General features: G+C 70.4%; 51 protein-coding genes (2 of these 51 running past the window's edge). 20 read left to right on the forward strand and 31 right to left on the reverse strand.

The window, feature by feature from the left end:
* Positions 1-485: the start of a type I glyceraldehyde-3-phosphate dehydrogenase gene (gene gap, locus AWB89_RS03005; protein WP_085093999.1), read on the reverse strand. The gene continues 535 nt to the left of window position 1, outside the view; only the first 485 of its 1,020 coding nucleotides appear in the window; the start codon lies at positions 483-485; its stop codon lies beyond the left edge, outside the window.
* Positions 486-882: 397 nt separating this feature from the next.
* Here gap and AWB89_RS03010 point away from each other — a divergent pair, with 397 nt between their 5' ends.
* Positions 883-1,578, forward strand: a complete 696-nt coding sequence (locus tag AWB89_RS03010) for a beta-xylosidase (RefSeq protein WP_085171485.1) — start codon at positions 883-885, stop codon at positions 1,576-1,578.
* Positions 1,579-1,692: 114 nt separating this feature from the next.
* Here the strand turns inward: AWB89_RS03010 and AWB89_RS03015 are convergent, their stop codons facing one another.
* The 4 genes from AWB89_RS03015 to AWB89_RS03030 form a co-directional block, all read right to left on the reverse strand.
* Positions 1,693-2,556, reverse strand: a complete 864-nt coding sequence (locus AWB89_RS03015; RefSeq protein ID WP_085094003.1) for a L,D-transpeptidase — start codon at positions 2,554-2,556, stop codon at positions 1,693-1,695.
* A gap of 101 nt (positions 2,557-2,657) precedes the next feature.
* Positions 2,658-4,082: a phytoene desaturase family protein gene (locus AWB89_RS03020; protein WP_085171486.1), complete on the reverse strand. Its 1,425-nt coding sequence runs from the start codon at positions 4,080-4,082 to the stop codon at positions 2,658-2,660.
* A 6-nt stretch (positions 4,083-4,088) separates the two neighbouring features.
* Positions 4,089-5,804 (reverse strand): DUF3556 domain-containing protein, encoded by a 1,716-nt coding sequence (locus AWB89_RS03025; RefSeq protein ID WP_085171487.1) that lies wholly within the window; start codon positions 5,802-5,804, stop codon positions 4,089-4,091.
* A gap of 124 nt (positions 5,805-5,928) precedes the next feature.
* Positions 5,929-6,237 (reverse strand): hypothetical protein, encoded by a 309-nt coding sequence (locus AWB89_RS03030; protein WP_241519261.1) that lies wholly within the window; start codon positions 6,235-6,237, stop codon positions 5,929-5,931.
* A gap of 370 nt (positions 6,238-6,607) precedes the next feature.
* Between AWB89_RS03030 and AWB89_RS03035 the strand changes: the two genes are divergently transcribed.
* From AWB89_RS03035 to AWB89_RS03050, 4 genes are read left to right on the forward strand one after another with little or no spacing between them, the layout of a single operon-like run.
* On the forward strand, positions 6,608-7,417 hold the full coding sequence (locus AWB89_RS03035; RefSeq protein ID WP_085094011.1) for a lysophospholipid acyltransferase family protein: 810 nt from the start codon (positions 6,608-6,610) through the stop codon (positions 7,415-7,417).
* 3 nt (positions 7,418-7,420) lie between these two features.
* Positions 7,421-9,052, forward strand: coding sequence for an acyl-CoA ligase FadD12 (gene fadD12 / locus AWB89_RS03040; protein WP_085171489.1), 1,632 nt, complete (start codon positions 7,421-7,423; stop codon positions 9,050-9,052).
* Positions 9,052-10,323, forward strand: a complete 1,272-nt coding sequence (locus tag AWB89_RS03045) for an alpha/beta hydrolase (RefSeq protein WP_085094015.1) — start codon at positions 9,052-9,054, stop codon at positions 10,321-10,323. Before fadD12 ends, AWB89_RS03045 begins: the two co-directional genes overlap by 1 nt.
* Positions 10,324-10,351: 28 nt before the next feature.
* A complete protein-coding gene (locus AWB89_RS03050) occupies positions 10,352-10,795 on the forward strand; it encodes a nitroreductase family deazaflavin-dependent oxidoreductase (RefSeq protein ID WP_085171490.1) in 444 nt (147 codons plus the stop codon).
* Positions 10,796-10,803: 8 nt separating this feature from the next.
* Here AWB89_RS03050 and AWB89_RS03055 read toward each other — a convergent pair whose 3' ends face one another.
* Genes AWB89_RS03055 through uvrC form a run of 5 tightly spaced genes read right to left on the reverse strand, consistent with a single transcriptional unit; the run spans position 10,804 to position 17,075 of the window.
* Complete coding sequence (locus tag AWB89_RS03055; RefSeq protein WP_085171492.1) at positions 10,804-12,192, reverse strand: WS/DGAT/MGAT family O-acyltransferase; 1,389 nt, start codon at positions 12,190-12,192, stop codon at positions 10,804-10,806.
* 53 nt (positions 12,193-12,245) lie between these two features.
* Entirely contained in the window at positions 12,246-13,223 is a 978-nt protein-coding gene (gene whiA / locus AWB89_RS03060; protein ID WP_085094064.1) for a DNA-binding protein WhiA, read from the reverse strand.
* On the reverse strand, positions 13,220-14,254 hold the full coding sequence (locus AWB89_RS03065) for a YvcK family protein (RefSeq protein WP_085171494.1): 1,035 nt from the start codon (positions 14,252-14,254) through the stop codon (positions 13,220-13,222). Before AWB89_RS03065 ends, whiA begins: the two co-directional genes overlap by 4 nt.
* Positions 14,251-15,135, reverse strand: coding sequence for an RNase adapter RapZ (gene rapZ / locus AWB89_RS03070; RefSeq protein ID WP_085094023.1), 885 nt, complete (start codon positions 15,133-15,135; stop codon positions 14,251-14,253). The genes AWB89_RS03065 and rapZ overlap by 4 nt, the downstream gene beginning before the upstream one ends.
* Positions 15,132-17,075 (reverse strand): excinuclease ABC subunit UvrC, encoded by a 1,944-nt coding sequence (uvrC, locus tag AWB89_RS03075; protein WP_085094025.1) that lies wholly within the window; start codon positions 17,073-17,075, stop codon positions 15,132-15,134. The genes rapZ and uvrC overlap by 4 nt, the downstream gene beginning before the upstream one ends.
* Positions 17,076-17,195: 120 nt before the next feature.
* Here uvrC and AWB89_RS03080 point away from each other — a divergent pair, with 120 nt between their 5' ends.
* A complete protein-coding gene (locus AWB89_RS03080; RefSeq protein WP_085171496.1) occupies positions 17,196-18,893 on the forward strand; it encodes a PecA family PE domain-processing aspartic protease in 1,698 nt (565 codons plus the stop codon).
* Positions 18,894-19,483: 590 nt separating this feature from the next.
* Entirely contained in the window at positions 19,484-19,693 is a 210-nt protein-coding gene (locus tag AWB89_RS03085) for an excalibur calcium-binding domain-containing protein (RefSeq protein ID WP_085171498.1), read from the forward strand.
* A gap of 13 nt (positions 19,694-19,706) precedes the next feature.
* On the opposite strand, the gene AWB89_RS03090 is transcribed toward AWB89_RS03085, so the two are convergent.
* The 3 genes from AWB89_RS03090 to AWB89_RS03100 form a co-directional block, all read right to left on the reverse strand.
* Complete coding sequence (locus AWB89_RS03090; RefSeq protein ID WP_085171500.1) at positions 19,707-20,174, reverse strand: PH domain-containing protein; 468 nt, start codon at positions 20,172-20,174, stop codon at positions 19,707-19,709.
* Positions 20,171-20,650 (reverse strand): 6,7-dimethyl-8-ribityllumazine synthase, encoded by a 480-nt coding sequence (ribH, locus tag AWB89_RS03095; RefSeq protein WP_085244928.1) that lies wholly within the window; start codon positions 20,648-20,650, stop codon positions 20,171-20,173. The genes AWB89_RS03090 and ribH overlap by 4 nt, the downstream gene beginning before the upstream one ends.
* A gap of 75 nt (positions 20,651-20,725) precedes the next feature.
* The gene (locus AWB89_RS03100) at positions 20,726-22,003 is read right to left on the reverse strand and encodes a bifunctional 3,4-dihydroxy-2-butanone-4-phosphate synthase/GTP cyclohydrolase II (RefSeq protein ID WP_085094066.1); all 1,278 of its coding nucleotides are present in this window, start codon (positions 22,001-22,003) and stop codon (positions 20,726-20,728) included.
* Between the two features lie 242 nt (positions 22,004-22,245).
* Here AWB89_RS03100 and AWB89_RS03105 point away from each other — a divergent pair, with 242 nt between their 5' ends.
* Positions 22,246-22,590 carry an Mtp family mycobacterial-type pilin gene (locus AWB89_RS03105; protein ID WP_139830494.1) on the forward strand — a complete coding sequence of 115 codons (345 nt, stop codon included), beginning with the start codon at positions 22,246-22,248 and terminating at the stop codon, positions 22,588-22,590.
* Between the two features lie 52 nt (positions 22,591-22,642).
* On the opposite strand, the gene AWB89_RS03110 is transcribed toward AWB89_RS03105, so the two are convergent.
* Complete coding sequence (locus tag AWB89_RS03110) at positions 22,643-23,248, reverse strand: riboflavin synthase (protein WP_085094037.1); 606 nt, start codon at positions 23,246-23,248, stop codon at positions 22,643-22,645.
* Positions 23,249-23,323: 75 nt separating this feature from the next.
* Between AWB89_RS03110 and AWB89_RS03115 the strand changes: the two genes are divergently transcribed.
* Positions 23,324-24,052 (forward strand): LppX_LprAFG lipoprotein, encoded by a 729-nt coding sequence (locus AWB89_RS03115; protein ID WP_139830495.1) that lies wholly within the window; start codon positions 23,324-23,326, stop codon positions 24,050-24,052.
* Positions 24,049-25,734, forward strand: a complete 1,686-nt coding sequence (locus AWB89_RS03120; protein WP_085171504.1) for an MFS transporter — start codon at positions 24,049-24,051, stop codon at positions 25,732-25,734. The genes AWB89_RS03115 and AWB89_RS03120 overlap by 4 nt, the downstream gene beginning before the upstream one ends.
* A 3-nt stretch (positions 25,735-25,737) precedes the next feature.
* Here the strand turns inward: AWB89_RS03120 and ribD are convergent, their stop codons facing one another.
* From ribD to fmt, 4 genes are read right to left on the reverse strand one after another with little or no spacing between them, the layout of a single operon-like run.
* Complete coding sequence (gene ribD, locus AWB89_RS03125; protein ID WP_085094043.1) at positions 25,738-26,772, reverse strand: bifunctional diaminohydroxyphosphoribosylaminopyrimidine deaminase/5-amino-6-(5-phosphoribosylamino)uracil reductase RibD; 1,035 nt, start codon at positions 26,770-26,772, stop codon at positions 25,738-25,740.
* Positions 26,769-27,458 carry a ribulose-phosphate 3-epimerase gene (gene rpe, locus AWB89_RS03130; RefSeq protein WP_085094045.1) on the reverse strand — a complete coding sequence of 230 codons (690 nt, stop codon included), beginning with the start codon at positions 27,456-27,458 and terminating at the stop codon, positions 26,769-26,771. Before rpe ends, ribD begins: the two co-directional genes overlap by 4 nt.
* Positions 27,459-27,495: 37 nt before the next feature.
* Positions 27,496-28,863 carry an RsmB/NOP family class I SAM-dependent RNA methyltransferase gene (locus AWB89_RS03135; RefSeq protein WP_085171506.1) on the reverse strand — a complete coding sequence of 456 codons (1,368 nt, stop codon included), beginning with the start codon at positions 28,861-28,863 and terminating at the stop codon, positions 27,496-27,498.
* Positions 28,860-29,792, reverse strand: a complete 933-nt coding sequence (fmt, locus tag AWB89_RS03140) for a methionyl-tRNA formyltransferase (protein WP_085171584.1) — start codon at positions 29,790-29,792, stop codon at positions 28,860-28,862. The genes AWB89_RS03135 and fmt overlap by 4 nt, the downstream gene beginning before the upstream one ends.
* 148 nt (positions 29,793-29,940) lie before the next feature.
* Here fmt and AWB89_RS03145 point away from each other — a divergent pair, with 148 nt between their 5' ends.
* Positions 29,941-30,768 carry a class I SAM-dependent methyltransferase gene (locus AWB89_RS03145; protein WP_085171508.1) on the forward strand — a complete coding sequence of 276 codons (828 nt, stop codon included), beginning with the start codon at positions 29,941-29,943 and terminating at the stop codon, positions 30,766-30,768.
* 9 nt (positions 30,769-30,777) lie between these two features.
* Here AWB89_RS03145 and AWB89_RS03150 read toward each other — a convergent pair whose 3' ends face one another.
* The gene (locus AWB89_RS03150) at positions 30,778-31,266 is read right to left on the reverse strand and encodes a MarR family winged helix-turn-helix transcriptional regulator (protein ID WP_085094051.1); all 489 of its coding nucleotides are present in this window, start codon (positions 31,264-31,266) and stop codon (positions 30,778-30,780) included.
* 240 nt (positions 31,267-31,506) lie between these two features.
* On the opposite strand from AWB89_RS03150, the gene AWB89_RS03155 reads away from it, so the two are divergent.
* Positions 31,507-33,084: a PE family protein gene (locus tag AWB89_RS03155; protein ID WP_085171510.1), complete on the forward strand. Its 1,578-nt coding sequence runs from the start codon at positions 31,507-31,509 to the stop codon at positions 33,082-33,084.
* A gap of 4 nt (positions 33,085-33,088) precedes the next feature.
* On the opposite strand, the gene AWB89_RS03160 is transcribed toward AWB89_RS03155, so the two are convergent.
* Both AWB89_RS03160 and AWB89_RS03165 read right to left on the reverse strand, forming a co-directional pair.
* Positions 33,089-35,032, reverse strand: coding sequence for a primosomal protein N' (locus tag AWB89_RS03160; RefSeq protein ID WP_085171586.1), 1,944 nt, complete (start codon positions 35,030-35,032; stop codon positions 33,089-33,091).
* 63 nt (positions 35,033-35,095) lie between these two features.
* Complete coding sequence (locus AWB89_RS03165; protein WP_085171512.1) at positions 35,096-35,872, reverse strand: lysoplasmalogenase; 777 nt, start codon at positions 35,870-35,872, stop codon at positions 35,096-35,098.
* Between AWB89_RS03165 and AWB89_RS03170 the strand changes: the two genes are divergently transcribed.
* Together AWB89_RS03170 and AWB89_RS03175 are read left to right on the forward strand one after the other, a co-directional pair.
* Positions 35,871-36,830, forward strand: a complete 960-nt coding sequence (locus AWB89_RS03170; protein ID WP_085171514.1) for an alpha/beta hydrolase — start codon at positions 35,871-35,873, stop codon at positions 36,828-36,830. The two genes, AWB89_RS03165 and AWB89_RS03170, sit on opposite strands and share 2 nt — an antisense overlap.
* 25 nt (positions 36,831-36,855) lie before the next feature.
* Positions 36,856-37,818: an alpha/beta hydrolase gene (locus AWB89_RS03175; protein WP_085171515.1), complete on the forward strand. Its 963-nt coding sequence runs from the start codon at positions 36,856-36,858 to the stop codon at positions 37,816-37,818.
* On the opposite strand, the gene AWB89_RS03180 is transcribed toward AWB89_RS03175, so the two are convergent.
* Positions 37,819-38,841, reverse strand: a complete 1,023-nt coding sequence (locus tag AWB89_RS03180) for a helix-turn-helix transcriptional regulator (protein ID WP_142280204.1) — start codon at positions 38,839-38,841, stop codon at positions 37,819-37,821. It abuts the gene before it with no gap.
* 76 nt (positions 38,842-38,917) lie between these two features.
* Between AWB89_RS03180 and AWB89_RS03185 the strand changes: the two genes are divergently transcribed.
* The gene (locus tag AWB89_RS03185; protein ID WP_085171520.1) at positions 38,918-40,306 is read left to right on the forward strand and encodes a cytochrome P450; all 1,389 of its coding nucleotides are present in this window, start codon (positions 38,918-38,920) and stop codon (positions 40,304-40,306) included.
* On the forward strand, positions 40,303-41,781 hold the full coding sequence (locus tag AWB89_RS03190) for a flavin-containing monooxygenase (RefSeq protein WP_085171522.1): 1,479 nt from the start codon (positions 40,303-40,305) through the stop codon (positions 41,779-41,781). The genes AWB89_RS03185 and AWB89_RS03190 overlap by 4 nt, the downstream gene beginning before the upstream one ends.
* 10 nt (positions 41,782-41,791) lie before the next feature.
* On the opposite strand, the gene AWB89_RS03195 is transcribed toward AWB89_RS03190, so the two are convergent.
* Positions 41,792-43,414, reverse strand: coding sequence for a GMC oxidoreductase (locus tag AWB89_RS03195; RefSeq protein WP_085171524.1), 1,623 nt, complete (start codon positions 43,412-43,414; stop codon positions 41,792-41,794).
* 139 nt (positions 43,415-43,553) lie between these two features.
* On the opposite strand from AWB89_RS03195, the gene AWB89_RS03200 reads away from it, so the two are divergent.
* The 3 genes from AWB89_RS03200 to AWB89_RS03210 are packed head-to-tail and all read left to right on the forward strand — an operon-like array spanning position 43,554 to position 47,293.
* Entirely contained in the window at positions 43,554-44,783 is a 1,230-nt protein-coding gene (locus AWB89_RS03200) for an alkane 1-monooxygenase (RefSeq protein ID WP_241520417.1), read from the forward strand.
* Entirely contained in the window at positions 44,747-45,316 is a 570-nt protein-coding gene (locus AWB89_RS03205; protein ID WP_085171528.1) for a pyridoxamine 5'-phosphate oxidase family protein, read from the forward strand. The genes AWB89_RS03200 and AWB89_RS03205 overlap by 37 nt, the downstream gene beginning before the upstream one ends.
* Positions 45,317-45,376: 60 nt before the next feature.
* Complete coding sequence (locus tag AWB89_RS03210) at positions 45,377-47,293, forward strand: PE domain-containing protein (protein ID WP_085171530.1); 1,917 nt, start codon at positions 45,377-45,379, stop codon at positions 47,291-47,293.
* Here the strand turns inward: AWB89_RS03210 and metK are convergent.
* From metK to mihF, 5 genes are all read right to left on the reverse strand, one after another.
* Complete coding sequence (gene metK / locus AWB89_RS03215) at positions 47,277-48,488, reverse strand: methionine adenosyltransferase (protein ID WP_085102174.1); 1,212 nt, start codon at positions 48,486-48,488, stop codon at positions 47,277-47,279. The two genes, AWB89_RS03210 and metK, sit on opposite strands and share 17 nt — an antisense overlap.
* Before the next feature lie 90 nt (positions 48,489-48,578).
* Positions 48,579-49,841: a bifunctional phosphopantothenoylcysteine decarboxylase/phosphopantothenate--cysteine ligase CoaBC gene (coaBC, locus tag AWB89_RS03220; RefSeq protein WP_085171532.1), complete on the reverse strand. Its 1,263-nt coding sequence runs from the start codon at positions 49,839-49,841 to the stop codon at positions 48,579-48,581.
* 19 nt (positions 49,842-49,860) lie between these two features.
* Positions 49,861-50,184 carry a DNA-directed RNA polymerase subunit omega gene (gene rpoZ / locus AWB89_RS03225; protein ID WP_085102178.1) on the reverse strand — a complete coding sequence of 108 codons (324 nt, stop codon included), beginning with the start codon at positions 50,182-50,184 and terminating at the stop codon, positions 49,861-49,863.
* Positions 50,181-50,888, reverse strand: coding sequence for a guanylate kinase (gmk, locus tag AWB89_RS03230; RefSeq protein WP_085171534.1), 708 nt, complete (start codon positions 50,886-50,888; stop codon positions 50,181-50,183). The genes rpoZ and gmk overlap by 4 nt, the downstream gene beginning before the upstream one ends.
* Before the next feature lie 58 nt (positions 50,889-50,946).
* Complete coding sequence (gene mihF / locus AWB89_RS03235) at positions 50,947-51,264, reverse strand: integration host factor, actinobacterial type (RefSeq protein ID WP_003407240.1); 318 nt, start codon at positions 51,262-51,264, stop codon at positions 50,947-50,949.
* A 467-nt stretch (positions 51,265-51,731) separates the two neighbouring features.
* On the opposite strand from mihF, the gene AWB89_RS03240 reads away from it, so the two are divergent.
* Positions 51,732-52,154: a TOBE domain-containing protein gene (locus tag AWB89_RS03240; RefSeq protein ID WP_085102182.1), complete on the forward strand. Its 423-nt coding sequence runs from the start codon at positions 51,732-51,734 to the stop codon at positions 52,152-52,154.
* Positions 52,155-52,276: 122 nt separating this feature from the next.
* Here the strand turns inward: AWB89_RS03240 and pyrF are convergent, their stop codons facing one another.
* The 3 genes in view from pyrF to carA are tightly spaced (each overlapping or abutting the next) and all read right to left on the reverse strand, a layout consistent with a single transcriptional unit that may run on beyond the window.
* Complete coding sequence (gene pyrF / locus AWB89_RS03245; RefSeq protein WP_085171536.1) at positions 52,277-53,104, reverse strand: orotidine-5'-phosphate decarboxylase; 828 nt, start codon at positions 53,102-53,104, stop codon at positions 52,277-52,279.
* Entirely contained in the window at positions 53,101-56,454 is a 3,354-nt protein-coding gene (gene carB, locus AWB89_RS03250; RefSeq protein WP_085171537.1) for a carbamoyl-phosphate synthase large subunit, read from the reverse strand. The genes pyrF and carB overlap by 4 nt, the downstream gene beginning before the upstream one ends.
* Positions 56,454-57,262: the 3' portion of a glutamine-hydrolyzing carbamoyl-phosphate synthase small subunit gene (gene carA / locus AWB89_RS03255; protein ID WP_085171540.1), read on the reverse strand. 331 nt of this gene lie beyond the right edge of the window; only the last 809 of its 1,140 coding nucleotides appear in the window; its start codon lies beyond the right edge, outside the window — the gene reads right to left on this strand; the stop codon is at positions 56,454-56,456. The genes carB and carA overlap by 1 nt, the downstream gene beginning before the upstream one ends.

Consider the following 57,262-nt stretch of genomic DNA (forward strand, 5'->3'; position numbering starts at 1 on the left):
CAGTTCGTCGTGCACGAGGCGTTGGAGATGATGTTCTGGCTGCCGTCGTATTTGTCGTCGTTGACGCCCAGCACGATGGTGATGTCGGGGTCGGTGGCCGGCGCGGAGATGATCACCTTCTTGGCCCCGGCGTCCAGGTGGCCCTTGGCCTTGGCCGCGTTGGTGAACAGGCCGGTGGACTCCACGACGACGTCGACGCCCAGGTCGCTCCACGGCATCGCCGCTGGGCCCTCGCGCACCTCGAGCGCCTTGATCTTCGTGGTTCCCACCACGATGGTGTCCTCGCCTTCGAGGGTGACGTCGTAGGGCAACCGGCCCAGGATCGAGTCGAATTTGAGCAGGTGCGCCAGCGTGGCGTTGTCGGTGATGTCGTTGACGGCCACCACCTCGATGTCCGCGGTGCCCTGCTCCTGCTGAGCCAGCAGGGCCCGGTAAAAGTTGCGTCCGATTCGACCGAAGCCGTTGATGCCTACTCGGACAGTCACTTGTCTCTCCCTGTCTTTCTATGTCCGCTGATGAGCGCTCGTCGCCAGCCTAGATCAGCAGCAAACGCCGCCGCGCGCCGGTAAGAGCGCCGGACTCCCGCGCCCGGCGAGAGCCCAAAAAACCCGGGGTTTGAATTCGACTAGCGGGCCCCTTCGCCGGCCGCTGCGGCTCTGAACGTCGTCGCGCCTTGCGGACCGGACAAGGGCCGCCGCGGCGCCTCGAGCGCACCGAAAATCCCCTGGTAACCGGAGCGTGTCTCCTTTGTATCGGTTCTATAAGCCCCCGAATCGTCGCGTGTCCAATAGGAATGCGAAGCCATACATTCGACACGGCTGCGGTTCGGCTATGCGGTTCTGCCGCCGCATTTGATTGCGAATGCTAAAGGAGTCGAGGTTGATGACGGGCTTTGATCGGTTCAACATCACGGTTGGTGCCATCGCTGGACTGTGCGGGGCCGCAATAGCGTTGAGCCCGGATGCGACGGCCGCCCCGCTGAAAACCGGAGGCTATGCGTGCATCCAGGGGCAGTCGGGCGAGGCCGGCGCGCCGATCGCCGGCGGACCGGGGGCCGGGGGCGTACCACTGGGCGCCGGGGCGCCGGGAGTGGTCGGGCCCGCACCCGCCGGACCCGCACCAGCACCCGCGCCCGGCGGGCCCGCTCCGGCGGCCACCGTATGCACGTCGAGCGCCCCGATCACCGACATGTCCGGTGTGCCGCTCGTTGCGCCCGGTCCGGTTCCGGTGGTGCCCGCCGGTGTCCCGCTGATCGCGCTCGGGCCGCCGGTGCCCGTGGGCGCGCCGGTGCCGCCGGTGCCGGTGGGTGCGCCGATCCCGCCGGTTCCCCTCGGCGCGCCGATCCCGCCGATTCCCGTGGGCGCGCCGATCCCGCCGGTGCCGGTGGGCGCTCCCGTGCCGGTCGTGCCGGTCGGGGCTCCGCTGATCGCGCTCGCCGGCGGTCCGCTGGACGCTGTGGCGCCGGCGGCCGCCCCCATCATCGACATGGCCGGGACCGGCAAGGGCGAGCCGACCGGCCCGGCGCCGGCGGGCGGCCCGGTGTCCGGTCAGCCGACTGCGCCGGGCCCCGCGCACTGAGGCCGATCCGCTCCCTGTTTACGCGGACCCGCTGGGTTGAACCCAGCGGGTCCGCTTCGTTGTGGAGGGTGCAGTGGGGGACGAAAAGCCCTCCGGCGCCGCCGGATTCGGGCGTCAGCTGGGAGGGGCCTCCCACAGCAACGGCGGCTGGGGCCGTTGCGGTGGCGCCGGCGGCGTGTCCTCGACGATCACCGGGTCGCCGACGTGGACCGTGTTGTAGTACCACTCGGCGTCCTCGGGGCTCAGGCTGATGCAGCCGTGGCTGACGTTCTCCAGACCCATCGCGTTGACGGCCCACGGCGCCGAGTGGACGAACAAGCCGCGGCTGGTGAAGCGGACGGCGTAGTCCACCGGGATGCGGTAGCCGTCGGGATCGTCGACGGGGATGCCGACGCTGCTCGAGTCCATGATCACCGTGCGTTCCTTGGACAGCACGGTGTAGGAGCCGACCGGCGTCGGGTACTCGGGCCTGCCCATCGAGGCCGGCAGCACGCCCTCTTCGCCCCAGTGCGGCCGGTGGTGCGGCGCGGGCAGTGTGGGCGGCGGCCCGGCCCCGACGCCGTCGATGGTCACCTTGAAGGTGTGGTCCGCGATGTTGGCGACGCCGACGACGGCGGGACCCGTTTGGAATTCCGTGGCCCGGCCGCCCACCGAGAGCGCCACCGTGGTGTGCGCCGGCCAGAATCGGTCGGGAACCCAGCGCACCACCTCGTCGTCGAGCCATTCGTACTTGCCGGTCATCGGCGGCGCCGAGCTGACGTGGACGGCGCGTTCGGCGGCGTGCCGGTCGGTGACGGGTGCGCCGAAGCTCACCACCACCGGGTGCGCCACGCCGACGACCGATCCGGCCGTGGGCAGCACCGAGGCGACGGCGGGGCCGTACGGCCGGCTCGCCGCCGCCAGGCGCACGTCGGCCGGCCCCGCGACGACGCTCGCGGCGACCCCGACGGCAAGCACACACCGAACAACCGCCCGCATGGCTCCCATTCCTCAGGTAACTGACACAGTTGCAATAGGATGGTAAAGGCGCGGTGACCAGCGGAAGCGCAAGGGCGCGTGCGCATTTGGTCAAATCTCAGTCACGGTTTGGCCACGGCCAGCCACCGCAGCGCCGACGCGGCGGCGTGGTACCCGCACAGCCCGTGGATGCCGGCTCCCGGGGGCGTCGACTGCGAACAGAGGTACACGCCCGGCACGCCGGTCGCGTAGGGATTGACCGCGAGCCGCGGGCGCAGGACGACCTGGAGCCGATCGTTGGCGCCGCCCAGGATGTCGCCGCCGATGTAGTTGGGGTTGTAGGCCGCGAGGTCGGCGGTGCCCGTGCTGACGGTCGCGGTGACGCGGTCGCGAAAGCCCGGGGCGAACCGCTCTATCTGGCCCACGATCGCGGCCGTCGCGTCGCCGGTGTAGCCGAACGGCACGTGGGCGTAGGCCCAGATCGGGTTGACGTCGCCCGACGACCGGGACGGGTCGGCCAGGTACTGCTGCCCGACGAGGACGAACGGCCGCCCCGCCATCTTTCCTTGCGCGCGTTGGCGTTCGGTGTCCACCGTCTCGGCGAACGTGCCGCCGAGGTGCACGGTGCCGGCCCGGCGGCAATCGGGGTTGGTCCACGGGATGTGGCCCTCGATCGCGAAGTCCACCTTGAACGCCGAGGACCCCTGCCGGAAGCGCCGGTAGGACCGGGCGACGCGGTAGGGCATGAGGTCGCCGTAGATCCGCAGCGCCGCGGCAGGGGTGAGGTCGAGCATGACGATGTCGGCGGCGGGGACGTCGCGGCGGTCGGCGACGGTCACCCCGGTGGTCACGGTGCCGCCGTGTGCGGCCAGGGCCGCGGCCAGCGCCCGGATGATCGACCCGGAGCCCCCCTCGGCGACGGGCCAGCCGTAGCGGTGCCCGCCCGCCAGGAACATCAGCCCCATGGCCGCGGTCAGCGGCCGGTCCAGCCGAGTGAACATGTGCGCGGACGCGCCGCCGAACAACGCGCGCGCCGGCTCGGTGCGAAACCATCGGGCCAGCACGGTCGCGGGCAGCAGCGCCCGCGGGCCGAACAGGGCGACGCGCACCGGGTGCCGGGGAAAGTGCAGGATCGGCCGGAAGAAATCCTCGGCGAGCTCGTCGAATCCGGCCGCGAGGTCCCCGAAGGCGCGCCGCCAGCGTTTCCCGTCCGGCCCCATGCCGGCCGCGGTCGCCTCGATCGACCGGTACAACACGCCCGCGGTGCCGTCGTCGAGCGGGTGCGCGCAGTCGATTTCGGGCCACTTCCACACCAGCCCATAACTTTCCAGCCCGATCTCTTCCCAGAACGGCGAGCCGACGCCGAACGGGTGGCTGGCCGAGCAATGGTCGTGGATGACGCCTGGCACCGTCAGTTCGCCCGAGCGCGCTCCCCCGCCGATCGTGTCGCGGGTCTCCAGTACCTGCACGTCGACGCCGTTGCGGGCCAGGTGGATCGCCGCGGCGAGGCCGTTGGGCCCGGCGCCGACGACGACGGCCTTAGCCATCGACGGTCATCTGGTGGCGCGTTGCGTGGTGACGTGGACGGGGAACTCGTCGCCGGGCTCGGGCCACGGCTGGCGGGTCAGCATGTCCGCGACCTCCACGTAGCCCGCCTCGATCAGCCCGGTCTTGGCGTCCAAGATGCGGTACCACTGCTTTTGGATGTGGATCGGTTGGCCTTCGAGCACGATGACGCGGACGTCGCCGTCGGCGAATCCGCAGCGCCGCTGCACGGCCTCGAGCAGTTGCTCGTTGTGCAGGTGGCCCTCGCCGAAGTTCCATCCGACCAGCGGTCCGGCGACGATCTCGCCTTCCCGGATGCAGTAGTCCGCCTCGTTGGCGATCGCCCGCGGCAACAGCGCGTTGAGCGCCCGGCCGTGCACGTGCATCGCGCGGAACGCCGCGGTCTTGTCGCTCATCATCTCGGCCGTGTTCGCGTCGTAGAGCTTGGCGAGCTGATTCACCACGAGCGCAGAGCTTTTCACGACGCTCGCCTCGATCCTGTCCTCCGCGCCCGCCCGGAAGCACCACACGCTGGTGGCCCAGTTGCCGGCGTAGTAGCGCATGGCCGGGAGGAACGAAATCTTCTCGGGAAACATGTTTCCCGCGATCACGATGGCCACGGCGACGACAATGAGGGCGAGCAGCAGGGGCGACCGAAGGTCGGTCGCGCGGATGGCGCCGTAGTGCCCGAACAGATAGAACAGCGAGAAGATGAAGAACACGTTCCACTCCAACGGAACCCCCATCGGGAGGTTGGACAGGATGTTGAGGTGGAAGATCACCATGAACCCGATGAGGAACCATCGCCAGGGTTGATCGCCGGCGACGAACACCAGCAGCGTCGGAACCACGAATTCGGCCGTGGTGCCGCCGATGTGCGCCATGGCCTTCGGCAACCACGAGGGGCGCAGGTCGTTGACGTGGTCGAGGTACAGCGCGTGCTTGAGGGGGTTGAACAGCTTGGGGCGCAACAGCGCGTTGTTGCTCGTCATCACCGAGACCACGTACGGGAAGTGGTGGTTGAGCTTGGAGGTCGCCGCTCCCCACCACAGGCACAGCATGATGATCTTGTAGGCCGCGATCTGATCGGTGAACGGAAAGAAGAACACGAACAGCTTGAGCCAATAGTGTTCGCCGCGCGCGGCCAGGAAGATCGTCTTGTCCCGCAGACCCAGCACCGCCAGCGCGACGATCGTCGGCACCACCCGGACCGGGTCGATCAGCGGCCCCGGCGACAGCAGCGCCCACACCCCGCCGATCAGCACGACGGCGTACAGGGCGACGTCGGCGACGGTGCGGGTGTCACCGCGGGTGAACGGTACCTTGCCCGGCCACGCGGGCAGCCGAATCGTGTTGGGGCGCAACCAATACAGGAACCCGCCGACGGGCGGCATGAACCGGCCGGTCAGCGGGCCCGACCCGCAGCCGAAGCCGAGGACCTCGAACAGCAGCGTGAACACGATGAACTTCTGATACACGATCGGCTGCGTCCACCAGTCGCCGATGCGCCCGAGCCCGCCCAGGCCCGGGGTCAGCGAGATGATGGCGGCCGGTACCGCGACGTACAACGCGATCTTCAGCAGGTACAGCAGGTAGACCGCGTAAGGCGTGCCGAAACCGTGTTCGGCCCAGTGCCGCGTCACGATCTGCAGCCGCGCCGCGCGTGGCAACGTCCGCCAGGTGTCGGGGTCGACGTCCGGTAGCTCCGGTGACATGAATCCCATGGGCGGCCCTAAAGTCCGAGAGGAAACCAGCTGGCCAATACAATCTAGCCACAGCGACGGACCCAGCGGTATGGGTCGACGAGAACTGCTGACCCCCAGCCCCTTTGGGGCGCCGGCGGCGGCCCTAGCGGGCGGCGGGCCGCGCCCGGTGCGGGAATCGGCGCTGCAGGTTTTCGATCATGGCGTCCAGGGCCTGACGCTCCCGCTCTTCGCTGCGCGCCATGCGCCGAATGGTGGCGGCGCCGTCGGCGTCCCCGGCGGCCTCGGCGGCCGCGATCGCCTTCGGGTATTCGCCCAGCCGATGCTCGATCTGGCGGCGGCCCTGGACCAGTATCCGGCGGAAGTAGTCGGCCTGCCGGTGGTCGGCCGTCTCAACCGCCGCGGCCGACAGGGTGACATCGCGGGCTTGGCGGTTCACGGTCATCGAAGGCATGGCCCCTCCTTGGCGGACATTGACGGGGCCGGGACGGACCGCGCTGCTGCGGGGCATCCGCCCGCGCCGGTCCCGAACACCACCCGAACCGTGCCCAGCGGCCGGGCGGGTGCCACGCTCGTCGGACAAACCGGCGACGTCCATATCGGCCCTTTCAACTGGGGAGTTGGGTGTTTTGCGAGAGGTAACCATAACCCCCCGATCAGGCCGGCGCCATAGGCCCAACCGATGGATACATCCGTTGTAGGTTGGGCCAACCCCAGCTTGGGTACAAGTTCGGGCAAAACATCGCGCCGGCGGCCCGGAGCCCGGTCGCTACCATCGAGGGACTCGACGGGCATCGCGGCCCGCCAGAGCCACGAGGAGAAACGTGACCGACAGCGACAGCCCAGACATCGAGGACATCGAGAAGTTCGACCCCGGCCTGACCCAGCGCCTGATGGGCGTGATGCGCCCGTTCCTCAAGACCTATTTCCGGTCCGAGGTCCACGGCTTGGATTCATTCCCGCCGGGCGGGGCGCTGGTGGTGGGCAACCACTCCGGCGGCATGTTCCCGATGGACGTCCCGATCTTCAGCGTCCACTTCTACGAGAAGTTCGGTTACGGCCGGCCGGTCTACACGCTCAGCCACGACATCCTCATGACCGGCCCGACGGCGTCGCTGTTCAGGCGCACCGGCTACATCCGGGCCAACCGGGAGAACGCGGCCAAGGCGCTGCGGTCCGGGGGCGTGGTGGTGGTGTTTCCCGGCGGTGACTACGACGCGTACCGGCCCACGTTCTCGGAGAACGTCATCGACTTCAACGGCCGCAAGGGTTACGTCAGCACGGCGATCGAGGCCGGCGTGCCCATCGTGCCCGCCGTGTCCATCGGCGGCCAGGAGACCCAGCTCTACCTGACCCGCGGCACCTGGCTGGCCGAGCGCCTGGGCATAAAGCGCTTGCTGCGCAGCGCAATTCTGCCGCTGTCGTTCGGCTTCCCGTTCGGGCTCAGCGCCGTCGTGCCGCCCAATGTGCCGCTGCCCGCCAAGATCGTGACGCAGGTGCTGCCGCCCATCGACATCGCCAAGGAGTTCGGCGACGACCCGGACGTCGACGAGGTCGACGAGCACGTGCGGTCGGTGATGCAGCATGCGCTCGACGAGCTGGCCGCCAGGCGACGTTTCCCGATCCTGGGTTGAGCCGTGGCCTCCCCCGTCAACCAGGCGCTCGGCGGCTTCGGTGTCTTCGGCACCCTGTGGCGCGCCGGGATGATCGCGCCGATGCGACCCGACCGCTACCTGAAGATGGCCGCCGCCATGCGCCGCGAGGGCCTGGGCATGACCGTGGGCTTCGCCAGCGCGGCGGCGCGCTGCCCGGACCGTCCCGGCCTGATCGACGAGCTGGGCACGCTGACCTGGCGGCAGCTCGACGAGCGGATCAACGCGTTCGCCGCCGCGCTGCAGGGCCTGCCCTCGGGTCAGCCCAAGGTCGTCGGGATCATGTGCCGCAACCACCGCGGCTTCGTCGAGTCGGTGGTGGCCGTCAACCGGATCGGCTCGGACGTCGTGCTGCTCAACACGTCGTTCGCCGGGCCGGCCCTGGCCGAGGTGGTCAACCGCGAGGGCGTCGACGCCGTCGTGTACGACGAGGAGTTCACCGAGATCGTCGACCGCGCGCTGGCCGACAAGCCGGACGCCACCCGGATCCTGGCCTGGACCTCCGACGGGCCGCGCGGCGCGACGGTCGAACGGCTGATCGCCGAGCACGCCGGCCAACGGCCGCACCGCACCGGGCGCAAGGGCAGGATGATCCTGCTGACCTCCGGCACCACCGGAACGCCCAAGGGCGCCAACCAGACTGGGGGCAACGCCGGGGTGGGCACGCTCAAGGCGATCCTGGACCGCACGCCGTGGCGGGCCGAGGAGACCATCGTGATCGTGGCGCCGATGTTCCATGCGTGGGGCTTTTCGCAGCTGATCTTCGCCGCGTCGATGGCATGCACCGTGGTCACCCGGCGCAAGTTCGACCCGGAGGCCACCCTGGACCTCGTCGACCGCCACCGGGCGACCGGCCTGGCGGTGGTGCCGGTGATGTTCGACCGCATCATGGAGCTGCCCGCCGAGGTGCGAAACCGCTACAGCTGCAAGTCGTTGCGGTTCGCCGCGGCGTCCGGGTCGCGGATGCGCCCCGACGTCGTCATCGCGTTCATGGACCAGTTCGGCGACGTGATCTACAACAACTACAACGCCACCGAGGCCGGCATGATCGCCACCGCCACCCCGGCGGACCTGCGCGCGGCGCCCGACACCGCGGGCCGCCCGGCGGGCGGAACCGAAATCCGCATCCTGGACAAGGAATTCAACGAGCTGCCCACCGGCGAGGTCGGCACCATCTACGTCCGCAACGACACCCAGTTCGAGGGCTACACGTCGGGTACCACGAAGGACTTCCACGCCGGGTACATGTCGTCAGGCGACGTCGGATACCTCGACGAGGCCGGGCGGCTGTTCGTCGTCGGGCGTGACGACGAGATGATCGTCTCCGGCGGTGAGAACGTCTACCCGATCGAGGTGGAGAAGACGCTGGCGGCACACCCGGACGTAGCGGAGGCCGCGGTGATCGGCGTGGACGACGAGCAGTACGGCCAGCGCCTGGCGGCCTTCGTGGTGCTGGTCCCGGGCGCCGGCACCACCGTCGACACGCTTAAGCAGCACGTGCGCGACAACCTGGCCAACTACAAGGTGCCCCGTGAAATCACCGTCCTCGACGAGCTGCCCCGCGGCAGCACCGGCAAGATCCTGCGCAACGAGCTGCAGGCACGGGTCGGCGGCTGATGCGCTTCCAGATCCGAAAGCCGCGGCCGCTGGCGCGGGCCGCGCTGGAATTGGCCAACGCCGCCAACGGATTACGGCCGCTGGCCCGCAAGGGATACAGCACCGTGCTGGTGTTCTGGTTCGGCTGGCCGACGTCGGAGGTGCCCGGGGTGTACTTCTCCGCCTCGCTGGTGGACGCGCTGCGGCGCGGGCGGCGCGGCGACTTCGCCGGGCGGCGCGGCAAGGCGGCGCTGGCGATGACGGCCGCGTCCTGGGCGATCCTGGCGGTGATCCGCTACCGCGGCGTCACCACGCCGGGCCCGGTGCTGGAGGCCGGCCTGCGCGAGCAGCTGGGCCACGACTACACCGAGGCGCTGGAGGCGCTGCCGCAGACCCAGCCCACCCGCAGCGGCCGGCGCAGCCTGCCGCTGGGCAACACCGTGGCGCGGCGCCGCTACGTCGAGAAGACGAACGTGGTGTCCTACGGCCCGCACGGCCGCGCCAACCTGGCCGACATCTGGCGGCGCCGCGACCTGCCGCGCGACGGCAAGGCGCCGGTGCTGCTGCAGGTCCCCGGCGGCGCCTGGGTGATCGGCATGCGCCGCCCCCAGGCCTACCCGCTGATGAGCCACCTGGCCGCCCGCGGTTGGGTGTGTGTGTCGATCGGCTACCGGGTCTCGCCCGTACACACCTGGCCCGACCACATCGTCGACGTCAAACGGGCGCTGGCCTGGGTCAAGGAAAATATCGCCCGCTTCGGCGGCGATCCGAACTTCGTGGCGATCACGGGCGGGTCGGCCGGCGGCCACCTGTCCGCGCTCGCGGCGCTGACCCCCAACGACCCGAAGTTTCAGCCGGGCTTCGAGGAGGCGGACACCTCGGTGACCGCCGCGGTTCCGGTCTACGGGCGCTACGACTGGTTCTCCACCCACGGCGAGGGGCGCGCCGAGTTCATCGGGCTGCTCGAAAAGTTCGTCGTCAAAAAGAAATTCGCCACCCACCGGCACATCTACCTGGACGCCTCGCCGATCCGCGAGTTACGAGCCGACGCGCCACCGTTTTTCGTGCTGCACGGCCGCGACGATTCGCTCATCCCGGTCGGTGAGGCGCAGGAGTTCGTCGAGGAACTGCGCGCGGTGTCGAAGTCCCCGGTCGCCTACGCCGAATTGCCGCACGCCCAACACGCTTTCGACATCTTCAGTTCCCCGCGGGCACACCGGTCCGCCGAGGCGGTCGCCCGGTTCCTGTCGTGGGTGTACGCGACGAATCCACCCGAGCGCGACCGGGAATAGACGGCGCGCCCCCGTGGCTCTGGTTGCCATGGTCCAGAAGCCCGATCCCGAGACGCTCAAGGCGATGAACGCCAACATCACCGACGAGTTTCGCGCCAACGCCGGCAAAGTTGGGGGGCGATTCGAGGGCAATGAGCTGCTGCTACTCACCACGACGGGCGCGAAGTCCGGGAATCCGCGCGTCGCGCCGCTGGTGGCCTTCCGCATCGACGACAGGCTGCTGATCGTCGCGGGTTACGGCGGGGCCGACGTCAACCCGGCGTGGGTGCACAACCTGCGGGCCAACCCGCGCGCGCACGTCGAGCTCGCCACCGGCTCGTTCGACGTCGTCGCGCGCGAACTCGACCCAGCGGAACGTGAGGCGGTCATCCCCCGGATCAACGCGACCACACCGGCGTTCGCGTACGCGAACTACCAGTCGAAAACCACCCGCACCATCCCGATATTCGAGCTGCAGGCCGACGAGGCGTGACCGGCCGGTCACTCCTTCGCGGCGGCCTTCTCCAGCTCGGTCAGCGCCGGCTCGATCCGGTCGGCCATGTCGTCGATGTCGTTGGCCACCTCGGGCGTCGTCACGAAGCCGAAGTCCAGGTAGTCGGTGTAGGAGAAGCAGGTGATGTTCAGCGCGACGTCCATCACGGGCGGCCCGAGCGGCACCAGCGAGTCCAGCTTGGCGCCGGCCATGTACAGCGGGAACGGCGGACCGGGGACGTTGGACACCACCAGGTTGATCGGGGCCAGGTTTCGCGATAACCCGCTGGCCGTGTAGGCGCGGGCGGCCAGCTGCAGCAGCCCAGGCGGCGTCGTCTCGGTCAGCCCCATGATCTGGTGCGCGGACAACGCCTTGGCCATCAGCTTGGCGCTCTGGGTGCTTTCGTGGATGGCCCGCAGCCGCTCGGCCGGGTCCTCGATGTCGGTCGCCAGCGACGCGGTCATCGAGCTCACCTTGTTGCCGACGTCGTCCTTGGTCTCGTCGGTGCGGGTGGAGACGGGGATCTGCGCGATGAGCGGCTTGGCCGGCAGCTCGCCGCGCTTCTGCAAGTAGTCGCGGGCGGCGCCGGCGACCAGCGCGAGCACCACGTCGTTGAGCTTGACGCCGTAGGCGTCCTTGATGGCCTTCACCCGGGACAGCTCCACACGGCAGCCGCTGACCCGCCGGTGCGGCGACACGGGCGCGTTGAACCGGGTCTTGGGCGCCTCGAAGTAGCGCGGCGGCCTGCTGCTGACGCCCAGCGCGGCGATCTGCTGGCGCAGGGTCTGCTCCACCAGCCGGGCGATGCGAAAGGGCGTCTTGACGCCGACGTTGATCAGGGCGCCCACCGCGCGCCGCTCCAGCCCCGGAAGCTGGAAGCCCACCAGCGAGCCGACCGTTTCCTGTTGCGGCGGGCGGGGTTCCGGCTCGACGTCCAACAGGATTTCGCCCAGCCCGGCGCCCGAGACGCCGTCGACGATGGCGTGGTGCATCTTGGTCAGCGTCGCGATCCGCCCGCCCTCGACTCCCTCGATCACCCACATCTCCCAGAGCGGCCGGGAGCGGTCCAGCTTGTAGGACATCAGACGCCCGACGAGCTCCTCGAGCTCGCGGCGGCCGCCCGGGGCCGGGACGCCGATGCGGCGGATGTGGAAGTCGACGTCGAGCTCCTCGTCCTCGACGAACCACGGCCGGTCCAACCCGAGTGGCGCGCCGGTGACCCGCCAGCGCAGCTGCGGCAGCTCGGGCAGCCGCTCGATCAACAGTTCGCGGAGCCGCTGAAAGCTGTACTCGGGGGCGTCTTTGGGATCGCAGATCGCCAGAGCACCGACATGCATGTGCCAGCCCGCAGTTTCCGCAGACCAAAACGCCGCGTCAACGCTCGAAAGCCGTTTCATGCCCTGACCGTAGCCCTCCCCCGCCCCTCGTGCCCAGCCCTTTGCTGGCCCGGTTAAGCATCCTCCAGCAGGTCGGGCGTCACGGCCGACTCAGTGTCCGGGATCCCCTCGACCTTCGCCTTGCGGTCGGCCATGGACAGCAGCCGCCGAATGCGGCCGGCGACAGCGTCTTTCGTCATCGGCGGGTCGGCCAGCCGGCCCAGCTCCTCCAGGGAGGCCTGCCGGTGCTCGACGCGCAGCCTGCCAGCCGAGGCCAGGTGGTCCGGGACGGTGTCGCCGAGGATCTCCAGCGCGCGCTCCACCCGGGCGGCGGCCGCGACCGCCGCGCGCGCCGAGCGGCGCAGGTTGGCGTCGTCGAAGTTGGCCAGCCGGTTGGCCGTCGCGCGGACCTCGCGGCGCATCCGCCGCTCCTCCCACACCAGCCGCGTGTCCTGGGCGCCCATCCGGGTCAGCAGGGCGCCGATCGCCTCGCCGTCGCGCACCACCACCCGGTCGGCCCCGCGCACCTCGCGGGCCTTGGCGCTGACCCCCAGCCGCCGCGCCGCGCCCACCAGTGCCAGCGCGGCCTCGGGGCCGGGGCAGCTGACCTCCAGGGCCGACGAACGTCCCGGCTCGGTCAGCGAACCGTGCGCCAAAAAAGCCCCCCGCCAGGCCGCTTCGGCGTCGGCGATGCTGCCGCCGACCACCTGGGCCGGCAGCCCGCGCACCGGGCGGCCCCGCAGGTCGAGCAGCCCGGTCTGCCGTGCCAGGGCCTCGCCGTCGTTGGCCACCCGCAGCACGTACCGGGTGCTCTTGCGAATCCCGCTGGCCGACAACACATGCACGACGGCGTTGTACCCGTAGAGCTCGAAGATGTCCTTGCGCAGCCGGCGCGCGACGTTGCCCAGGTCCACCTCGGCCTCGACGACCACCCGGCCGCCCACGATGTGCAACCCGCCGGCGAACCTCAGCAGGGACGTGACCTCCGCGCGCCGCGCGCTGACCGACTTCACAACCAGGCGGCTCAGCTCGTCCTTGACTTCGGTCGTCATCGCCACGCGTCGTCACCCCTCTCGCCGTCGACCCGGATCTCGTTCGTGGTCGTCGCCGAAGGGGTTTGAGGGCCTTTTAAACCATCACTATGGCCCGCTCGGACCCCGTCGAGCGCCGCCGCGAGCTTGCCCGGGTCATGTAAAGGTGTACCAGGTCGGGACACGTCCACGAAGTGGACCTCGGCTTCGAGCAGCGTCGCGGTGCGCCGCAGTTGCTCGCGTTCGCGCTCGCCCGGCACCCGCTCGGCATCAATGATGATGTCGTGCACGGTGAATCCGGGCGCATGCTGGGCCAGCACGTGCAGGTGGCGTTCCACCGAGAAGCCGGCCGTCTCCCCCGGTTCGGCGACCAGGTTGAGCACCAGCGCCCGCCGTGCCGTGGTCGACCGCAGCGCCGAGGCCAGGCCCGGCACCAGCACGTGCGGGATCACACTGGTGAACCACGACCCGGGCCCCAGCACCACCAGGTCGGCGGCCATGATGGCGTCGACGGCCTGCCGGGTCGCCGGCGGGTTGGGCGGAAGCAGCCGCACCCGTCGCACCTTGCCCGGCGTCGTCGCGATCGCCACCTGGCCGCGGATCAGGCGGAAGATCCGCGGGTCGGCCTCCAGGCCGGACACGTCGGCCTCGATCTGCAGGGCGATCGGGCACATCGGCAAGACCCTGCCCTTGACCCCGAGGATGCGCCCGAGCTCGTCGAGGGCGGCGACCGGATCGGCCAGCACCTCGCTGAGGCCGGCCAGCAGCAGGTTGCCGATCGGGTGGCCGGCCAGCGCGCCGTTGCCGCCGAAGCGGTGCTGCAGGATGGTCGCCCACAGCCGTCCGTACGGGCTATCGGATGCCAACGCCGCCAAGGCCATTCGCAGATCGCCGGGCGGGATCACGTCCAATTCGCTGCGCAGCCGGCCCGACGAGCCGCCGTCGTCGGCGACAGTGACCACCGCGGTGACATGCGGCGTCAGCCGGCGCGCCGCGGACAGCGTCGCATACAGGCCGTGTCCGCCCCCCAAGGCAACGATGCCATCACTCATTCGCGACCCAGATCCCGGTGCAGCACCCGCACCGCCAGCTGAGGGTTACCCCGAAGCAGCTGCATCAATGCCTCGGCGATCGCGACGCTGCGATGCTTGCCGCCCGTGCAGCCGATGGCGACCGTCATGTAGCGCTTGCCCTCCCTGCGGTAGCCGTCGACAACGAGGTTCAGCAGACGATGGTAAGCGTCGAGGAACTCGGCCGCGCCGGGCTGGCCCAACACGTAGTCGCGCACGGCCGGATGCTCGCCGGTGAGCGGACGCAGGTCATCGACCCAGTGCGGGTTGGGCAGGAACCGGACGTCCATCACCATGTCGGCGTCCATCGGCAGGCCGTACTTGAAGCCGAACGACTCGACGGTGACGCTGGTCGACGCCCCGGTCTCGCCGCCGAAGGCGCGCTCGATGGTCTCCCGCAGCCCCCGCACCGACAGCGTGGACGTGTCGATGATCAGGTCGGCGGTGGCGCGGACCGGCGCCAGCATCCTGCGCTCGGCGGCGATGCCCTCGGCCAGCGTCTGCTCGCCCTGCAGCGGGTGGCTGCGGCGGTTCTGTTCGTAGCGGCGCACCAACATGTCGTCGGAGGCCTCCATGAACACCACGCGCGGCGTGATGTTGCGGGTGGCCAGCTCGTTGCGCACCTCGTCGAGATCGCCGGTGAAGCCCCGCGACCGGACGTCCATCACGACCGCGAGCTGGGTGATCCGCGACCCGGCGGCCAGCCCGAAATCGACCATCCGGGTGATCAGCTGGGGCGGCAGGTTGTCGGCCACGTACCAGCCGAGGTCCTCGAGCACCTTGGCCGCCGTGCCCCGCCCGGCGCCCGACAGCCCCGTCACCAGGACGACGTCGATCCCCGCCCCCTCGTCTTGGGTTGTCATTCGGCGACTTCGGGTTGCTCGGGTCGCAGCGCCTCGAGGACGGCCGTGGCGGTGGCCACGCCGATGCCCGGAACGGCGGTGATCTGGTCGACGGTGGCCTCCTTGAGGCGGGCTATCGATCCGAAATGGGTTACCAGCGCCTTGCGGCGATGCTCTCCCAATCCTGGCACCGAATCCAACGCTGAGGCGGTCATTCGCTTGGATCGCTTGCTGCGATGGTAGGCGATGGCGAACCGGTGCGCCTCGTCGCGGACGCGCTGCAGCAGATAGAGGCCCTCGCTGTTGCGCGGCATGATGATCGGGTCCGGCTCGGAGGGCACCCAGATCTCCTCCAGCCGCTTGGCCAGGCCGATGACCGCGACGTCGGTGATGCCGAGTTCGTCGAGCACGGCCGAGGCCGCGTTGACCTGCGGCGCGCCGCCGTCGACGACGTACAGGTTGGGCGGGTAGGCGAAGCGGCGCGATTTTCCTTCGGGGGAAAGCACATTGGGGTCTTTTTGCTCGCTGAGGTGCCGCGCGAACCGGCGGCGGGTCACCTCGGCGATGGAGGCGACGTCGTCGGAGCGCCCCTGCCCGGCGGCCTCCCGGATGCCGAAGTGGCGGTAGTCCGACTTGCGCGGCAGCCCGTCCTCGAACACCACCAGCGAGCCCACCACGTCGGTGCCCTGCACGTGGCTGATGTCGACGCATTCGATGCGCAGCGGCGCATCGGCCAGTCCCAGCGCCTCCTGAATGTTCTGCAGCGCAGCCGATCTCGCGTTGAAGTCGCCGGCCCGCTTCAGCTTGTGTTGCTGCAGCGCCTCTTTCGCGTTGCGCAGCACGGTCTCGGCCAGGGCTTTCTTGTCGCCGCGCCGCGGCACCCGCAGGACGACCCGCGAGCCGCGCAGCCCGGACAGCCAGCTGGTCAGCTCGTCGGCGTTGGACGGCAGGCACGGCACCAGCACCTCGCGCGGGACGGGGTTGGTGGATTCGTCGGCGGCCCCGCCGAGTTCGGCCTGCTCCCCGTAGAACTGGGTCAGGAACTGCTCGACCAACCGCTCCTCGCCGGATTCGCCCGGGTCGCCGGACTTTTCGACGATCCAGCCGCGCTGGCCGCGGACCCGGCCGCCGCGGACGTGGAACACCTGCACCGCCGCCTCCAGGTCGTCGTCGGCGAACGCGACCACGTCGGCGTCGGTGCCGTCGCCGAGCACCACGGCCTGCTTCTCCATCGCGCGCTTCAGGGCGCCCAGGTCGTCGCGGAGCCGCGCGGCCCGCTCGAAGTCGAGCTGCTCGGCCGCGGCGTTCATCTGCTGCTCCAGCTCGCGGGCGAACCGGTCGGTCTTGCCGGACAGGAAGTCGCAGAAGTCGTCGACGATCTGGCGATGCTGCTCGGCGCTGACCCTGCCGACGCAGGGGGCCGAGCACTTGTCGATGTAGCCGAGCAGGCACGGCCGGTCGATCTGCTTGTGCCGCTTGAAGACTCCTGCCGAGCAGGTGCGCGCCGGGAAGACGCGGGTGAGCAGGTCCAGCGTTTCGCGGATCGCCCACGCGTGGGAGTACGGGCCGAAGTAGCGCACGCCCTTGCGGCGGGGGCCGCGATAGACCATCAGCCGGGGGAACTCCTCGTTGAGGGTGACGGCCAGCACCGGGTAGGACTTGTCGTCGCGGTAGCGGACGTTGAAGCGCGGATCGAATTCCTTGATCCAGTTGTATTCGAGTTGCAGTGCCTCGACTTCGGTGTTGACCACCGTCCACTCGACCTTGGCCGCGGTGGTCACCATCTGCCGGGTCCGCGGGTGCAGGCCGGCGACGTCGGCGAAGTAGGACGTCAACCGGCTGCGCAGGCTCTTGGCCTTGCCGACGTAGATGACCCGTCCGTGCGCGTCCCGGAATCGATAGACGCCCGGCTCGACCGGGATGGACCCGGGCGCGGGGCGATACGTTGCGGGATCTGGCACGCATCCAGGCTAGTAGCCACTGAGGACACGTCCGACCTGCCCCGAAAACCGCCGGACCCGCCGGGCGGACGGCTACGATCCGCGTATCGCTGGGCGACTGATACCGCTGGGAGTTCCGAAATGTCGTTTGTGATCGCGGCTCCGGGGCTCGTCACGGACGCGGCGGCCGATATCGCCGGTATCGGTTCGTCGGTGGCGGCGGCCCATCGGGCGGCCGCGGCGACCACCACCGGGGTGGTGGCGGCCGCCGGCGATGAGGTGTCGGCGGCGATCGCGTCGCTGTTTTCCGGCCACGCCCTGGACTACCAGGCGCTCGGCCTGCAGGCCGAGGCGTTTCACGCCCAGTTCGTCGCGGCGCTGGCCGGGAGCGCGGGCGCGTACGCAGCCGCCGAGGCGGCCAGCGCCTCCCCGCTGCAGATCGTCGCGCAGGACGTCCTCGGGGTGATCAACCTGCCCACCGAGCTGCTGGTCGGGCGCCCGCTGATCGGCAACGGCGCCGACGGGACGCCGGGAACGGGACAGGCCGGCGGGGCGGGCGGCATCCTGCTGGGCAGCGGCGGCAACGGCGGGTCCGGAGCGTCGGGCCAAGCCGGCGGCCCCGGCGGCCCGGCGGGCTTGCTCGGCTCGGGGGGCTCCGGCGGCGTGGGCGGCTGGGACGCGTCCGGCGGGGCCGGCGGCACCGGCGGGTTGCTCTGGGGCAACGGCGGCGTGGGCGGGATCGGCGGGCCTTTCGGTACCGGCGGCGTCGGCGGCAACGCGCTGTTGTTCGGTGACGGCGGGCGCGGCGGGCTCGGCGGGGAACTGGGCGGCGTCGGCGGTACCGGCGGCCGCGGCGGCTGGCTCGTCGGTAACGGCGGCGCGGGCGGGACCGGCGGGGTTTCCGGCGGTCCCGGCGGGGTCGCGGGCGGTCCCGGCGGCCCCGGCGGCGTCGCCGGGATGGTGGGCCTGCACGGGGCGGCCGGCGCCACCGGTGGCGCACCCACCATCCCGGTGCAGGTGGATCCGCAGATCAACAGGCCCTACGTCGACGTCTCCATCGCCGGCGGGCCGAATTCGCAGGTGATCCTCGACACCGGGTCCCGCGGTCTTGTCGTCCCACCGCAAGACGTCAACTTCGCGTCCCTCGGCGCGCCGACCGGGACGGGCAGCGTCACGTACGGGGACGGCGGAAATACCGTGACCGAGAACTACACAACGTATTCGGCCACGGTGAATTTCGGGAACGGCATCATCAGCCAGCCGACCAAGGTCGCGGTCATCACCTCGGTCACGCAGACGCAGAACGGCCAGACAACCAACTTTCCCGCCGCCGCCGGACTGCCCGTGCTGGGCATCGGCGGAAGCAATCTCGTCGGCCCCCTGACCACTAGCCCCGTGCAAGCCCTGCCCGACACCCTCAGCCAGGGTGTGCTCCTCAACGAGCCGGCGGGTACGGCGCAGTTCGGCGCCAACCCGCTGACCGCCCTCACCTCGTCGTCCGGCGCGCCGGTCACCACGCTGAAGGTGTCGGTCAATGGGGGCACCCCCGTGACCGTTTCGAACGCGTTTGTCGATTCCGGCGGCCTGTGGGGAGACGTGCCGGCCGCGCTGGGCACCGGCTCGGTGGGCGGTTACGTGCCGCAGGGCACCACGCTCACCGTCTACACCGCCAACAATGTCGCCATCTACCAGGAGACGGTCGGCGCGGCTCCCACGGCCCCGGCTGTGGTCAGCGGCGCCAATGGCCTTTTCAACACGGGGAATATCCCGTTCGAGACCATCCCGATCTACCTGTCGTACAGCCCGCTCAACACCGGGACGTTGTTCTACGACGCCTAAGTGGCGCAAGGTATCCGAGCCCTTCGGCATCTGGCGGCGTCAGGGCACCCGCCGCAGGATTCTCCAGCCGGTGACGAGCGCGGCGCCGACCATCAGCAGCCACTGCGCTATGTCGACCACGAGGTGGCCTCGGCGGGGGCGTTCCCAGTGCGGTCCCCGCTTCCTACCTCCATGGCCACAGTGCGGCAGTAAAAGCAAAGTTGGGGGCCGACAGTGGGATACCCGCAGGAAGGGCAGATAGCTACGCTCACCGATTCGGCCCTCCTAGTCGACGTGTGTTTAATGTCTTCGGCATTCCCCGTCGGCGGCCGCCTAAACGCGGCCATGTCGAAGTCGATCCATGCGGTATTTCGCCGCGGAGAACCGATTCGTTTCGATGGGTCCGAGGCCGTCCCCGTGGCGGGGCGGCGGCCGCTGGTGAACACTACGTCGCGGCCGCATCACCTCACGCTGCGGGGACATGCCGTGGGGGTCCGACAAGCATTCGACGACATATGAGTCTCATATGAGGTCGAAGCCGCCGCCCCACCGACACCCAGTGCCCTTCATAGGCTCCCCTCCGGTTATCGACGGAAGAGAGTATGAGGCCAATGACTTTTCGCCATCTCGTGGTCAGTGTGGGCGCAGTCGCCGCGATCGTCGGCGTCGGAGCGTCTACCGCACCTGCGGCCCGGGCCGAACCGCCCTACAAGAACTGCACCGAAGCCCACAAGGACGGCCGGTACAACATTCCCAGGGGCGATCCTGCCTACCAGCAGAAGCTGGACCGCGACAACGACGGCATCGCCTGCGAAGGCTGAGACGCCCGGCGGCTCAGCCGCCGCGCAAATCCGGCCGGTAGCGCGCCAGCAGCGACCGCACGGTGTCCATGGCGTCGACGGCGCGCTCCCGGTCGGCGGCCTGGATCGCCATCAGGGGCACGTACTCGTCGTCGGGCAGGTCGATGCGCGCCCAGCGCTTGCCGGCGGGAAACGACACGCCGACCACGTCGCGCCAGGGAATAAGCCTGTAGCCGAAAAGGTTTCGCACCGCCAACCCGGCCGGCCCGACGCGCAGCCGGGGCCGGGCGAACAACAGCACACCGCCGGCGATCAGCAGGCCGAGCGCGGCTATCGCCACCTGATCGGAGGTGTGGAAGATGACGCCGCTGGAGCTCACCTTCAGCAGCAGGCCCACGACGATGTGCACGGCGGCGATCAGAAACGCTGCGACATAGACGAATACCGGCGTCCGGTGGGGACGCAGCTCGACATCCCAGGCTTCGCGGTTCGGCGCAGTCACGACCGGGCGCGCAGGTCACGCAGGGTCAGGGCGGCGGTCAGCGCCGCACCGGCGGCCTGGGCCCCCTTGTCCTCGGCCGACGCCGGAAGCCCGGCCCGGGCCAGCGCCTGCTCCTCGGTGTTGGTGGTCAACACGCCGTTGGCGACGGGCGTCGACGCGTCCAGGGCGACCCGGGTCAGCCCCTGCGTCACCGAGTCGCAGACGTACTCGAAATGCGGTGTCTCACCCCGGATTACGACGCCGAGGGCGATGACGGCGTCGTGGTTGGTGGCGAGCTGCTGGGCCACCACCGGAATCTCGATCGCGCCGAGCACGCGGACCACCGTCGGGTCGTCGATGCCCGACTCGGCGGCGACCTTGCAGGCGCCGGCCAGCAGCGCGTCACAGATCTGGCCGTGCCAGGTGCTCGCGACGATCCCGAGGCGCAGGCCGGACGCGTCCAGCGCGGGCAGCTGCGGCTCCCCGCTACCGCTCATCGGCGCCATCCCCCGCAAGCGGGTGGTTCCCCCACCTCAGCATCACTACGTTCGGCATCGTCGCCGGCGCGCAGCTCACAGAGCACCGCCGAATTCTCCCGGCAGATGGACGGATTCGTGGAAGTCGTCCAGCCCCACCAGGTCGTGACCCATCTTGTCGCGCTTGGTCATCAGGTAGCGGATGTTCTCCGCGTTGGCGCGCACCGGCAGTGGCACCCGCTCGATGATGTGCAGGCCGTAGCCGTCCAACCCGACCCGCTTGGCCGGGTTATTGGTCAGCAGCCGCATCGAGCGCACCCCCAGGTCGACGAGGATCTGGGCGCCGATGCCGTAATCCCTTGCGTCGGCGGGTAATCCGAGCTTCAGGTTGGCGTCGACGGTGTCGGCTCCGGCGTCCTGCAGCTGGTAGGCCTGCAGTTTGTGCATCAGGCCGATGCCGCGGCCCTCATGGCCGCGCATGTAGAGCACCACGCCGCGCCCTTCGCGCGCGACCATCGCCATCGCGGCGTCCAGTTGCGGCCCGCAGTCGCAGCGGCGCGACCCGAACACGTCACCGGTCAGGCATTCGGAGTGCACGCGCACCAGAACGTCGTCGCCGTCGGCGTTCGGGCCGGCGATCTCGCCGCGCACCAGCGCCACGTGTTCGACGTCCTCGTAGATGCTGGCGTAGCCGATCGCGCGGAACTCGCCGTGCCGGGTGGGGATCCGCGCCTCGGCGATCCGCTCGATGTGCTTCTCGTGCTTGCGCCGCCATTCGATCAGGTCGGCGATGGTGATCAGGGCGAGGTCGTGCTCGTCGGCGAACACCCGCAGCTCGTCGGTCTGGGCCATCGAGCCCTCGTCCTTCTGGCTGACGATCTCGCAGATCGCGCCCGCGGGCTGCAGGCCCGCCATCCGGGCCAGATCGACGGCGGCCTCGGTGTGGCCCGGCCGGCGCAGCACGCCACCGTCCTTGGCGCGCAACGGAACCACGTGACCGGGACGGGTGAAATCCTCGGCAATGCTCGTGGGGTCGGCCAGCAGCCGCATCGTCGTGGCCCGATCCGAGGCCGAAATCCCCGTGCCGACGCCGTTTTTCGCATCGACGGTGACGGTGTAGGCGGTCCCGTGCTTGTCCTGGTTCACCGCGTACATCGGCAACAGACCCAGCCGGTCGCAGATCGCGCCGTCCAGCGGGACGCACAGGTAGCCCGACGTGTAGCGGACCATGAAGGCCACCAGCTCCGGCGTCGCCTTCTCGGCGGCGAAGATCAGGTCGCCCTCGTTCTCGCGATCCTCGTCGTCGATGACGATGACGGCCTTGCCGGCCGCAATGTCGGCAACCGCCCTCTCGACGGAGTCCAACCTCGTCATCTGTTGTTGCCTGCTCTCGTAGGGGCCCACAGGGGAAGCCCAAGTGTTGCATTCAGTATGAACCACCGCGGGGGCGCCGTTATTGCCGCGGCTTTTCCGGGCGCGACGGCGGCGGTGACCGGGTGTGAGGTAAGTCCCAGGTGTGCCCAAGCTAGGTACGGGATGTGAGGTGGGGCGGGGTCGTTTTGGGCTCAATTCTTAAGGGAAGCCTGAGAGACATGAATACAAACAAGCAAACCCGAATGCGTCGCCTGTGCGTTGGCGCGGCGGCGGCCGGCGGTATCGCCGCATCCATGCTGGGGCTCACCGCGGGCACAGCCCAGGCGGCGCCTCCCCCGGCGCCCATGGACCACCACCACTGGTGCCCGGGCGACCAGTGGAACCCCGGCTGGGGCCCCTACCAGAACTGGAACAACTGCCGTGACTGGGACGACAACTACGGCGGCCCGGCCGGCTACGGTGCCCCGCCGCCGTGGGCGCGACCGATGCCGCCGCCCCCGCCGTGGGCGCCGTGGGCCCAGGTCGTATGGAACCCGCAGTTCAATGACTGGGGCTACTGGGACGGCCCCAACTGGCGCGGGCTCTGACCGCCTGATCTCAAGGACAGGCCGCTGGCGCGGCGGCGAACGACCGCCGTCGTCAGCGGCCTGCCGTCATCAACCTCTCTACATATTTGGCGATGACGTCGACCTCGAGGTTGACCTCGGTGCCGACCGGTGCGCCGCCCAGGGTGGTCAGTTCCCGCGTCGTCGGGATCAGCGACACCTCGAACCAGTCCCGCGGCTCGGAACCCAGGCCGGACACCGTCAGGGAAATCCCGTCGACGGTGATCGACCCCTTTTCGACGACGTAGCGGGCGACGGTCGCCGGAACCTCGATCCGCACCACCTCCCAGTGCTCGGAGGGTGTGCGGTCCACCACCCGGCCGGTGCCGTCCACGTGCCCCTGCACGATGTGGCCGCCGAGCCGGCTGTTGACGGCGGCGGCGCGCTCCAGGTTCACCCGGCTGCCGACCTGCAACCCGCCGAGGTTGGACCGGTTCAGGGTCTCGCCCATCACGTCGGCGGTGAACTGGCCGTCGGGCTTCAGCTCGGCAACCGTCAGGCACACGCCGTTGACGGCGATCGAATCGCCGTGGCCGGCGTCGGCGGTCACCACCGGCCCGCGAATGGTCAGCCGCGCGGCGTCAGCGAGCACGTCCCGCCCGGTGATCTCCCCGAGCTCCTCGACAATTCCGGTGAACATTGCACCAGGTTAATGGGCCGATGCGCGGCGGAGCGGCCCCCGCGTTTCCCAAGCCGCTCACAAGCACCCTCTACGATGCAGGGTATGCAAACCCCCCGCCGTCTCTCGGCCGTCCTTGCATTCTTGAGCCTCGCCACCGCCCTGGTCGCGGGCTGCTCGTTCAGCTCGTCGAAAACCGGCAGCGGCCCCCTGCCCGACGCCACCACGCTGGTGAAGCAGTCCACGGACGCCACCAAGAACCTCAAGAGCGCGCACCTGGTGCTGACGGTGGGCGGGAAAATCCCGGGCCTGCCCGTGCGGAACCTGACCGGCGACCTCACCACCTCCCCGAACGTCGCGGCCCAGGGCAACGCCCAGATCAGCTACCTCGGGCAGGACATCAGCGCCGACTTCGTCGTGGTCGGCGGCGACCTCTACACCAACGCGCTCAACCCGGGCGACAAGACGATGACCGACGTCGGGCCCGCCTCGCAGGTTTATGACCCCTCGGCGATCCTGAGCCCCGACACCGGGCTGCCCAACGTGCTGGCGAACTTCACCAACGCCAAGGCCGAGGGGCGCGACCAGATCAGCGGCCAGACCACCGTCCGCATCAGCGGAAACGTCTCGGCGGACGCGGTGAACAAGATCGTGTCCCCGTTCAAGGCGACCCAGCCGGTGCCGGCCACGGTCTGGATCGTGGAGAGCGGTGACCACGAGCTGGCCCAGATCAGCCTGCAACACAGCCCGGGCAACAACGTCCAGATGACGTTGTCGAACTGGAACCAGCCGGTGCAGATCAACAAGCCCGCGGCGGGCTCATGAGCAGGCTGGCGGGACGCCGAGTAGCGATCGGCGCGGGCAGCCTGGCGGTGCTGCTGGGTGCCCTCGACGCCTACGTCGTGGTCACCATCATGCGCGACATCATGCACGACGTCGGCATCCCGGTTAACCAGCTGCAGCGGATCACCCCGATCGTCACGCTGTACCTGCTGGGCTACATCGCGGCCATGCCGCTGCTGGGCAAGGCCTCCGACCGGTTCGGCCGCAAGCGGCTGCTGCAGGTGAGCCTGGCCATGTTCATGGTCGGCTCGGTCGTCACCGCGCTCTCGGTGGCGATCGGCAACTTCGACGTCTCCAGCATGAACGTGGAGATCTTCGGACACCCGCTGCGGGACCTGGTGATCCTCGGCTACCCCATCCAAAACTTCCACCTGCAGACGCTGCACGTGCTGGTCGCCGGCCGGACCATCCAGGGCATCGCCAGCGGCGCGCTGTTGCCGGTGACCCTCGCGCTGGGCGCCGACCTGTGGGCCCAACGCAACCGCGCGGCCGTCCTCGGCGGGATCGGCGCCGCGCAGGAGCTGGGCAGCGTGCTCGGCCCGCTGTACGGCATCCTCATCGTCTGGCTGTTCCGCGACTGGCGCGACGTGTTCTGGATCAACGTCCCGCTGACCCTGGTCGCCATGGTGTTGATCCAGATCAGCCTGCCGTCGCACGACCGCAGCGAGGCGCCGGAGAAGATCGACGTGGTCGGCGGCGTGCTGCTCGCCATCACCCTCGGCCTCGCGGTCATGGGCTTGTACAACCCGAACCCGAACGGTCAGGAGGCGCTGCCCAGCTACGGGTTGCCCCTGGTGATCGCGGCGGCCGTCTTCGGGGTCGTGTTCCTGCTCTGGGAACGCTTCGCGCGAACCCGGCTGATCGACCCGGCGGGAGTGCAGTTCCGGCCGTTCCTGGCCGCGATGGGCGCGTCGTTCGCCGCGGGCGCCGCGTTGATGGTGACGCTGGTCGACGTGGAGCTGTTCGGCCAGGGCGTGCTCGGACTGGACCAGACCAAGGCGGCCGGGATGCTGACGTCGTTTTTGATCGCGCTGCCGATCGGAGCGCTGCTGGGCGGCTTCATTGCCACCCGGGTCGGCGACCGGGCGGTCGCGTTGGTCGGGCTGCTCATCGCGGCCGGCGGCTACCTGCTGATCTCGCGCTGGCCGGTGGACCTGCCGCACTATCGGCACAGCTTCTTCGGGCTGTTCTCGGTGCCCGCGATGAACAACGACCTGCTGATCGGTGGCGTCGCGGTCAACAACGATCTGCTGATCGCCGGCTTTGGGCTCGGGCTGGTGATCGGCCCGCTGACGTCGGCGGCCCTGCGGGTCGTCCCCGCCGCCGAGCACGGCATCGCCTCGGCCGCGGTCGTGGTGTCCCGGATGACCGGCATGCTGATCGGCGTGGCCGCGCTGAGCGCGTGGGGGCTGTACCGCTTCTACCAGATCCTCAACGAGAAGAACGCGACGCTGCCCAGCAGCATGAGCAAGCCGGATCGCGCGGTCGCCCAGGCGCAGAACGTGCTGCCGTCGTTCGCGGCGATGTACGGCGAGATCTTCACCATCACCGCGGGCGTCTGCGTGGTCGGAGCGCTGCTGGGGCTGCTGATCAGCGGCCGCAAGGAGCACGCCGAGGAGCCCGAAGTCCCCGAGGAAGAGCCGGTCAGCGTCCCGACGCCCTGAGCGCTAGCCCTGGCCGCCGTGCGGCACCAGGCTGAGCACCAGATCCGGGCCGGCCCGGTCGATCCCGTCGAACTGCCAGCGCAGCGCACGCGCGATGGTGGGCACCCCGACGTCGTCGACCGCGGTGATGGGCCCCCCGAGCAGCATGGGCGCCACGTAGGCCAGGATGCGGTTGACCGCCCCCGCCCGCAGGAAGGCGCCGGCGAGGGTGGGCCCGCCCTCCAGCAGCACGTCGGTGCGATCCGTCAGCGCCTTGATCACCTCCATGGGATCGTGCGTGCGAATCACCATGGTGCGCGAATCATCGTTGAGAACCTTTGCCTCCGGCGGTATTTCGCGCATCCCCACCACCACCCGCAGCGGTTGGCGGTCGGCCAGCGAGCCGTCGCCGCGCCGGGCGGTCAGCGCCGGGTCGTCGGCCAGCACGGTGCCGGTGCCGACCACGATCGCGTCGGCGATGGCGCGGCGGCGATGCAAATCCGATCGCGAGGCCTCGCTGGAGATCCACCGGCTGCTGCCGTCGGCGGCGGCGCTGCGGCCGTCGACGCTGCTGGCGTACTTCCACGTCACGTGCGGCAGCCCGGTCCGCACCTTGTGCAGCCACTCGCGCAGCGGGCCGGCGGCCACCTGATCGGCCAGCACCCCGGACCGCACCTGCACGCCCGCGGCCTGCAGCCGGCCCGCTCCGCCGCCCGCGATCGCGTTGGGGTCGTCGACGGCGTAGACGACCATGCTCACCCTGGCCTCGATGAGGGCGTTCACGCAGGGCGGGGTCTTGCCGTAGTGATTGCACGGCTCGAGCGTGACGAACGCGATGCCGCCGGCGGCCAGCCCGCCGGCCCGGCGCAGGGCCAGCACCTCGGCGTGCTCGCCGCCCGCGGGCTCGGTGGCGCCGACGCCGACGACGCGGCCCTGCGGGTCCACGATGACGGCGCCGACCGGCGGGTTCGGGTAGGTGGTGCCCTTGACCTGATAGGAGTGCTCGATCGCCAGGCGCATGGCCGCGTCGAGGCTGTCGACCGACTGCGGCTGGTTCATGCGCGCAGATGCGCTGACGCGGCCGCGGCCTGCCGCCGCAACGCCTCGACCGCGGCCTCGGGGTCCTGCGCCCCGTACACCGCCGACCCGGCGACGAAGCAGTCCACCCCGGCCTCGGCGGACTGCTCGATGGTGTCCTCGTTGATGCCGCCGTCGATCTCCACCAGGATCGTCAGCTCGCCCGCGTCGATCATCTTGCGCGCGGTGCGGACCTTGCCGAGCACGTCCGGGATGAAGCTCTGGCCGCCGAAGCCGGGCTCGACCGACATGATGAGCAGGGTGTCGAAGTGCGGGAGGATTTCCAGGTAGGGCTCCAGCGGGGTGCCCGGTTTCACGCTGATCCCGGCCTTGGCGCCGGCGGCGCGGATGTCGCGGGCCACGCCGACCGGATTGCCGGTGGCCTCGGCGTGGAAGGTGACGTTGTAGGCGCCCGCCTCCGCGTACGGGGGCGCCCAGCGATCCGGGTCCTCGATCATCAGGTGGCAATCCATCGGGATGGTGGTGGTGGCCAGCAGCGCCTCCACCACCGGCAGGCCGATCGTCAGGTTCGGCACGAAGTGGTTGTCCATCACGTCGACGTGCAACCAGTCGGCGCCCGGCACGGCGGCCGCCTCGTCGGCGAGGCGCGCGAAATCCGCGGCGAGGATCGACGGCGCGATCAGCGGTCTACCGGTATTGCCAGGCATGTGCGCCACACTACTGAGCGCGGCGGCCAACCTCACTTCAGACGCGGCGCAGCGCGGCGGCGAACATCGCGTCGGTGCCGTGCCGGTGCGGCCACAGCTGCGAGTAGGGGCCCTCCCCCAAGCCCTCGCCGACGGGCTCGAACAGCGGCCGGGTGTCCAGCGCCTGCACCGGCTGACGGCGCAGCGCGTCGCCAACCACCCCAACGGTTTCCGCGAGATGCGGCGAACAGGTCGCATACAGCACCACGCCGCCGGGCCGGGTCAGCGCGATCGCGGCGGCCAGCAGCTCCCGCTGCAGCTTGGCCAGCGGCGGCACGTCGGCCGGCTGCCGACGCCACCGCGCCTCCGGCCGGCGCCGCAGCGCCCCCAGCCCGGTGCACGGCGCGTCGACGAGCACCCGGTCGAAACCGGGCTCGAGGCCGCTCTCCCGCCCGTCCACCCGCACCACGTCGACCGGCAACCCGCGGGTGTTCTCCACCACCAGGTCGGCGCGCCGCGGCGCGGGCTCGATCGCGGTGACGCGGGCCCCCGCGTCCGCGCCCAGCGCCGCCAGCAGCGCGGTCTTGCCGCCGGGGCCGGCGCACAGGTCCAGCCAGCGGCCGGTGTCGCCGTCGACCGGCGCCAGCGTCAGCGCGCGGGCCACCAGCTGGCTGCCCTCGTCCTGGACCAGCGCGGAGCCGTCGCGCACGGGCGCCAGCCGCCCGGGGTCGCCGCCGGGCAGATACACCGCGTAGGGCGAATAACGGCCGACGGTGCCACCCACGGCATCGGCGAGCCCGGCGGCGGTCAGCGCTCCGGGGCGGGCGGCCAGGTGCACCTGGGGCCGCTCGTCGTCGCTGGCCAGGACGGCGTCGAGTTCGGCCGCGGCGGCGCCGAGCGCGTCGGCGAAGGCCTGGGCGATCCAGCGCGGGTGCGCGTGCACGAACGCGGCGTGCCCGACCGGATCCTTCGCCGGGTCGGGGGCCAGCTGCTCGACCCAGGACTTCTCGTCGCGGCGGGCGATGGCGCGCAGCACACCGTTGACGAAACCCGCCCGGGCCGAGTCGAATTCGATCCCGGCCTGATCGACCGTCGTGGACAGCGCGGCGTGGGCGTCGACGCGGGTGCGCAGCAACTGATAGGCGCCGAGGCGGAGCAGGTCGAGCAGCACCGGGTCGATGGCCTCCGGCGAACGACCGGCGGCCGCGCCGATCACCGCGTCGAGCAACCCGCGGGTGCGGCAGGTGCCATAGGTCAGTTCGGTGGCGAAAGCGGCGTCGCGGCCGGTGATTTCGCGCTGGCGCAGCAGCGCGGGCAGGGCCAGGTTGGCGTACGCGTCGCGCTCGCTGACGGCGCGCAGCACCTCGAACGCGGCCGCCCGCGCCGGGTCCAGCGGCCGGCGCGGCTTGCCTGGCCGGGGGCTCATGACGCCCGCGCCGAGGCGTCGAGCCGGGCGCCGCGCGCCCAGTCGACGGCGTTCATGAATTTCTTGCCGGGCGGCTGGATCTGGCCCAGCCGCACCGGCTGTGAGCCGGTGCCGATCCAGACGTTCTTGCGGTCGGCGTGAATAACGCCGGGCGGCAAGGACATTGGAGCCTCCGAGTCGACCCGCACCGGTCCGAGCTTGATCCGCAGGTCACCGACGAGCGTCCACGCGCCCGGGTTGGGTGTGACGGCGCGGATCCGGCGTTCCACCACGGGCGCCGGCAGGTCCCAGCGCACCCGGGCCTGTTCGACGCTGACCTTCGGCGCCACGCTGACCCCCTCGGCCGGTTGCGGCCGCGGCGTCAGGGTCCCGTCGGCGATGCCGTCCAGCGTTGCCGACAGCAGCTCCGCGCCCGAAAGGGCAAGCCGCTCAAGCAGATCGCCCGCGGTGTCGGTCGGCCGAATCGCCTCGGTGACCACCCCGTACACCGGTCCGGAGTCCAGGCTCGGCTCGATCCGGAAGGTGGTCGCCCCGGTGATCGGGTCGCCGGCGGCGATCGCGGCCTGCACCGGCGCCGCGCCGCGCCAGGCGGGCAGCAGCGAGAAGTGCAGGTTGATCCAGCCGAGCGGGGGCACCGCGAGCAGGTCCTCGCGCAGCAGCGCGCCATAGGCCACCACCGGGCAGCAGTCGGGTGCCAACTCCGACAGCTCGGCGACGAACTCCGGGGAGTTGGGCCGCGCCGGCCGCAGCACCGGGATGCCGCGGTCGAGCGCCTCGCGGGCCACCGGGGACGGCTCCGGCCTGCCCCGCCGGCCCGAGGCGGCATCGGGCCGGGTCAGCACCGCGAGCACGTCGTGCCGGGGCGATTCGATGAGGCGACGCAGCGCGGGCAGCGCGGGCTCGGGGGTTCCGGCGAAGACGAGGCGCACGGGCACAAGTGTAGGAAGCACCGGATCTCCGCAGGACACGCCCAGGATTCATACAGTTGCGTCCGTATATTATTTCTATTGGCAATTATTTCTTGCGGTAATGGTCACGACGACGAGGTCGGGCAGCCGCCCATTCCAAGGAGGTCCGATGACCCTCGACGCTGTGGACACCACCATTCCCGACGACGTCGCGGCCACGCATCGCGCGATGTGGGCGCTGGGCGACTACGCCCTGATGGCCGAGGAGGTGATGGCCCCGCTCGGTCCGGTCCTAGTGGCCGCGGCGGGCATCGGGCCGGGCGTCCGGGTGCTCGACGTCGCGGCGGGATCCGGCAACATTTCGCTGCCCGCCGCCCAGACCGGTGCCGACGTCGTCTCCACCGACCTGACCCCCGAGCTGCTGCGGCGCTCCCAGGCGCGGGCCGCCGCGCGGGGGCTGCTGCTCGATTACCGGGAGGCCAACGCGCACGCCCTGCCGTTCGGTGACGGCGAATTCGACGCGGTGATCTCGGCGATCGGCGTGCAGTTCGCGCCGGACCACCGGCGCGCCGCCGCCGAACTGGTCCGGGTTTGCCGCCCGGGCGGGACGATCGGCGTGATCAGCTGGACCCCCGAGGGGTTCTTCGGCCGGATGCTGGCCACCCTTCGCCCCTACCGCCCGAGCCTGTCACCGGCGGTGGCGCCGGCGGCGCTGTGGGGACGCGAGGGATACGTCGCCGGGCTGCTCGGCGACCGGGTCGCGCGCGTCACGACGCTGCGGGGCAAATTGCGGGTGAACCGGTTCGACAGCGCCGAGGCGGTGCACGGCTACTTCAAGGAGCACTACGGCCCGACGATCGAGGCGTACGCGAACATCGGGCACAACCGGGTCCTGGCCGCCGAGCTGGACGCCCAGCTCGTCGAGCTGGCCCGCGAATACCTGGTCGACGGCGCCATGCAATGGGAGTACCTGCTCGTCACCGCCGAGAAGAGCTGAGCCGCTGGTTTACAGGTCGAGGTCGGCGTCCAGGTGGACGTCGGGCTCGCCGCCGGCGGCGGTGAACGCGGTCAGCGCCCGCACCAGCCCGTGCCGCTCCGGCGGCGGCATCTTCGCCACGATGGCGGCGATCTCGGCGCGGCGGTACGCGGTGACCCGCCGGACAACCTCGCGCCCGCGCTTGGTCAGCGCGGCGAGCAGTTCGCGCCGCGAGGTCGGGTGCGGGAGGCGGTCGATCAGCCCGGCGGCGACGAGCCGGTCGACCATCCGGCCGGTGGCCGACGGCTGCACACCCAGCAAACCGGCCAGCGTGGCCAGGTTGACCGGGCCGCGGTTGGACAGGATGACCAGGGTCCGGAACTGAGGAATGGTGATGCTCTCGTCAACCTGCCCGATCGAGCGAGCCGAGATCGCCACCAACAGACGGGATGCCGTCAGCAACGCGTCGGTGATCACGTCCAAGGACTCGTCAGCGGCCGTCGGGTTTTCCGTTGGCATCGTGCCCCCTGTTCCAGGAGTTCTCCAGGCCTGCGCCGCGCAAAGAAGAGGAAGTGTAGCAGCGTTGCAATGTCGAAATCCGAGATTATTTCCCACGAATACTATCGCCCTCAAGCACGATCCGACACGCTTCGGCGAGCCCGTTCCGAAACCCCTGGCAACCGCCGTTGTCACGTTACGATCCGTGTGCCTTGCCCGGTCTGTGAGCGCTCGGCGCTCGTGGCGTAAAGGGGATTACGGATGTCGTTTGTGATCGCAGCTCCCGAATTCGTCTCGGCGGCCGCCACGGATCTGGCCAATGTCGGTTCGGCGGTCAGCCAGGCCAACGCGGCGGCGGCGGCGCCGACGTCGAGCGTGCTGGCCGCAGGCGCCGACGAGGTGTCGGCCGCCGTCGCGTCGCTCTTCGGCGCGCACGCGCAGGCATACCAGGCGCTGAGCGCCCAAGCGGCGACGTTCCACCAGCAGTTCGTCCAGCTGCTCAACGGCGGCGTAACGCAATACGTCGCCGCCGAGGCCGCCAACTCGTCACCGCTGCAATCGGCCGAGCAGCAGGCGCTCAATGCGATCAACGGGCCGAGCCTGGCGCTGAGCGGCCGTCCACTGATCGGCAACGGCGCCGACGGCACGGCCGCCAGCCCGAACGGCGGTGCGGGCGGATGGATTTACGGCAACGGTGGTGCCGGCTACTCCCCCACTACGGCCGGGGCAAACGCCGGAAACGGCGGGGCCGCGGGGCTGGTCGGCAACGGCGGCGCCGGCGGCTCGGCGGCGGCCGTCCCGTCGACCGGAACCCTGTCCGCCGGCAGCGGCGGCGCGGGCGGGCACGGGGGTTGGCTGTACGGCGCGGGCGGCACTGGCGGGGCGGGCGGGAGTGACGCCGCCGCCGGCTTCAACGGCGGCAACGGCGGCGCGGGCGGCAACGCCGGGCTGTTCGGTCCCGCGGGCGCCGGCGGCGTCGGCGGGGCCGCCACCGGCGGCAACATCCCGTCCGTGACGGTCCACGCCGGTAACGGCGGAGCCGGCGGCAATGCCGGGCTGATCGGCGCCGGCGGGGCCGGCGGGGCCGGCGGCGCCAGCCAGACCGGAGCCCACAGCGGCGGTGACGGCGGCACCGGCGGCGCGGGCGGTAATGCCGGCTGGCTGGCCGGCAATGGCGGGGTCGGCGGGGTCGGGGGCAACGCCGACACCACGGCCGGCGGGGGCGGCAACGGCGGCAACGCCGGGCTGCTCTACGGCGGCGCCGCCAACGGCGGCAACACCGGCTCGGGGAACGCCGGCGCAACCGGCGGCACCGGCGGCCACGCCGGACTGATCGGAGCCGGCGGCGCCGGCGGCGACGCCGTTTCCATCAATTCCGCCGGCCGTGGCGGGGCCGGCGGCGGTGGCGGCTACCTGTGGGGCGTCGGCGGGACCGGTGGCCAGGGCGTCGGCAGCCAGGCGGCCGGCGGCGCCGGCGGGAACGCCGGGCTGTTCGGCACCGGCGGGGCGGGCGGCAGCGCCAGCGGGACCCAGGGCACCGGCGGCAACGGCGGCAACGGCGGCTTCCTGGACGGCGACGGCGGCGCAGGCGGCTCCCAGATCAACTTCGGCGGCGGGGGCGACCACGGCGGCAACGGCGGCAACGGCGGGTTCATCGGTAATGGGGGGGCTGGCGGGTCAGCCGTTGGCTCGGGGCCCACGAGTTCTGGCGGCAACGGTGGCAACGCCCAGTACGTCGGCAACGGCGGCAACGGCGGCAACGTCGGGGCCGGGGGCACCCCGGGCAAAGGCGGCACCGGCGGCACGCTGTCCGGCCAGCCGGGCCAGAACGGCACCTAGCCCGTCACCCGATGTGCAGCGGGTCGATCTGCACCCGGGCCGGCTCGTGGTTCTGCCGCGCGCTGAGCACCCCGACGCCGCGCCGCAGCGCGGCCGCCAGCGCCAGGCCCTGCTCACGCGGAACCCGCGCCAGCATCCTGGTCACCGGCACGCCGGCGGGGGTGCCGGCCGGGCGGCGCACGCCCGGCGGCAGGTCGACCGGGCCGAGCAGGTCGGTCCCGTCGGGCAGCCGCACCTCCGCCAGCAGCGCGGCCACCGCGTCGGCGGCCCCATCCACGGCCGCGATGTGCACGCTGGGCGGCAGGCCGACCTCGGCCCGCGCCGTCAGTTCGGCCTCCGCATGGCCCACCGGGTCCCAACGGATCAGCGATTGCACTGTGGGAATGGATGATTCGGCGACGACCAGCACCACGCCGCCGTCGCCGCGGGGGCGCACCAGCGCGGCGGCGCTCATCCAGCGCCACAGGGCGTCCTCGGCGGCGCGCAGGTCCTGCCGGCCCAGCAGCGCCCAGGTGTCCAGCAGCAGCGCCGCCCCGTACCCGCCGTCGGCGCGGGGTTCGGCGCCGGGGGTCGCGACCACCAGCGCCGCGCGGGCGGCCACCTCGCCCACGACGGCGTCGCCCGACGAGGTGATCACCGGGGTGCCGGCGAACGCGCGGCCGAGCTCCTCGGCGGTGCGCCGGGCCCCCACCACCACCGCGCGCACCGCGTCGGATCCGCAACGCGCGCAGCGCAGCTGCGGTTCGGGGCGGCCACACCACCGGCACACCGCCCCAGGACCGCGTTCCTGCAGCGCCAGCGGCCCCGTGCAATGCCGGCACCGGGCGATGGTGCGGCAGCGCCCGCACGCCAGCGACGGGACATACCCGCGCCGCGGCACCTGCACCAGCACCGGCGCCCCGGCCTGCAGCGACGAACGCGCGGCGCGCAGCGCGATCGACGGAATCCGCGCGGTGCGGGCCGCCGGGTCGCGCTCCTCGGCGTAACCGCTGTCGTCGAGGGCGACCACCCTCGGGGTGCGGGCACGCACCACCGGCCGCACCGCAACGATGTCGTGCGCCCATCCGCTGCGCACCAGCGCCTGGGCCTCGGCGGTGCGCGCGAAGCCGCCGATCAGCGCCGCGCACCGCGCCTGGTGCGCGCGCAGCATCGCCACCTCCCGGGCGTGCGGGTACGGCGCCCGCGGCTCGGCCAGGCTGTCGTCGGCGTCGGCCCACACCATGACGAGGCCCAGGTCGGACAGCGGCGCGAAAACCGCGCTGCGGGTGCCGATCACCAGCCGCGCGGTGCCGCGCAGCGCCGCCAGCCAGCGCCGGTAGCGCGCGGCCGGACCCAGACCCGCCGACAGCGCCACGACGCAGTCCTCGTCGAGCCGGGCCGTTGCCGCGCGCCACAGCTCGTCCAGGTCGCGCTGGTCCGGCACGATCGCCAGCGCCGCCCGACCGGCCCGGACGGTTTGCGCGGCGGCCTCGGCGAAGCGGTGCGCCCACGGCTCACCCGGCAGCGCCTGCCAGACCGCCCGGGCGGCGCGCGACTCGCCCAGGGCGGCCAGAAACTGGCCACCACGGCCGTAGGCCTCCCAGCCCGACGGGTCGACGGGCGAGACCACCGGCAGCGCGAGGGCGCGCGCCGGTTCCCGCTCCACCCGCGCGTGCCGGGGCGGCACCGCCAGGCGCAACACGTCGGGCCGGGTCCCGGCGTAGCGCGCCGCCACCGCGTCGACCAGCCGGCGGATCTCCGGCGTGAGCACCGGTTCGGCCGACACGACGCGGTCCAGCCAGCCGAGCTTGCCGGTGTGGTCGGTGTCGTTGCGACGCTCCAGCACGAACGCGTCGACCAGCCGGCCGTGGAACCGCACCCGCACCCGCACCCCGGGCTGGGCGTCGTCGGACTGCTCGGCCGGCACCAGGTAGTCGAACTCGCGGTCCAGGTGCGGCACCGAGAGCATGGGCAGCACCCGGGCGATCGGTTCGACCTCGGGAGTTACCTTGCTGGCCAAGGGAACCGACAACTAGCCTTCGTCGGCCTCGGGCCCGTAATCGCCCTCGTACTCGCCCTCGTAGTCGTATTCGTAATCCGCCTCGTAATCGGGTTCCTCCCGGCCGAAGAAGAATCCCGCCGTGATCAGGACCTGCGCCGCGGCGTACAACCACCAGATCGGCACCGCCAACGCGTCGTTGTACAGGATGAACCGGCCGATGGCGATCATGGCGTCCGACGCCGCGAAACACACCGCCCCCACCGCGGTCCAGATCGTCGGCAGGTCCGCGAGCAGCGCCGCGCAGACCATCGCGGTCAGCACCAGCATGTAGAGCGTCACCGGGACCGTCAGCTTGTCACGGCCCAGGTGCGGCCAAAACCACAGCAATAACGACATGGTGATGAGGCAGATCAGCACGACCGCGGCCAGGCGCGGCCGCGTCGCCCGGGCCAGGGGAACCAGCGCGCCCAGGAAACACAAGTGCGCCAACAGGAATGCGGCCAGTCCCAATCCGAACGACATCGTCCACCACGGGATGGCCAGCAGCCAGTCGCCGACGGCGGACAACAGCAGTGCGGGCATCAGCCAGCGCCGCTCGCGGACGACGGGGTGCGCCACCGCGGCCACCGTCAGCAGCAACGCCATCGACGCCTTGAACGGCGGCTGCAGAACCCAGTGCCCCGTCAAACTCGTTCCGGGCGGCGAGCGCAACGCGAGCACGGTCAGGTACACGCCGTAGCCGAGCCCCGCCCACCCGGCCACCACCCACCCACCGGACACCAGCCGAGGTGCGTACGGTACTTCCATGCCCAGCTTGGAGACCGCGGAGGAAAACCCTGGTATCGACCCCATCTTGCAGAAGGTACTGGATGCGGTTCCGTTCCGGTTAACAACTGACGATGGTGTCGAGGCGGCGCGTCAAAGGTTCCGCGACCTGCCGCGTCGTCCGCTGCACCCGGAACTGAGGGTCGAAGACCGGGCGATCGCCGGTCCGGGCGGCCCCATCGGCATCCGGATCTATTGGCCCTCCGCCGATCCCGGACCGAATACGCCCGTGGTGCTGTTCTTCCACGGCGGCGGCTTCGTCGTGGGCGACCTCGACACCCACGACGGCACCGCCAGGGAGCACGCGGTCGGCGCCGACGCGATCGTGGTGTCCGTCGACTACCGGTTGGCTCCGGAGCACCCCTACCCCGCCGCCGTCGAAGACGCTTGGGCCGCAACGCTGTGGGTCGCCGAGCACGGCCCCGAACTCGGCGCGGATACCGCCCGGATGGCGGTGGCCGGCGATTCGGCCGGCGGGACGATCGCCGCCGTGACGGCGCAGCGCGCCCGCGCCGCCGATCGAGGCGGCCCGGCGATCGCTTTCCAGCTGCTGTGGTATCCCTCCACCCTGTGGGACCCGTCGCTGCCGTCGTTCACCGAAAACGCCACCGCGCCGATCCTCGACGCCAGGGCCGTCGCCGCGTTCTCGCGTTGGTACGCAGGTGAAGTCGACCCGTCGGACCCGCCGCCGGGCATGGCCCCCGGGCGTGCCGAAAACCTGGACGGCCTGCCGCCGGCCTACATCGGTGTCGCCGGCCACGATCCGCTGCGCGACGACGGCATCCGGTACGGCGAGCTGCTGGCCGCCGCGGGCGTGGCGGTCGAGGTGCACAACGCCGAGACGCTGGTGCACGGCTACCTCGGCTACGCCGGGGTGGTGCCGGCCGCCACCGCCGCGCAGGAACGGGGGCTGGCCGCGCTGCGCAATGCCCTGCATTAACTGCCCGGAAGCGTACGGTGAACGGATGATTGAGCCGACCCTCGCGCGACCGAGCATCGACCCGGCGCTGAAAATGTTGCTCGATTCGTTCCCGATGACCTTCAACGCCGCCGACGGTGTCGAGGTCGCGCGCTCGAGGCTGCGGCAGCTCAAGGTGCCGCCGGAACTGTTACCTGATATGCGCACCGAGGAGCGGACGATCGGTCACGGCGAGCTGACCGACATTCCCGTGCGGATCTATTGGCCGGCCAGCGATCGCGAGGCCCTGCCCGTCGTCGTCTTCTACCACGGCGGCGGCTTCTCGCTGGGCGACCTGGAGACCCACGACCCCGTCGCCCGCGCGCATGCCGCCGGCGCCGAGGCCATCGTGGTGTCCGTCGACTACCGGCTGGCCCCCGAGCATCCCTTTCCCGCCGGGGTCAACGACTGCTGGGCCGCGCTGCGGTGGGTCGCCGAAAACGCCGCCGGGCTGGGCGGCGACCCGGCCCGGATCGCGGTCGCGGGCGACTCGGCGGGCGGCAACCTCGCCGCCGTCATGGCCCACCTGGCCCGCGATAACGGCGGGCCGGCGCTCGCGTTCCAGTTGCTGTGGTACCCGGTGGTCACGGCGGACCTGTCGCTGCCGTCGCACACCGAGAACGCCTATGCGCCCATCCTCGATCGCGACGTGATCGAGGCCTTCCTGTCCTGGTACCTGCCCGATCTGGAGATCACCGATCCCGGGGCGCTGCCGATCACCCTGGCCCCGGCCAATGCGGACGACCTGTCCGGTCTGCCGCCCGCCTTCATCGGGATCGCCGAGCACGATCCCCTGCGCGACGACGGGTCCCGCTACGCCGAGCTGCTCAACGCCGCGGGCGTTCCCGCCGAGCTGAGCCACGAGCCCGACATGGTGCACGGGTATGCCAGCTTCTCGCTGGTGATTCCGGCCGCCGCCGAGGCCACCAACCGCGGGCTGTCCGCGCTGCGGAACGCGCTGCACAGCTAGCTAGCCGCGGCGCGAATACTCGCTGGGCGCAACGCCGTACCAGCGCTTGAAGGCATGCGAGAACGTCGAAACCTCGGTGTAGCCCAGCCGGGTGGACACCTCTTCGACCGTGAGCCCGACGTTGCGCAACAGGTCGACCGCCAGCGCGGAGCGCGCCTCGTTCAGCAAGGCCCGAAACGACGTGCCCTCCTCGGCGAGGCGCCGCCGGAGAGTTCGCGGATGAACGTCGAGTTCGGCGGCGACGTCGGGAAGCGTTGGGAACAAGGCGGATTCGCGGAACAGCTTGCTGCGCACCAGCGCGGTGATTCCCTGGCGGCGCTCGCTGCTCTGCATCAACAGGTCGCATTGGGCCATGCACATTTCCAGCGTGTGGCGATCGGCCTGCGGGAGCGGCTCGTCGAACATGGCGCGCGGGAAGTACAACCGGTTGTGCGCCCGGCCGAACCGGACCTCGTGGACCGGCACCAGTTCGAGCAGCGGTCGCAGCAGCTCCTCGTCGACGGCGAGGTCCGCCAAGACCTCGTCGGCGTACTTTTCGGCCACCGGCAGCGCGAAACCGGCTGTGGTCGCGATGATTCCGGCGATGTCGCGTTCGATGAAGAAGGCCTGCACGTCGGCGGGCAGGTGACCGGCCTGCAGCTCGATCAGGTACCCGTCGGCCGTTTCGAACAAGGCGAGGTCGATCTGCATCATGGTCAGCGCGAAGTACCGCATGGCGATCGAGAACAGCTCCCGCAGGGTGCCGCAGGACATCACCGCGAACCCGAACAGCCCGAAGTGGGTGAGCATGAATCGGCTGCCCACGTCGACCCCGATGCCCGCGTCATCGAGCCGGGCCAGCACCCGGCGCACCGCCTCGATCTCGTCGAGCGCGCTGACCATCGCGTCCGCCCGATGCAGGTCGGCCGGGTCGATCGCGGTGCCCGCCAACACCTCGCTCGTCGGCACCCCGCGCTCGTTGGCCACCTCGCACAACACCCGGGTGGCGTACACCGGGTGACTCAGCGTCAAAAGATCTCGCACCGGCCTGTCCTAAACTCCCAACTCCTTGTCCGATACTCTCATTACCGGCCGCCGCCGTCATCCATACAGTGGAGTCATGGCGACCCTCAGCGTTGAGCGCCCATCCGCGGGACCGGCCACCCGGCTGAGCTCCTGGACGATGACCCGCGAGGCCCTCACCGTCGGATTCGATGTGGGCGAGCGCTTCGTCGGCCGCCTACGCGGCAACGACATCGCGCGATTCCGTTGCGCGGGAAGGCGTTTCGTATCGATCAGCCACCCCGACTACGTCGACCACGTCCTGCACGAGGCCCGGCTGAAATACGTCAAGTCCGACGAGTACGAGCCCATCCGCGCCACCGCGGGCGTCAACCTGCTGACCGACGAGGGCGATTCCTGGGCGGCGCACCGCGCCACGCTGAACCCCACCTTCGCCCGGCGCCACCTCAACGGGATCGTCGACCTGATGATCGACCCGATCATCGAGGTCACCGGCGCCCTGCAACCCGGCACCCCCTTCGACATCCACGAGACCATGGTCGAGGCGACGCTGCGGGTCGTCGCCAATTCCCTGTTCAGCCAGGACTTCGGGCCGTTGGTGCAGAGCATGAACGACCTGGCGACGCGCGGCCTGCGGCACGCCGAGCGGCTGGAGCGACTCGGGCTGTGGGGCCTGATGCCACGCGCGGTCTACGACGCGCTGCACTGGTTGGTGTTCTCCGGCGTCCGCATGCCCCCGCCGTTGCGCGACATCCAGAACATCACGCTGACCCTCGACCGGGCGGTCAACGCGGTGATCGACCACCGGCTGGCCCACCCGACCGACTCGGGGGACCTGCTGAACGTCTTGCTGCGCGCCGACGGTGGAAGCTGGCCGCGGCAACGGATCCGCGACGAGGCCCTGACGTTCATGCTTGCCGGCCACGAAACCACCGCGAACGCGATGTCGTGGTTCTGGTACCTGATGGCGCAGCACACCGAGGCGCGGGACCGGATGCTCGCCGAGATCGACGACGTGCTGGGCGCCCGCCGCCCCACGTCGGAAGACCTGACGAGGTTGCCGTGGACCACCGCCTGCCTGCAGGAGGCGCAGCGCTACTACTCGGCGGTGTGGACCATCGCCCGGCGCGCGATCGAGGACGACATCATCGGCGGGCACCACATCCGGCCCGGGACCACCATCCTCATCCCGATCCACCACATTCACCACGACCCGCGCTGGTGGCCCGACCCGGAAACCTTTGACCCGCGCCGGTTTTGCCCGCCGGACAAGAACCGCCCACGCTCGGCCTACCTGCCGTTCGGCGGCGGCCGGCGGATCTGCATCGGGCAGAGCTTCGCGCTGATGGAGATGGTGCTGATGGCCGCGATCATGAGCCAGCGCTTCGCCTTCGACCTCGCATCGGGCCGTCCCGTCGAACCCGAAGCAACGCTGACCCTGCGGCCCAAGCACGGCATCCACGTCATCGGAAGCGAGCGCGCATGAAACCCGACTACGACACCCTGATCGTCGGCGCGGGATTCTCCGGCATCGGCACCGCGATCAAGCTTGACAAGGCCGGGCTGTCCAACTACCTCGTGCTCGAGGCGGGCGACGGGGTCGGCGGGACCTGGCACTGGAACACGTATCCCGGTATCGCCGTGGACATTCCGTCGTTCTCCTACCAGTACTCCTTCGAACAGAGCCCGCGCTGGTCACGGACCTACGCGCCCGGCCGCGAGCTCAAGGCCTACGCCGAGCACTGCGTCGACAAATACGGCATCCGCTCGCGGATCCGGTTCAACACCAAGGTGCTCTCCGCCGAGTTCGACGACGAACGCCACCTGTGGCGGGTGCAAACCGATCCCGGCGGAGAACTCACCGCCCGGTTCCTGATCAGCGCCAGCGGCGTGCTCACCGTGCCGAAGCTCCCGGACATCGACGGCGTGGACTCCTTCGCCGGCATCACCATGCACACCGCGCGGTGGGACCACAGCCAGGACCTGACCGGCAAGCGCGTCGCGATCATCGGCACCGGCGCCTCGGCCGTGCAGGTCATCCCCGAGATCGCACCGATCGTCGCCCACCTCACGGTGTTTCAGCGCTCCCCGATCTGGTGCTTCCCCAAGTTCGACGTGCCGCTGCCGGCGCCGGTCCGCTGGGCGATGCGGATCCCCGGCGGCAAGGTCGTGCAGCGGCTGCTCAGCCAGGCGTTCGTCGAGCTGACCTTCCCGCTCGCGGCGCAGTACTTCACGGTCTTCCCGCTGGCCAAGCGGATGGCGTCGGCCGGAAAGCGCTACCTGCGCCAGCAAGTCACCGACCCGGCCGTCCGCGAGCAACTCACGCCGCAGTACGCGGTCGGCTGCAAGCGGCCGGGCTTCCACAACGACTACCTCGCCACCTACAACCGCGACAACGTCCGGCTCGTCACCGAGCCGATCGACAAGGTCACACCCGCCGCGGTGGCCACCACCGACGGGGAAACCCACGAGATCGACGTGCTGATCCTGGCCACCGGCTTCAAGGTGATGGACACCGACAACGTCCCCACCTTCTCGGTCACCGGCAGCGGCGGCAAGTCGTTGAGCGCGTTCTGGGACGAGCACCGGCTGCAGGCCTACGAGGGCGTCAGTGTCCCCGGATTTCCCAACATGTTCAGCGTGTTCGGTCCCTACGGGTACGTCGGCTCTTCGTATTTCGCGCTCATCGAGACCCAGACGCACCACATCGTGCGGTGCCTCAAGCGGGCCCGGCGCGACGGCGCCACCCGCGTCGAGGTCACCGCCGAGGCCAACGAACGGTACTTCGCCGAGATGATGCGCAAGCGGCACCGGCAGATTTTCTGGCAGGACAGCTGCAAGCTGGCCAACAGCTACTACTTCGACAAGAACGGCGACGTGCCGCTACGCCCGGCGACCACGCTGGAGACCTACTGGCGCAGCAGGCGATTCGACCTCGACGACTACCGCTTCACCGCCTGAGCGATCGAGATCACCTGCGCCCCTGCAAAATCCCCTCGATGTTGCGTTCCGCCAGCGCGGTGATCGACATGAACGGGTTGCAGCCCAGATAGCCTGGCAGCAGCGACGCGTCGTTGACGTAAAGCTTGTCGTAGCCCTTCACCCGGCCGTATCCGTCGGCGGCCCTGCCCCTGACCACCCCGCCCATCGGGTGAACGGTGTTGGGCGCGAACGCCGTTCCCTCGAAGAGGTCGTCGCGGTAGTCCACGCCGTTGGTCTGCGTCACCTTGTCGAAGACCAGGCGGGCCCGCTCGCGCAGGTGTTCCGTGTGGTCGTCCGGCCAGTCGATGGCGATCGAGTCCTTGGTGCGGTCGTAGACGATGTTCGCGCGGTCGCCGGTGCGTACCATCACGTAGTAGCCCAGCGCGAGCGTCTCCACCGGCAGGGGAAGCGAGAACATGCTCGCGTACACCGGGTTGTCCGGATCGTCCCTGCCGTCGAGGTTGATCATCCCCAGCAGCGACTGCTGGGTGCCCGCCGGGTCGGTGGGCTGCAGCATGTGGGAGACCATGATGTCCCCGTTGTTGCCGTACCCGCGGCCGACCTCGTCGCTCAGGTGGGGCAGCGTCCCCGTCTCGCGGGCCCGCAGCAGGATCTCGTTGGTACCGAGCACCCCGGCGCTGAGGAACAGCTCGTCGCAACCGATTTCGGCGCGGGAGACGACCTTGCCGAACCGGTCGATCTCGAGGGTGGACACCACGTATTCGCCCGAGGGCTCGCGCCGGACGCCCGTCACCTCGGTGAGCGGCTTGAGCGTGACCTTCCCCGTCGCCAGGGCCGCCGCGATGTAGGTCTGATCGACGCTGCCGAACCTGCCGTAGTTGTTGCCGTACTGCTGTTCGAAGTTCAACGCCGAGCGCGGAACCAGTCCCGCCTCTTCGCGCTGCATGTAGTCGAACGAATAGGCGCTGCCGTTGTAGTCGACGCGGTAACCGGCGGCCTCCGCGTACTTTCGGCCCACCCTGGCGTATTGGAACCACGGCGTGCTCTCGAACCAGTCCATGTCGCGGTAGCTGATCCGCAGCATGGATTTGGCGCGTTCGATGTAGGTCCCCAGGAAGGCGTCGGGATCGATGTCGGGGAAGGTGGCCCGGACCTGATCAGGGGTGGGGATGGCCGCGATCGCGGCGTTGACCATCGATCCGCCGCCAACGGCCGTGCCGCGGAACACCGCGTGGGCGCCGTGCACCACCTTCTCGCAGATCCCGGCCTGGACGGGCTGGGTCGACGGCGAGTGCTTGGCCACCTGCGCGACCGACACGCCGCGATACGACGGCACCAGGCTCGGCGGGACGGACGTGAACCACCCGGCGCGGTTGTCCGGGGGCACCATTCGCGAGAAGCGCTTCCCGTCTGCGTCGGGGGTGTTCCACCACCTGCCCTTTTCCAGGATCAGCGTCTCGATGCCGGCCTGGCCGAGCCGCAACGCCGACACCCCGCCGCCGTACCCGCTGCCGACCACGATCGCCCGGTAATGCGGGCGCAGCGCGGTCGCGTCCGCCCGCCGCGTGCCCAGTTCGACGGCGCCGGCACCGAGGGCGCCCGCGGCGACACCCGCGGCGGCACCAAGAAAGCGTCTCCGCGAGAAAGCCATCCCTGCCTCCGGTCCAAGCAAACTGTGATTTAACTAACCGCGTGTTAAGCATACCTGAAGTATGCGAAATAGGCTATTGTATGTAGACATGACAGGTGACCGGCTGTCAATTCGACCGTCAGAATGGTATGGGACGCGTGTGCCACTTTGGTCTCGCCTAGGGGCCGTCTGCCGACGAGAGGCCTCCGCCGAGCGCTGGAAGCGGCCCAAGAAATACCTGTGGCTGCTGGCCGCGGCCGTCCCCGCGCTGATCTTCCCCTGCTGGTTGGCGGCTCAGCGCACCGGTTTCGGCGTGTTTTGGTGGGGCGTCCCCATCCTGGCGTTCGTGATCATTCCCGTCCTGGATCACCTGATGGGCCCCGACGTCACCGACAACCCCGACGAAAGCGTCCTCGCCTGGCTGGAGACCAACCGGTTCTACCGCTGGGCCACCTATCTCTACCTGCCCAACCAGTACCTGTCGCTGGTGTTCGCCTGCTGGCTGTGGAGCGGCGGTGGTTGGGTCAGCATGGGTTTGGCCGACAAAGTGGGACTGATGGCGACGGTCGGCCTGGTCGGCGGGCTGGCGATCAACGCCGCGCACGAATTGGGACACACGCGCATCCAGGCGGAACGCCGCCTGAGCAAGGTGGCGCTCGCACAGACCTGCTATGGGCACTTTTACGTCGAACACAATCGCGGGCACCACGTTCGCGTCGCGACCCCCGAGGACCCGGCCAGCGCGCGCCTGGGCGAGCACCTCTACGCCTTCATCCCGCGGTCGGTGCTCGGCGGCCTGCGCTCGGCCTGGCGGCTCGAGGCGGACCGGCTGGCCGGCATGGGCAAATCCCGCTGGTCGCTCAGCAACGACGTGCTCAACGCGTGGCTGATGAGCGCCGCGCTGTTCACCGTCCTTTCGGTGTGGTTCGGCCCCGTCGTGCTGCCGTGGCTGATCGGCCAGGCGATCATCGGCTTCTGCCTGCTGGAGACCGTCAACTACATGGAGCACTACGGGCTGCGGCGGCAGAAGCTGCCCAGCGGCCGCTACGAACGGGTCCGGCCGGCGCACAGTTGGAACAGCAGCTCGGTGATCACGAACGTCCTGCTGTTCCATCTGCAGCGGCATTCCGATCACCACGCCAACCCGCTGCGCCCGTACCAGGTGCTGCGCCACGTCGACGAGGCGCCGCAGCTGCCGAGCGGGTACAGCGCCATGCTGCTGGTGGCGTTGCTCCCGCCGCTGTGGCGCCGGGTGATGGACCCGCGGGTGCTCGACTTCTACGGCGGCGACGTCCGCCTGGCCGCGCTCAAGCCCGGCGCTGACCGTCCCCGGCCGGCGCTACGCTTTCAGGCGTGGCCAAGGAGTTTGCGCGTCTCGATGAGTCGCTGAGGGAGTTCATCGCGGATCAGGCCGTCTTCTTCGTTGCCACCGCGCCCGCCGAAGGCGGCCGAATCAACCTCTCCCCCAAGGGCTATCGCGACACGTTCGTGGTGCTCGACGAGCACACCGTCGCGTATCTCGATCTGTTCGGCAGCGGCGTCGAAACGATCGCGCACCTGCGCGACAACGGCCGGATCACGATCATGTTCTGCTCGTTCACCCGCAACTCGCGCATCCTGCGGCTGTTCGGCAACGGGCGCGTCGTGCGCCCGGACGCCGCCGAATTCCCGGTCCTGCTAACGCGTTTCGGAGGCGCGCACGCCGGCGTTCGGGCCGTCATCGTCGTCGAGCTCGAACGGATCGCGGACGCCTGCGGATTCGCGGTGCCCTACTACGAGCTCGTCGACGAGCGCCCGGTCCTCGACGCCCATCACGGCAAGGCGTCCGATGAGGCCTTCGCGCGGTTGACCGAACGCAACCGGCGCAGCATCGACGGGCTGCCCGCACTGGACGCCGACCACCCGGTTCCGCCCCGAACGTAACGCTTCGCCCGCCTCGACCGATGGTTGTGCCAGGCGGGGGTCGACGGAAAGGGACCGACGATGTCGTTTCTGTTCGCCATGCCCGAACAGGTGCGGACCGCAGCAACGCAGTTAGCCGGCATCGGATCGACGATCGACTCAGCCACCGCGGCGGCGGCCGCCCCGACCACGGAGGTGCTGGCCGCCGGGGCCGACCAGGTGTCCGGGGCGGTCGCGGCGCTGTTCTCCGAGCACGGCCAGGTCTACCAGGCCATCAGCGCCCAGGTGGCGGCCTTTCATCAGGGGTTCGTGCAGAACCTGTCGGCGGGCGCGGCCACGTACGTCGGCGCCGAGGTGAACAACGCGGTGACCATCGGCAACGACGGCGTCGCCGACCTGGGTTTCGGCAACATCGGCAACGGCAACATCGGCGGCGGCAACGCCGGCAACACCAACCTCGGCGGCGGCAACGCCGGCTACACCAACATCGGCAACGGCAACATCGGCAACGGCAACGCCGGTGCGGGCAACATCGGCTACAGCAACCTCGGTAGCGGCAACACCGGCAACGCCAACGTGGGTCTCGGCAACGCCGGCAACGGAAACCTGGGCGGCGGCAACCTCGGCAACGCCAACGTGGGCGCGGGCAACCTCGGCAGCTACAACCACGGCGCCGCCAACAGCGGCAACTCCAACGTGGGCCTCGCGAACCTGGGCAACAACAACCTGGGCGTCGGCAACAGCGGCAACAACGACGTCGGCGTCGGGCTCAAGGGCGACAACCTGACCGGCATCGGCGGGCTCAACGCCAACGGCAGCGTCGGCAACGTGGGCTGGGGCAACAACGGCAACCACAACATCGGGCTGGGCAACACGGGCAACAACAACATCGGCGTCGGGCTGACCGGGGACAACGAAATCGGCGTCGGCGGAACCTATTACGACACCGCCACCGGCCAGTTCACGTTCGGCGGGCTGAACTCCGGCAGCGGCAACACCGGCCTGTTCAACTCCGGGACCGGAAACACCGGCCTGTTCAATTCCGGCAGCGGCAACACCGGCCTGTTCAACAGCGGCACCCACAACTGGGGCGTGTTCAACTCGGGCAACACCAACACCGGCATCGGCAACACGGGCGACATCAACACCGGGCTGTGGAACGCCGGTTATTCCAACGTCGGCGCCTTCAACGCGGGCTACCAGAACGTCGGCATGGGCGACCCCGGCTTCAGCAACGCGGGCTCCTGGAACGGGGGCGACAACAACATCGGCGTCTTCAACGGCTCCTCGGGCAACATCGGCCACCTCAACGGCGGCTACAACAACATCGGCGTCGGCAACTCCGGCGCGTTCAACGTGGGCAGCTTCAACGGCGGCGACGAGAACATGGGCGACTCCAACGCCGGCTGCAGCAACACCGGATCGTTCAACGGCGGCAGCACCAACACCGGTTTCTTCAACGCGGGCAACACCAACACCGGCCTGTTCAACGCGGGCAGCCTGAACACCGGCGCGGGCAGCCCGATCACCCAGGCGGTCGCTAACTCCGGGTTCGGCAACTCCGGCACCGGCAACTCGGGCTTTTTCAACACCAGCGACGGCAACTCGGGCTTCTACAACTCGGCGGCCGGCGGCTTCAACTCCGGCTTCATGAACACCGGCACCGGCAACAACGACACGGGCGCCTTCAACTCGGGCGGCGGCCAGTTCTCGGTCGGCTTCGCCAACACCGACAGCGGCAAGTACAACACCGGCTTCGGCAACTCAGGACCCGGCGACTACAACACGGGCGTGTACAACTCCGGCTACGGCGGCAACAACACCGGCTTCTGGAACACCGACTCGTTCGTCGGCGGCAACACCGGCTGGTTCAACTCGGGCGTCGGCAACAACACCGGATTCTTCAACTCCGGCGGGGGCTACCCCTTCGACCAGGGGAACTCGGGCTTCGGCAACTCCGGCACCGGCGCCTCGGGCTGGCTTAAACCGCCCGCTTGAGCTCGTCGACCATGTTGAGCTGCTCCCACGGCAGCTCGATGTCGGTGCGCCCGAAGTGGCCGTAGGCGGCGGTCTGCGCGTAGATCGGGCGCAGCAGGTCCAGGTCGCGGATGATCGCGCCGGGCCGCAGGTCGAACACCTCGGGCACGATCTTCTCGATCTTGACCGGGTCGACCGTCGCGGTGCCGAACGTCTCGATGAACAGCCCGACCGGGGCGGCCTTGCCGATGGCGTAGGCCACCTGCACCTCGACCCGCTCCGCCAGGCCGGCGGCGACGATGTTCTTGGCCACCCAGCGCATCGCGTACGCCGCCGAACGGTCCACCTTGGACGGATCCTTGCCGGAGAACGCCCCGCCGCCGTGCCGGGCCCAGCCGCCGTAGGTGTCGACGATGATCTTGCGGCCGGTCAGCCCGGCGTCGCCCATCGGGCCGCCGAGGACGAACTTGCCGGTCGGGTTGACCAGCACCCGCGTCGCCGACGAATCCAGCGTCTCGTGGGCCAGCTCGTCGAGCACGGTCTTGAGCACGTGCGCGCGGATGTCGGGGTCGAGCGTCTTCTCCAGGTCGATCCCGTCGGCGTGCTGGGTCGAGACCACCACGGTGTCCAGCCGCACCGGGACGTCGTCCTCGTAGGCGATGGTGACCTGCGTCTTGCCGTCCGGGCGCAGGTACGGCAGCGTCCCGTTCTTGCGGACCTCGGTCAGCTTCCGGGACAGCCGGTGCGCCAGCGCGATGGGCAGCGGCATCAGTTCCGGGGTGTCGTTGATCGCGTAGCCGAACATCAGGCCCTGGTCGCCGGCGCCCTGGGAGTCCAGCGGGTCCGCCGCGCCCTCGACGCGCGCCTCGTGGGCGGTGTCGACGCCCTGGGCGATGTCGGGCGACTGCGCGCCGATGCCGATGTTCACGCCGCACGACGCGCCGTCGAAGCCCTTGTCCGACGAGTCGTAACCGATGTCGAGGATGCGGGCGCGGACCGTGTTGGTGATGTCGGCGAACGCCTCCTTCGCGGTCGTCGTCACCTCGCCCACCACGTGCACCTGCCCGGTGGTCACCAGCGTCTCGACCGCAACCCGTGAGCGGGGGTCCTGGGCCAGCAGCGCGTCGAGGACCGAGTCGCTGATCGCGTCACAGATCTTGTCGGGATGCCCCTCGGTCACCGACTCACTGGTAAACAGCCGACCCTTTTCGCTCACAGTCTCTATCCTTCCAATAGTTAGTTAGTCGAATTATATCTTCCGGCGCCAGCCGGCGCCCGCGCGGGCGCCGTAGCGAAGTAAACCCGGTTACCCGCTGTGGCCGTGCAGGAACGCCACGATCGCATCCACGATACGGCTGGCCATCAGCGTCTTGGAGCCGTGCGGCAGCGCCGACTCGGTGCCGTCGGAAGCCAGCAGCCAGCCGTCGTTGCTGTCCACCTCGAACGCCTTGTTGTCGCCGACGGCGTTGACCACCAACAGGTCACATCCCTTGCGCCGCAGCTTTTCCCGGGCGTGGAACAGCACGTCGCCGTTGGCGTCGCCGGTCTCGGCGGCGAACCCCACGATGGCGCGCATGTTGGGCAGCTGCCCGTGCGCGCGCGCCCGCACCGCGCCGGCCAGCACGTCGTCGTTGCGCACCAGTTCGATCGTCGGCGCCGCGGTGGCCTCGTCGGCACGCTTTTTGATCTTGGCGGCGGCAACCTGAGCGGGCCGGAAGTCGGCGACCGCGGCCGCCATCACCAGCACGTCGGCCTCGGGCGCGTGCTTAGACACCGCCTCGCCGAGTTGCTGGGCGGAGCTGACATGCACGACGTTGACGCCGGCGGGGTCGATGAGGCCGGCGGTGTGCCCGGCGATCAGCGTGACCTCGGCGCCGCGCTGGGCCGCGACCCGCGCCACCGCGTAGCCCTGCTTGCCGGAGCTGCGGTTACCGATGAAGCGCACCGGGTCGATCGGTTCGCGGGTGCCGCCGGCGGTGACCAGCACCCGGCATCCGGCGAGGTCGTAGGGCAGCGCGTCGTGGCGCTCCAGCAGCAGCTGGGCCAGGGTGGTGATCTCCTCGGCCTCGGGCAGCCGTCCCGCCCCGCTGTCGGCGCCGGTGAGCCGCCCGTACGCGGGTTCCAGCACCACCGCGCCGCGGCGGCGCAGCGTGGCCACGTTGTCGGCGGTGGCCGGGTGCAACCACATCTCCGTGTGCATCGCCGGCGCGAACAGCACGGGGCACCGCGCGGTCAGCAGCGTGGCGGTCAGCAGGTCGTCGGCCCGGCCGGCGACGGCCCGGGCCAGCAGGTCGGCGGTGGCCGGGGCCACCACCACCAGATCGGCCTGCTTGCCGAGGTGGACGTGCGGCACCTCGGGAACGTCGTCGAAGACGCCGGTGCGCACCGGCTGGCCGGACAGCGCCTCGAAGGTGGCGGCACCCACGAAGCGCAGCGCGGATTCGGTGGGGATGACGCGGACGTCGTGGCCGGCCTCGGCGAGCTGACGAACGACCGTGCACGCCTTGTAGGCGGCGATGCCTCCGGAAACGCCGACTATGACCTGTTTGGCGGTCCGCTCGCGGTCCACAGCGCGCCCGGCCCGCCCGTTACTCGCCCTCGGTGTGTTCGAGCAGGTCGGCGTGGATTTCGCGCAGCGCGATGGACAGCGGCTTTTCCTGCAGCCCGGGCTCGACGAGCGGGCCGACGTACTCGAGGATGCCCTCGCCGAGCTGGTTGTAGTAGTCGTTGATCTGGCGGGCCCGCTTGGCCGCGTAGATCACCAGGGCGTACTTGCTGGACACGCGGTCCAGCAGCTCGTCGATGGGCGGGTTGGTGATGCCCAGCGGGGTGTCGTAGGCGCTTTGTCCGCCTGCCGACGGATCGAACTGGTCCACGGCGGTCAGCGTCGCGTCGGACTGGGGAATGCTCACGTAGGTCTATCTCCTGGCGGATTGGAGTCGATGGAATCTGGTGTGGCTGCGGCCTGGCTGCTGTGTGTCCTTGCGGTTTGGGCCGTGCCCGGCGCAGTTCCCACCAGCAAGGATACCAATTCGACGCACGCAGACTCCAATCGACTGTTGACCACCACCTCGTCGAAGTCGTCCTGCGCCGCCATTTCGACGCGGGCGGTGTCGAGTCGGCGGCGGATGGCCTCCGGTGTCTCGGTGCCGCGGCCGACCAGCCTGGCCTGCAGGTCCTCCCAGCTGGGCGGGGCCAGGAACACCGTGGTGGCCTCGGGCATCGCCTTCTTGACCGCCCGCGCGCCGGCCAGATCGACCTCGATGAGCACGGGCAGCCCGGACGCCGTGGCGGCCCGCACCGGCTCGGCCAGCGTGCCCGATCGGTGCAGCCCGCCGTGGATCTCCGCCCATTCCAGCAGGGCGCCGCTGTCGATCAGTTGCTGGAAGCGGTCGGGAGTGACGAAGTGGTAGTCGACGCCGTCGACCTCGCCGGGCCGCGGCGCCCGCGTCGTGGCCGACACGCTGAACTGCAGGTTCGGAATCCGCTCGCGCAGACACCGCACCACGGTTGACTTGCCGACCGCGGAGGGACCGGACAGCACGACCACACGCCCCTTGCCGGTTGGCTCGGGGCGTGCCCCCTGCACGACGTCCGGCCCCTCGCCGGCGCTCACTGGCGCCCTTGGGTCGGTGCCCCCACAGGCCGTTCGGCCTGCATCGTCGCCGGTTTGGTTAGGCGGAGCCGAACTTTTCCAGCAGGGCCTTGCGCTGCCGGTCGCCGAGGCCGCGCAGGCGGCGGGTGGGGGCGATCTCCAGCTCGGTCATGATTTCCTGCGCCTTGACCTTGCCCACCTTCGGCAACGCCTCGAGCAGGGCGGACACCTTCATCTTGCCCAGGACTTCGTCGCTCTCGGCGTCCTTGAGTACCTGGGTGAGGTTGGTGCCGCCGCGCTTGAGGCGGTCTTTGAGCTCTGCTCGCGCGCGACGAGCGGCAGCCGCCTTCTCCAAAGCGGCCGCGCGCTGCTCGTCGGTCAACTGGGGAAGGGCCACGATTCCTCCGTATCTGATCAATCGATAATCGATCTCGTTTTGTCTCTGCCGGGTACTTCAGCCAGCGGAGATGACCGTACTCAGCCTTCCTGACGAAATCTAACCCGCCCCCCTGGTTAATTGTGCAAATGTGCAGCGTGGGCGCCGCGGGCAAGCCCCGCGGGTGGTCCCGACAGGGTCGCCAAGACGGGCCCGGCGAGCCGCCGTTTGCGGGGTGAGAGGGCCGTCCGGCCGGCCTCAAAATAGCCTCTGACGTGCTGATTTAGGATCGCGGGCGGACGCCTCGTGGGCCGCCGCCGCCCGCCGCGGACGGCCGCGCCCGGGGGCCGCAAGCCGGGGTGCGGCGGATCACGCATTTTTCCGTGGCGTGTCGCGCGTGTCGCGCCCGCCGACAAGCGGCAGGTCGACGGCCCGTGCGCAGGGATGTTTCAGCGAATGCCCAGCCAAATATCAGTTACGATCGAGCCGTGCCGAACCTGCGCATCCGTCAGGCGGCTGAGCTGCTCGGAGTCAGCGATGACACCGTCCGGCGGTGGATCAACCAGGGCACGCTGTCGGTGAGCCACGACGCGGCCGGCCGGAAGGTCATCGCCAGCGAGGATCTGGCCGAGTTTTCGCGCTCCAACGCGCCCACCCCGCCGCCGGATCCCCTGAGCATCGGCAGCTCGGCCCGCAACCGGTTCGTCGGCCTGGTGACGCGGGTGGTCAGCGACACGGTGATGACCCAGGTCGAGATGCAGTGCGGCCCCTACACCGTCGTGTCGCTGATGAGCACCGCCGCCGCCGAGGAGCTGAAACTGCAGCCCGGCAGCGTGGCCGTGGCCGTCGTCAAGGCCACCACCGTGATCGTGGAAACCGCGCGGCCGAGCACGGCCGCCGCCTCCGACTGAGGCGCTTCTGGGCGCTCGAGTGTGCGCTGGGGGCTTTGAGTGTGGGCTCACGGCGAGGAATCGGCCGATTGCGCGCCCTCAGCTCACACTGGAAGCCAGGAATTCACACGACCGCGCCGCGCCTAGACGGCGCCCAGGTACGCGACGGCGTCCAGCATCCGCTCGCCGGCCGCGCGCAGGTCGGACACGTCCGGCCCGGCCCGCAGCACCTCACGGGCCACCGCGGGCAGCAGCTGGCCCGGCGCGGCCCCGCCCAGGCCCCTCAGCGCCTCCGGGCGGCCGCCCTGCACGCCGACGCCGGGCACCAGCACCGGCCCGCCCAGCTCGCTGACGTCGGGCGCCTCGAACACCGTCGCGCCGAGGACGACGCCGACGTATCCGGGCTCGGCCCCGGTGGCGGATCGGTTGACGACCGCCGCCTGGTCGACGATCAGCTGGGACACCGTCCGGCCGTCGAACGTCGCGCGCTGCACCGTGCCGCCCTCCGGGTTGGACGTCGCGGCCAGCACGAACACCCCCCGGTCGCTGGCCAGGGCGGCCTCCAGCAGCGGCCGCAGCGAACCGAACCCCAGGTACGGCGAGGCGGTCACCGCGTCGGCGGCCAGCGGCGAGTCGCCGGCCCACGCGGCCGCGTAGGCCGCCATCGTCGTCCCGATGTCGCCGCGCTTGGCGTCGGCCAGCACCAGCACCCCGGCCGAGCGCAGCGCGGCGATGGTGCGTTCCAGCACCGCGTACCCGGCGGCGCCGTACGTCTCGAAGAACGCCACCTGCGGCTTGACGACGGCGAAGCCGGCGAACGCCTCGACGCAGGTGTCGCAGAACGCGGCCAGCCCGTCGGCGGTGGCCGGCAGGTCCCACGCCCGCAGCAGCTCCGGGTGCGGGTCGATGCCCAGGCACAGCGGCCCGCGGGCCAGCTTCGCCGCGGCCAGCCGGGCGCCGAAGCCGCTCACTGCCCGCCGCCCCCGGGTCCGATCGCGCTGTGCAGCTCCTGCAGCGACCGCACGCCGATGTCGCCGCGGATCCCCGCCTCGATGCCCTGCACCGCCGCCGAGGCGCCCTGCACCGTGGTGACGCACGGGATGTTGACCGACACCGCGGCCGAGCGGATCTCGTAGCCGTCGATGCGGGGGCCGGAGTTGCCGAACGGCGTGTTGATCACCATGTCGACCTCGCCGGCCTTGATCGCGTCGACCGCCGACATCGCCGGGCGGCCGTCCTGCGGCGGCTCGAAGTGCTTGCGCACCTCGTCGCAGGGAATCCCGTTGCGGCGCAACATCTCCGCGGTGCCCTCGGTGGCCAGCACCCGGAAGCCGAGGTCGGCCAGCCGCTTGACCGGAAACACCAGGGATCGCTTGTCCCGGTTGGCCACCGACACGAATATCGTCCCGTCGGCCGGCAACGATCCGTAGGCGGCGGTCTGGCTCTTGGCGAAGGCGCTGCCGAAGTCGCGGTCGATGCCCATCACCTCGCCGGTCGACTTCATCTCCGGGCCGAGCAGCGAGTCGATGGCGGCCCCGTCGACGCGCCGGAACCGGTGAAACGGCAGCACGGCCTCCTTGACCGCGATCGGGGCCTGCGGCGGCGCGTGGGCGCCGTCCCCGGAGGCCGCCAGCATGCCCTCGCTTCGCAGCTGGGAGATGGTGGCGCCCAGCATGATCCGCGCGCACGCCTTCGCGAGCGGGATCGCGGTCGCCTTGGAGACGAACGGCACCGTGCGGCTGGCCCGCGGGTTGGCCTCCAGGACGTAGAGCACGTCGTCCTTGAGCGCGTACTGCACGTTGAGCAGCCCGACGACGCCGATCCCGTGGGCGATCGCCTCGGTGGCGCGGCGCACCTTCTCGATGTCGCTGCGGCCCAAAGTGACCGGCGGCAGCGCGCAGGCCGAGTCACCGGAGTGGATGCCGGCCTCCTCGATGTGCTCCATGATGCCGCCGATGTAGACCTCGGCCCCGTCGCACAGCGCGTCGACGTCGATCTCCACCGCGTCCTCGAGGAAGCGGTCGACGAGCACCGGGTGTTCGGGCGAGAGCGCGGTGGCGCGGGTGATGTAGCCCTCCAGCGTCGCCTCGTCGTAGACGATCTCCATGCCGCGACCGCCCAGCACGTACGACGGCCGCACCAGCACCGGATAGCCGATCTCGTCGGCGATCCGGCGGGCCTGGGCGAAAGTCGTTGCCATGCCGTACTTCGGCGCGGGCAGCCCGGCGGTGGCCAGCACGTCGCCGAAGGCGCCGCGGTCCTCGGCCAGGTCGATGGCCTCCGGCGGGGTGCCCACGATCGGAACCCCGGCGTCGAAGAGCCGTTGCGCCAGCCCGAGCGGCGTCTGGCCGCCGAGCTGCACGATGACCCCCGCGACCCCGGGGCCGCCGGTGCCCGACTGCGTTTCCGCGCGGAACACCTCCAGCACGTCCTCGAAGGTCAGGGGCTCGAAGTAGAGCCGGTCGGCGGTGTCGTAGTCGGTGGACACCGTCTCCGGGTTGCAGTTGACCATCACGGTCTCGAAACCGGCCTGGGACAACGTCGTTGCGGCGTGCACGCAGCTGTAGTCGAATTCGATGCCCTGCCCGATCCGGTTCGGCCCGGAGCCCAGGATCAACACCTTGGGCCGCTCGGCCTGCGGCGCCACCTCGGTCTCGGCGGCCGGGTCCAGCTCGTAGCTGCTGTAGTGGTACGGCGTCTTGGCCTCGAACTCCGCCGCGCAGGTGTCCACCGTCTTGTACACGGGGTGGATGCCCAGCCGCTCGCGCAGCGACCGCACCCCGTCCTCCCCCGCCAATTCCGGGCGCAGGGCGGCGATCTGGCGGTCCGAGAGGCCGTAGTGCTTGGCCTGGCGCAGCAGGTCGGCATCCAGCACCGGCGCGACGACCAGCTCCGAGCGCAGGCTCACCAGCTCGCCGATCTGCGCGACGAACCACGGGTCGACGCCGCTGGCCTGCGCGACCTGCTCGACCGACGCGCCCAGCCGCAGCGCCAGTTCGACGTCGTAGAGCCGGCCTTCGGTCGGGGTCTGCAGCCGGGTCAGGACCTCGCCGACGGTCCCGTCGTCGTCGGGTTTCGTCCAGAAGCCGGTGCGCCCGGTCTCCAGCGACCTCATCACCTTGCCGAGCGCCTCGACGAAGTTGCGGCCCAACGACATTGCCTCGCCGACGGATTTCATCGTGGTGGTCAGCGTCGGGTCGGCGCCGGGGAACTTCTCGAACGCGAACCGGGGCGCCTTGACCACCACGTAGTCCAGCGTCGGTTCGAAGCAGGCCGGCGTCTCCTTGGTGATGTCGTTGACGATCTCGTCCAGGGTGTAGCCGATGGCCAGCTTGGCGGCGATCTTGGCGATCGGGAAGCCGGTGGCCTTGGACGCCAGCGCACTTGACCGGGACACCCGCGGGTTCATCTCGACGACGATCAGCCGGCCGTCGCTCGGGTTGACGGCGAACTGGATGTTGCAGCCGCCGGTGTCCACGCCGACCTCGCGCAGGATCGCGATGCCCAGGTCGCGCATCCGCTGGTACTCCCGGTCGGTGAGCGTCATGGCCGGCGCGACGGTGACCGAGTCGCCGGTGTGGACGCCCATCGGGTCGACGTTCTCGATGGAGCACACCACCACGACGTTGTCGTGGCCGTCGCGCATCAGCTCCAGCTCGAATTCCTTCCAGCCGAAGATCGATTCCTCGATGAGCACGTTGGCGCTCGGCGAGGCGGCCAGCCCGGCGCCGGCCATCCGCTCGACGGCTTCGGCCGAGTCGGCCATCCCCGACCCCAGCCCGCCCATGGTGAAGCTGGGCCGCACCACGACGGGCAGGCCGAGCTCGTCGACCGTCTCGCGGACCTCGTCCATGGTGAAACACACTCGGCTGCGGGCGGATTCGCCGCCGACCTTGGCGACGATGTCCTTGAACCGCTGCCGGTCCTCGCCGCGCTGGATGGCGTCGAAGTCGGCGCCGATCAGCTCGACCCCGTAGCGCTCCAGCGCCCCGTTCTCGTACAGCGCGACCGCCGTGTTGAGCGCGGTCTGCCCACCCAGCGTGGCCAACAGGGCGTCGATCTTGTTGCCGCGCTCGGCCTGCTGGGCGATCACGCGCTCGACGAACGCCGGGGTGATGGGCTCGACGTAGGTGTGGTCGGCGTACTCGGGGTCGGTCATGATGGTGGCCGGGTTGGAGTTGATCAGGCTGACCTGCAACCCCTCGGCGCGCAGCACCCGGCAGGCCTGCGTCCCCGAGTAGTCGAACTCGGCGGCCTGCCCGATGACGATCGGCCCCGAGCCGATCACCAGCACGTGGTTGAGGTCGGTGCGGCGCGGCACTAGCGGGCCTCCCCTCGCAGGCTGGGGGCCCCAGCCATCAGGTCGATGAATTGGTCGAACAAGTACTCCGCGTCGTGCGGGCCGGCGGCCGCCTCCGGGTGGTACTGCACCGAAAAGGCCCGGCCGTCAGCAAGTTTGACGCCCTCGACCACCCCGTCGTTGGCGCAGGTGTGGCTGACGATCGCCGGGCCGAACGGCGTGTCGAACGACTGACCGGCCTCCCCCTCCAGCGCGAACCCGTGGTTCTGTGCGGTCACCGCGACCCGGCCCGTCGCGTGGTCGATCACCGGGATGTTGATGCCGCGATGGCCGAAGACCATCTTGTAGGTGGACAGCCCCAGCGCCCGGCCGAGGATCTGGTTGCCCAAACAGATGCCGAACAACGGGATTCCGGCGCCCAACACCTCGCGGGTGAGGGCGACGACGTGGTCGGCGGTGGCGGGGTCGCCGGGGCCGTTGGACAGGAACACCCCGTCCGGCTTGATGTCGGCGATCTGCTCGAAGGTCGCCGACGACGGCAGGACGTGGCTGCGGACGCCGCGCCGGGCGAAGTTCCGCGGGGTGTTGGTCTTGATCCCGAGGTCCAGGGCGACCACCGTAAACCGCTGCGCCCCTTCCGGTTCCACGATGTAGGCGCCGCCGGTGCTGACCTCGCCGGCCAGGTCGGCGCCCAGCATCGACTGCTGGCCGCGCACCCGCTCGACCAGCTCGGCGGGCTCGGCCAGCGACTCGCCGGAGAACACACCGGCCTTCATCGAGCCGCGGCTGCGCAGGTGCCGCACCACCGCCCGGGTGTCGATCCCGGCGA

It is taken from the genome of Mycobacterium paraense (assembly GCF_002101815.1).
Classification (GTDB): Bacteria; Actinomycetota; Actinomycetes; order Mycobacteriales; family Mycobacteriaceae; genus Mycobacterium; species Mycobacterium paraense.

Coding starts and splice junctions, on each gene's coding strand:
- AWB89_RS03010 (WP_085171485.1), top strand. CDS start 883: ATGACGGGCTTTGATCGGTTCAACATCACGGTTGGTGCCATCGCTGGA.
- AWB89_RS03015 (WP_085094003.1), bottom strand. CDS start 2,556: ATGCGGGCGGTTGTTCGGTGTGTGCTTGCCGTCGGGGTCGCCGCGAGC.
- AWB89_RS03020 (WP_085171486.1), bottom strand. CDS start 4,082: ATGGCTAAGGCCGTCGTCGTCGGCGCCGGGCCCAACGGCCTCGCCGCG.
- AWB89_RS03025 (WP_085171487.1), bottom strand. CDS start 5,804: ATGGGATTCATGTCACCGGAGCTACCGGACGTCGACCCCGACACCTGG.
- AWB89_RS03030 (WP_241519261.1), bottom strand. CDS start 6,237: ATGCCTTCGATGACCGTGAACCGCCAAGCCCGCGATGTCACCCTGTCG.
- AWB89_RS03045 (WP_085094015.1), top strand. CDS start 9,052: ATGCGCTTCCAGATCCGAAAGCCGCGGCCGCTGGCGCGGGCCGCGCTG.
- AWB89_RS03050 (WP_085171490.1), top strand. CDS start 10,352: ATGGTCCAGAAGCCCGATCCCGAGACGCTCAAGGCGATGAACGCCAAC.
- AWB89_RS03055 (WP_085171492.1), bottom strand. CDS start 12,192: ATGAAACGGCTTTCGAGCGTTGACGCGGCGTTTTGGTCTGCGGAAACT.
- whiA (WP_085094064.1), bottom strand. CDS start 13,223: ATGACGACCGAAGTCAAGGACGAGCTGAGCCGCCTGGTTGTGAAGTCG.
- AWB89_RS03065 (WP_085171494.1), bottom strand. CDS start 14,254: ATGAGTGATGGCATCGTTGCCTTGGGGGGCGGACACGGCCTGTATGCG.
- rapZ (WP_085094023.1), bottom strand. CDS start 15,135: ATGACAACCCAAGACGAGGGGGCGGGGATCGACGTCGTCCTGGTGACG.
- AWB89_RS03080 (WP_085171496.1), top strand. CDS start 17,196: ATGTCGTTTGTGATCGCGGCTCCGGGGCTCGTCACGGACGCGGCGGCC.
- AWB89_RS03085 (WP_085171498.1), top strand. CDS start 19,484: ATGACTTTTCGCCATCTCGTGGTCAGTGTGGGCGCAGTCGCCGCGATC.
- ribH (WP_085244928.1), bottom strand. CDS start 20,650: ATGAGCGGTAGCGGGGAGCCGCAGCTGCCCGCGCTGGACGCGTCCGGC.
- AWB89_RS03100 (WP_085094066.1), bottom strand. CDS start 22,003: ATGACGAGGTTGGACTCCGTCGAGAGGGCGGTTGCCGACATTGCGGCC.
- AWB89_RS03105 (WP_139830494.1), top strand. CDS start 22,246: ATGCGTCGCCTGTGCGTTGGCGCGGCGGCGGCCGGCGGTATCGCCGCA.
- AWB89_RS03110 (WP_085094037.1), bottom strand. CDS start 23,248: ATGTTCACCGGAATTGTCGAGGAGCTCGGGGAGATCACCGGGCGGGAC.
- AWB89_RS03115 (WP_139830495.1), top strand. CDS start 23,324: ATGCAGGGTATGCAAACCCCCCGCCGTCTCTCGGCCGTCCTTGCATTC.
- AWB89_RS03120 (WP_085171504.1), top strand. CDS start 24,049: ATGAGCAGGCTGGCGGGACGCCGAGTAGCGATCGGCGCGGGCAGCCTG.
- ribD (WP_085094043.1), bottom strand. CDS start 26,772: ATGAACCAGCCGCAGTCGGTCGACAGCCTCGACGCGGCCATGCGCCTG.
- rpe (WP_085094045.1), bottom strand. CDS start 27,458: ATGCCTGGCAATACCGGTAGACCGCTGATCGCGCCGTCGATCCTCGCC.
- AWB89_RS03135 (WP_085171506.1), bottom strand. CDS start 28,863: ATGAGCCCCCGGCCAGGCAAGCCGCGCCGGCCGCTGGACCCGGCGCGG.
- AWB89_RS03145 (WP_085171508.1), top strand. CDS start 29,941: ATGACCCTCGACGCTGTGGACACCACCATTCCCGACGACGTCGCGGCC.
- AWB89_RS03150 (WP_085094051.1), bottom strand. CDS start 31,266: ATGCCAACGGAAAACCCGACGGCCGCTGACGAGTCCTTGGACGTGATC.
- AWB89_RS03155 (WP_085171510.1), top strand. CDS start 31,507: ATGTCGTTTGTGATCGCAGCTCCCGAATTCGTCTCGGCGGCCGCCACG.
- AWB89_RS03160 (WP_085171586.1), bottom strand. CDS start 35,032: ATGCTCTCGGTGCCGCACCTGGACCGCGAGTTCGACTACCTGGTGCCG.
- AWB89_RS03170 (WP_085171514.1), top strand. CDS start 35,871: ATGCCCAGCTTGGAGACCGCGGAGGAAAACCCTGGTATCGACCCCATC.
- AWB89_RS03165 (WP_085171512.1), bottom strand. CDS start 35,872: ATGGAAGTACCGTACGCACCTCGGCTGGTGTCCGGTGGGTGGGTGGTG.
- AWB89_RS03175 (WP_085171515.1), top strand. CDS start 36,856: ATGATTGAGCCGACCCTCGCGCGACCGAGCATCGACCCGGCGCTGAAA.
- AWB89_RS03185 (WP_085171520.1), top strand. CDS start 38,918: ATGGCGACCCTCAGCGTTGAGCGCCCATCCGCGGGACCGGCCACCCGG.
- AWB89_RS03190 (WP_085171522.1), top strand. CDS start 40,303: ATGAAACCCGACTACGACACCCTGATCGTCGGCGCGGGATTCTCCGGC.
- AWB89_RS03195 (WP_085171524.1), bottom strand. CDS start 43,414: ATGGCTTTCTCGCGGAGACGCTTTCTTGGTGCCGCCGCGGGTGTCGCC.
- AWB89_RS03210 (WP_085171530.1), top strand. CDS start 45,377: ATGTCGTTTCTGTTCGCCATGCCCGAACAGGTGCGGACCGCAGCAACG.